Below are 57,671 nucleotides of genomic sequence, written 5' to 3' on the forward strand. Positions count from 1 at the left end.
AACTTTGATGTTTGAACATAAATATCGGCATTTTTAATAAATGGGTATGGATTCGCTTTTACCCCAAGAAGAATAAAGTAATCTGACAAATTATTATCCTTTATGTATGTTTCTACTTCTTCCTTTAAAGGACCTTTACCCAGTGCATACCATCTAAAGTTAATGCCCGCATCCCTTAACTTTTTACAAGCATCCAAAGCATAATAGTATCCTTTTTGATGAGCAAGTCTTCCGATCGTTAATATCCTTATCCCATCAAAGTTATCTTCAAAGCTTTTTCCAATTGCAGCCATGTTAGTGATAAATTGAGGATTATTAATATCGTATACAACATCAATTTTTTGGGAGTACTTTGAAAACGTTTCTAAGAAAATCTCTTTTGTTGATTCAGATACAGCAACAACCTTATCGTATTGGTCATAATATTTTGCTTGAAAATGTTTTTCGTTAAGATCCAATCTGTAGCTAACATTCACCCATGCAATTTTCCTCTTTGCCTTCACTTTTTCAGCTACATAGAAAGTTGGTACTCCTTGAGCATAACTAATAGCTACATCGTAATCTTTTGTATTGTTTTCTATCACTTTTGAAGTGCTCTGCCAAAACAACCTCGCCTTTTGTGCGTTACTATATTTTTTCTTACGTAAAGCTGATGAATATTTTAGTCTGGATAGCAGCATTTGATACTGCGAACCTTTAAAGGATGCTCTGATCGCATCATTCAAACGCAAATTTGAAAAGTTTGTGTAGCTCAAAGGTTTTAGTATCTTCACTTCTTTCGGAACTAACTGCTCCAATTCCTTCCCATGGGCAAATAGCAATAAGTCAACAGTGAACCGGGAGTAATCTAATAGCCCTAATAGTGTTACTAAACTTTTTTCTGCACCTGCGCAATCCAATGAATCTATTACAAATAATAAACTCCTTTTCATAGTTTGATAATCACCTCACTTATAGTAAAAACATTTAGCTATTAGAGGACGTTCAAAAAGTCCGGTAAAAATGACACATCGATGTTTCTAGTTGGCGATAGTGGATCTTCTACTAAGACCGTCCACGTCCTGTGGGCAACGTAGAAGTCAGCACATCCTGTGCAAGCCCGTTTCTCACGTATTAATTGCATACGTTCCAGTACTCAAAGCTACGCCGCCTCGAACTTCTCGGTCCTTTTTATCCTCCTTTTTGAACAAGCACTATTAAGTCCTTTATATTGATTGCTGATTTTCATGATGTTTTGATTGGACATTTTTGATTAAGTCAAATAATGAAGGACTTACACTAAATAGCACAAACATTAATTTCTGTTTGAAGCCTATTTTCTTATGTCTTAATAAAAAAATTAGAGTCCTGTCAAATGTGCGTTTTAATTGTTTTAACTCCTTATCTACACCGCTTAAACTTGACTTAGCTAAATAATAGTACCAAAAAAACTTTTCCATATAATGGATGAGTGCTTTTTGATGTAAATCCCGCTCTTTTATCCTTCTAAAAAATACCTCCCTGGCCTTTAAAGCATATACCGCATCCAATCTTTTAATTGAAAAGGAACTGGTTTGACTTCCCTTTCTTTGAACATAGTAATATAGTACTGTTTGAATATAAGTTGTTTTTTTACTAATATAATAGAGCTTGTGGGCAACAGTTTCATCGTCATTGATACTTCCAACTTCATATCTAATATCTTTAAATAAGGTTTTTTTATATAATTTATTCCAGGGGCAAACAAACGTAACACCATGATTCGTATACAATTGGTGTAAAGAGTTTATATTATCAAAATGCTGCACACTATAATCTTGATTATATTTCCTTGTACCAATACGACTGTCTTCTGCAACTTTGGCGAAGTCACAAACAACAATATCTGATTGATAAAGATTTGCCGTCTTATATAAGATTTCAAACATAAATTCATTTATAAAATCATCATTGTCAACAAATCCAATATAGTTACCTTTTGCTACTTCTAAGCCAGCATTTCTCGATGAAGCCACCCCACCATTCGCTTGATGAATCACTTTTACTCTACTATCCTTTTTAGCATATTCCTCACAAAATTCCCCACTTTGATCTGTAGAGCCATCATTCACAAGGATTAATTCAAAATTAGTGAAGGTTTGATTTAATATAGAATTGACACACCTCGGCAATAAGTCTTCAAGATTAAAAACAGGAACAATTATACTTATTTCTATATTCACGATACACCTCCTGGCAGAACATCCAGCTAAGCAATCTAATTCCTAAATACTTTTTTCACTTGATTTGAAAAAAGTAGTAAACGTAGATTGTAATTAATCGTAGAAATAATATATTTATACTTAACAGACAATAATTTATTTTTCATTAAGTCCTTATAATACCTATTTACGCTTTTCTGGATTTGGGTTAAGTACTTCCGCCTGTCAATTCGATCCGTTATTTGATCCAACACATAATAAACATTATCTACACACCAATATCCGTAGCAGGCATATACATCTGCCAACACTTGCGGATAATATTTTTCCATAAATTCCAATATTTCATTCCAGCCAATGAAAGCATCCAGCCTGCCTTGATGAAACTTCGAGGTTAAAATGCTATTGCTTCGTTTCACATATACATATCCAATAAAGTTAGAGTAGGTAATCTTTTCAGCATTCGCGAAAAGCCTGTAGGTCGTTGATAAATCCTCATGAATGCGGCCTTCCGGAAATTGAATATCCTTAAAGCAGCATTTCTTAAAAAGTTTATTGCAAAGGGAAAAGCGAAATAATTTCCCTTTAAAAAGCTCATGCAAAGCTTCCTTATTATTCATTTCTTTTAGATAGATACTTTCAGCCTGAGGATTTAGTATATCCCGATCAATTACCCTGCCCAATTTACAAATAGCAATATCACTGTTTGTTTTTCGACACATTTGATATAAACGTTCATACATGGATTCTTGTATATAATCATCTCCATCAACGAACCCAATATACTCGCCATTCGCCGCCCGAACCCCAGCGTTCCTTGCAGCACTAACCCCGCCATATTCCTTGTATATGACTTTAATTCTCGAATCCTTTTTGCCATATTGCTCACATATCAAACCACTCCCATCCGTCGACCCATCATTCACAACAATAACTTCAAAGTCAGTAAACGTTTGTGCAAGAATACTATCCAAGCACTTGCCAATATAAGCTTCAATATTGTAAACAGGAACAATGATACTTATTGCAGGATTCAACTTCAACACTCCCTTACAACCTTATCTTTTCCTTCACCACCGTCGACGAGACACCTTTCGTATACGGGAAATAAACAACATCCACACCGACCTGCTTAAACCTTTTCTCAACCGAAGCAAAAAGAGCACTTCCCTTCCAATCATCACCGACAAACATGACATCAAAAAGTAAATGCTCCCATGCAACAAATTTTTCTCTATTTAGTTGTGGAACTACTTGGTCAACGTACTTTATTCCCTCTACAATTGCTTTTCTATCCTCATAGGCAATGACTGGCTTTTTCTGTTTATATTCCATCACCAATTCATCTGTGCTGACACCTACAATGAGGTATTCACATTGTTCCTTTGCCCTTTTTAGAATATTCAAGTGGCCAACATGAAATAAATCGAAAACTCCTGTTGTATAGCCCACTTTATACCGCTTCATGCCTTTCACTCCTTTTTTTGCTGAAACAAATCTCCTGTAATCGTCTTGTTACATGTTCAGCTGCTTTGCCTTCTTCAAATGATCCAACATTCGCTAAAAACGCATTCAGCTTTTCTTTATAGCGCTCATAATCAAATTGCTCCAGTTTATCGAACAGGTCTTCATTGCTTATCGCACTACTAAACGGCAACGCATTTAGATCAAAATATAGCTTGCGATCCTGGCTTGTATATTCCTTGATGTCTGGCGTATAAAGGAAGCACGGTCGCTTCGTTATGGTGAAATCAAACATCAAGGATGAGTAATCGGAAATTAGTACATCTGCTATGAGCAGCAGCTCCTGGATATCATCATAACCAGTTACGTCAATAACATTGCATCCATCGGTTAACGGATGTGATTTATTCATTAGGTGTGGGTGCAATTTAATCAGGATGACCCATTCACCTCCATATTTGCTTGCCAGCTTTTCGGAGAGAAAAGAATAGTTCAAATCATACACCGATAAATTATTATCCTTTCTGAATGTTGGAGCATACAGCAGCACCTTGGAACCAGTTGGGATTTCCGCACTCTTTTTAATCGCTTTCTTTCGATCGGAATCGTTTCTAAAAAGTAAATCATTTCGAGGGGTCCCATGCTCAAAAATTTCCCCATCATACCAGAAGGATTTCTTGAAAATAGCTGTACTGTACTTACAACCTGATAATAATAAATCACACTTTAAAGAATCTAATTTCGCCATTTGCACATAGCTCTTAGGAAGCACATTCTCTGCATCCTGCTCAATTTGCTTTAGCCTTAGTGAACTATGCCAGGTCTGGATATAATACTGGTTTTTCCTTTTCACAAATAAGTCCGTTGTTCGAAAGTTTGTGATGACAACCTTTGCAGTACATATTTCATAGAAGTATCTGAAAGACATCGTTCTCACCTGTCTAATGGAATCCGGGAAATTCTCAGATTTGGGCTCGTTAAATGCCCAAACGATATCAAACTGATCTTTTGGATATTCCTTTTGCAGGTAATCAGTGATATATTTCGGATTGCATCCATAATTACTGCCATAATAACTAAACAGAAAAACTTTATTCTTTTTCAATGGCAGGAGATTACAGAGATAAATGATAATCAAAGCCGTTAGCTTCTTTATGCGTGCCATTTCCATTTTTTACAACTCTCCTTTCCCATCTTTCCATCCACCTGTTGGAATGTTGGTGGTGGCATTGGTAGTATTTTCATTGACCTAAGACCTTTTCTTAAGCCAAGGAAGATAATATTGAGATAAGGATGGATAGAAAATAAATATAATTGCTTTCTTAGCTGACGATCATTCGCTGCAGCTCTTTTAAATCGCTTGTAGTTATCTTGTATGTAAGACTGAATTTCTCTTCTGTGTACCCCAGTCTTATCTTTTTTTCTATTCCTGATAAGTAAGTTATAATGGATCAGACATGCCTTTAAAATCTCTTTATAAGATGCATTCTTCAACTCTTTATAATGCTCATCAATAAACTGATGCCTTGCTTTTAGACCCTTGATGATATCCAGATTTCTCGGGGTATATGCAGCAACGATGCTGTCATCCCTCTGGTAATAGTAGTACAACGGCTGATGCAGGAGTATAAAGGTATTTACGTTATGCATTACCTGATGTGCCCAAAAAACGTCTTCAAATAGTACTCCTTTTTTAAACGGAATATCCTTAATTAATTCGGTTTTATAAAGCTTCCCCCAAGCAAAGTTCTTCACTTTTTTATTTTCAACTAATTCCTGCATCAACAATTGATTATCCAATTGTATTGGTGCATCACCCCTACGATGAAATCGGTTGTCAATGAGCAGCTTTTCTTCATGTGCATAATAAAAAGCTGATTGGACGATATCAGCACTAAACTTCAGACAATAATTCACCAGCCATTCTATCATATTTTTTTCTAGCCAATCATCACTATCAACAAACATGGTATATTCCCCTGTTACCTGTTTTACTCCGTGATTTCTTGCATCTGACAGCCCACCATTTTCTTTATGAATAACGGTTATCCGGGGGTCCTCTTTTCGATAACCTTCTGCGATTTCCCCGCAATGATCCGGCGAACCGTCATCCACAAGAATTATTTCGAGGTTTTTATAGGTTTGATTTACAATACTTTCGATACAACGATGAAGATATTTCTCTACCTTGTAGATAGGAACAACAACGCTAACTTTTCCCTTATTTAACATCTATTGTCCCTCCTAGACCAATGCCAATTTGTATAATTTCTCAAGCTCCTGATCATTTCGATAGTCTGTATTTCTGCAGTTGTCCGCTAGCTCCCTTCGTATTTCCGAATTCTTATAAAGTGTTTCGATCCCAGCAGCAATCCCTTCAATGGATAGATCACATATCATCCCATCCACCCCGTCCTCCACCTGACTCTGAGCAGTTGGATAATTTGTAATCAAAACAGGCTTAGCAAGAATCTGTGCTTCCCCAACCGTCACAGCCTTTCCCTCATATCTTGAAGGCTGAACATATAAATCTGCTGCTTTCATAAATGGATAGGGATTCGTCCTTTTACCCAGTAAGATAAAATCTGCTGTTAGATCGTTGTTAGCTATTAGCCTGCTTAGCGTCTCTTCCTCGCCGCCATATCCGACTACATACCAGGAAATATTTGTATAGCCTCTATCCTTTAATAAGCTTAATGCCCTTACAGCATTATCCATGCCTTTTGCATGGGAAAGCCTCGCTACAGTGATTATTTTAAAGCGGGAATCCTTGATCATCGGATTTTCTATTTTTTCATCTGCCAAATTCTTTACAAGATCTGGTGCAGTTACATTTTCCATCACGATAACCTTATTTTCTAGTTCACTGTATTTCTCTATAAATGACTCCTTGCATGCATCCGAAACTGCGATAATGGTATCAAATTTTCGCCACATTTTTAGGTCCATACTTATATCTGTATAGACGGTTGAATAATCGGTATGAATCCAAGCAACCTTTCTCTTCGCACATACTTTTTCCGCAACAAAATAATGTGGCCAAAGGTAACTGATCGCCATATCATATGCCTTTTCTACTTTGGGTAGAAAAGGCAGGGCATATTTCCACATCAATTGCAGCTGGTAATAGCCTGGTTCATCAATTCGCTTCCATCTGCCATTCAATTCAGCAATTAGCTTAGATAAAATTCTTGACAAAGCAATGGAATAGTTTTTAGCCTTGATAATTTCGCCAATGGACTTTCTGAAGGTCGCATATTGGGCGATTTCCTTTAGCAAAGTTATGTTGGTTGTCAGCTGTTCCATAAAATCCCCTTCATGCCTATACAGCATTAACTCAACGTTGTGATGCTTATAATCGAAATGGTCAAGCATGCTAACCAAACTTCTCTCGACCCCGCCAACCTCCATGTCATAGGAAGCGATTAATATTTCCTTCATATGCTCCTCCTGTGTTCGATTGATAGATACCCATTAATGTTGAAATGGCATCATTCAAAGAATATCCACTGTATTCAAAAGCCGTGATGATCTTATTTATATTTCTTTCTCTGACAGATACAAGCTTCATTATTTTATCTGCCCAAGCAGCAGCCCCATCCGCGAGCGATAGCGTTGTAATCAAACCAAGATCTAAATCCGCTTCAGGCTGTATCGCTTCAGACACGACACAGGGCACTCCGCTTGCCTGTGCTTCTAATAAGACTAATCCAAGCCCCTCATACAAAGATGGAAAAACAAACACATCCATACTGTGCATCGCTGAGACGATATCCTTTTTAATTCCGGCAAATCTGATAGTTTCATCGAGTCCTTCTTTTTTTGCCATTTTTTCAAGCTTTACTCTTAAATCTCCATCACCGACCAGCAGCAGTTTTACCGAAGGATCCTTGGTAATGATTCTTTTCATTACCTCTAACAAAAAAGAATGATTCTTTGCTTCAATAAACCTGCCGACATGACCAAGCACGATACTACTTCCAAGCCCTTCTTCGACTTTAAACTTTCTTAAATCCTTTTTTGCTGGGATCAGGAACTTCTTATAATCAATGGCATTGGGAAAGTACGAATATTTTCCCTTTTTCAATCCCGTTTCGCCAAACAGATAGCTTCCTGCCTTATTGCTGCATGCTAATAACTTTGTGGAAAAGTGGTTGGTTATTAAGCGCATGAATGAAATATAAGCTTTCCTTCTAAAACCATTATCTATGTCTGAGGTAGTGTGGGCATGTGCGATTCTAATTTTGACACCAGCCAGAAAAGCGGCTGCATTTGCAATTCCTGTGTGAAATAAAGTATGTGAATGAACCGCTTTATACGGGCCATGTTTTTTCATTACATCGTAAAGTGCTTTAACGGATATGGTGTTGGACAGCCTGATGATTTTTCCACCTAGGTTCGTTATTTCCTGATCATAGGCTGCTTCCTTCTCACTATAGGAAACAAAGTGAAATTGAACTTTTTTGCGATCCATATTCCGGTAAATGTTCATCAGCATTGTCTCTGTTCCCGCCATGTTCATTGCACCAACTACATGCAGGATCTTTATCGGCATTGAACTTTTCATTTCTTTTCCCCTTTGCAGTATTACCCTGAATTGTCCCTCTCCTTCTGCCATCTAGCAAATTCAATTACTGTCTTATACTCATGTAGTTGACCTTTTTCAACTCCTGATTGCTTCAACGCTTTCACAAAATCCATCCATTCATTTTCAAGATATAGCTGGTTTGATGGATTTGAGCCAATCAGTGTACGCATATCCACATCCAGTACGATCGCAATCTTTTCCATGATTTGAATGGACGGGTTCTGATTGACATTTCGTTCGATATTACTTAAATAAGACTTTGATATATTTGCCCGTTCCGCACATTCAGATAATGTGAATCCTTTCCTTTTTCTTAGCTTCTGGATATTGTATCCTATCATTTGTTATACCTCTTGTTTTCCTAATATCATATAACGCCAATTACTGATGGTTTTATTTAGCGCATCCCTAAAGCATTTGATTACACGCAGCTGTTCTTCTCCAGTTAGACCTGATCCGGATGGAAGACATATCCCTGTAGCAAATAACGACTCCGCTACATGATCATTCTTTTCGTGGGGATAATAGCTCGCTCCCTGGAAAAGCGGCTGCATATGAAGGGGTTTCCATACGGGACGCACTTCTATATTTTCTTTTTGAAATGCTTTCAACAATTGGTTTACAGAAACCCCTGCTTTTGCCTCATCAATGGTTAATGTTGTGAGCCAGCGATTCGATTTTGTCTCTTTTAATTCCGGCATAAACCTAACCCCAGGCAAGTCTGCTAATCCATGGGTATAAAGTTCAAATAATCCTCTTCTCGCATGTACCCGGTCATCAAGTACTTGTAATTGTGTTCTGCCAACCCCTGCCAAAAGGTTACTCAACCGATAATTATAGCCTGTGACACTATGCTGGTAGTGGAGAGCTGGGTCACGTGCCTGGCTAGCTAAAAAGCGTGCTCTATTGATTGCCTCTACATGATCAGATACAAGCATTCCACCACCAGAGGTTGTAATAATTTTATTGCCATTAAAGGAGTAGATCCCAAACTCGCCTAATGTACCACTTGCCTTTCCTTTGTAAGTCGTTCCGAGCGATTCTGCTGCATCCTCAATAATCGATACGTCATAAAGGTCGCAAATTCTTTTGATTTCATCCATTTTTGAGCTTTGCCCATATAGATTTACCACAATAACAGCCTTGGGCAGCTCATCCTTGATGGCAGCTTCCTCCATTGCTCTGTTTAATGCTATTGGTGACATATTCCATGAATCTGGCTCCGAGTCGATAAAGACCGGCTCTGCACCCTGATATAAAATGGGATTAGCACTTGCAACAAATGTAAGTGTCGAACAAAACACTCTATCTCCTTTTGATACATCCAATAAGCAAAGAGCCAAATGAATCGCTGCTGTTCCCGAGCTCACAGCCACAGCGGCTTTTACGTCTACTGCTTTGGCAAATTCCTTTTCAAATGCATCTACATTCGGTCCCAGTGGTGCAATCCAATTTGTTTCAAATGCTTCATTTATATAGTGCTGCTCTCTTCCAGTCATGTGTGCCAATGATAGGTTAATTCTCGGTTTTGTCAACAAAACACCGCCTCTCTATTCTTTTTTCACCAGAATTCTTTCTATTATTCTTGTAGGACTACCCACAGCCTTGCTATACGCAGGTATATGCTCGATAACAGTAGAGCCTGCGCCAATTACCGACCAGCTGCCAAGATGCTTTCCGGGAATAACCGTGGCAGATGAGCCAACATGTACCCCTTCACCGGCAGTTACATTTCCTGCTAGTGTCCCATTTGGTGAAATATGGGAGAAGTCTCCTATCGAATTATCATGTTCTACCACAGCACCTGTATTGATAATCGAATGCATGCCAATAGTTGTATTTGCATTGACAACAGCATTTGGCATAATTACCGTACCGTTTCCGACCCTAGCTGATTTACTAACGACAGCTGTTGGGTGAATAACCGTTAAGTAGTGCTTAGGTAGCAGTCGTAAGCTTTGAACAATCTTTCTTCTGATTTCATTGGAACCGATTGCTACCACGACTTTGCTATCATGACGAAACAGCTTCACAAGGTAGGAAATAGGGGCATGAACCATTCCTCTTTCCTGAAATCTTTGATTATATTTATCATCCAAAATTGCCGTAACCTTATATTCCTCACCACAGAAAACCATTTCCTGGATGACCCTGCTATGGCCGCCATCTCCAAGGATGATGACATTCATCTTACAGCACCTCTTGGTTGCCATTGAATTTTTCCATCGTTACAGAGCCTTGCTGACTGATTCCTTCTTTTTTCAAAACCTTTACAATCGTTAGCCACAGGATTTTGCAATCTAGTAATAAATTCTGGTTATCTACATACCATGTATCCCGTTCAAATTTTTCATTCCAGGTTAGCGTATTTCTGCCATTGACCTGTGCCCAGCCTGTAATTCCAGGTTTTACATTTTGACGTCTTCGCTGTTTTCGATTATAAAGCGGGAGATATTCCATTAATAATGGCCTTGGTCCAACCAGGCTCATTTCACCTTTTAAGACATTGATTAGCTGGGGTAATTCATCTATGCTGTACTTTCTTAGAAATGCACCTAAAGAGGTTAGACGGTCTTCATCTGCTAACACCTCTCCTACTTTATCTGTCTGATTTAGCATTGTCCGGAATTTATAAAGATAAAATGGCTTGCCGAGTCGTCCTGGACGCTGTTGTTTAAACAATACGGGTGATCCCATTCTTATCCTCACAGCCACCGCTGTAAAAACAATTAATGGGGAAAATAATGTCATTAAAATAAAGGAAATGAAAAGATCCATTACTCGTTTCATCCATATCCCACTCCTTTAAGGAAATAAAAAACCCGCTGCGTCATGCACCGGTTGATTGTTAAAAGCTATTATTCTGGATATTTTCTCATATCCATTCGGATTGTTTCGCTGCCATCGCCATATGTCCTCACACATTGCTTCAATCCCTCTCTTTGCCTGCCAGCCGAGCTTTTCTTTAGCTTTATGCGGATTAGCATAGCAAATACTTGCATCCCCTGGGCGCCGCTTAGCAATCGTATACGGAATTGGTTTTCCTGAAGCCTTTTCAAATGCTGCTACCATTTCCAATACACTATAACCTTTGCCCGTTCCTAAATTATATGCATCGATTCCCGAACTGGACAAAACACTTTCCAATGCCTTTAGATGACCTAAAGCCAAATCGACGACATGAATATAATCCCTTACACCTGTTCCATCTTTCGTCGAATAGTCATCCCCAAATACAGTAAGCCGCTCTCTTTTCCCAACTGCCACCTGGGAAATATATGGCAACAGATTGTTCGGTATTCCATTAGGAGCTTCACCAATATGTCCACTTGGATGTGCGCCAATTGGGTTAAAATAGCGTAGTAACGCAACACTCCAGCTCTGATCGGAAAAAGCGACATCTCGTAATATTTCTTCAATCATTTGTTTTGTTCGCCCATATGGATTCACTGCATTCAATGCTGCTTCCTCATCAATAGGGACTTTATCTGTGCTGCCATACACAGTTGCCGAGGAACTAAACACCAATTTGTTCACTCGATACTGCTGCATCACCTCACATAAAATAATCGTACTTGCTATATTGTTCTGATAATACTTAAGCGGTACCGATATAGACTCACCAACTGCCTTAAGACCAGCAAAATGGATGACGGCATCAATCTTATTCTCTGAGAAAACTCCAGCGACCTTTTCCTTATCGAGTAAGTCAACATGATATGTCTTTAATGGTTTTTTAGTAATCTCAGATACTCGTTTCAGCGCCTCTGGATTACTATTTGAAAAGTTATCCAGCACAATAACTTCATACCCTTCATTTAAAAGCTCGACACAGGTATGACTACCAATATACCCGGCCCCACCTGTTACAAGAACAGCCATTTCCTTCCCTCCTTCTAAGCAAATTTTTCACCAAATTAAGAAGTCACTTCGGTATTGTATGTTTAAACTAATTACATTTTCGTAATAGTAAAAGACGAAGTAACAAACAATAATTCCAAAGTAGATAAATTTTTGATCCTTTTCTCTAAAGAGTTTCACAAGCCAAGAAATAAGAATTAATTGATAAAGCTGAAAATAGATAGCAATCCTTGCAAATATCCATTGCTCTGTAGAAATTACCATAAAGACAAATCCAAGTACGGACAAATTCACGATAAAATCACTCTTAGGGAAGATTGCTTTTAACTTTTCCCTCCCTAGATAGGTAATTAAAAGTGGTGCCGCACCAACAGCAACGCGAATAATATTTGCGCCACCTTCATCAAAACTAGCATAACCCTTGTATTGGGTATCCTCTAAAGCAGAAAATAATAGGTTAGAAAATTGTTCATATCCAATGACAATGATGACAGAAAGGATGATTAACGCAATCGTTGCCTTTGACCATGCTTTAAACCGCACTAAAAAATAAATTGGCAGTAAGATAAGTGCACTTTGATGAATGAATGATGCACAAATGATGATGATAGCATACTTGAAGAAACTACCTTCGATTAAAAATTTTAATGCTGTAAACGCAATTGCTGCTGCAAACATCTGTCTGATACCATTCATAGAAACTAAAAATAAACCACCTGTTATATATACATAGATACTAAGTTCAATCAATCTGGAATACTTATACAGGACAAGAATAATTAACAGGTTGGTTATCAGCGCCGATGAGAAAATTAGGATTTGCGGATCTTGTGATAGATAATTCTTTAAAATCATTTGGAATATCCCAAACCCAATATCCTTTTCAGATAGTACATACTCCCACGTAAAGTCATTCTCTTCAAAGATATTTCGATAATTAAATGTATCTCCAATATTTGCCCGAAGTCCAGATATGATTACAAGCGTTGCTATCGTTCCAAAGATTAAAAGCCTATTCGGTCTGAAGGAAACCGGAAGTCCGCCTGCTAAAGCAGGAGTTGCAAAATAACGAGCAGATAGAGCAAGACTGAATACAATAGCAAGATTTATCCAAAGTAACGTCATTTGAACTTTCCTTTCAGATAGTAGAAAACAAAGGGTTCACCAAGCTTATAGTGATTTAGTGGCCTGCACTTATGAAGACAGGGATGCTTCTCTAGCAGTGTGGGTAACTCACACATTGATTTCCCTTGTTTTCAATGTGACGTATAAATATAATAAAAACCCAAACGGCAAAGCTAGAATCGTAAGCATTTTTCTAGGTGTTTCCTGTAAAAAGTTCCGATTTTTATCGAAGAAGCTACTGGAAACATAATGGATCGCTTGCCTAAACTTAAACGAAGCATTAGCAAATGGTAATTTCATGAGTTCTTTCCGGTAAAAGGAGAAGCCTTTTGGATTCCTGCGATACTGATAGAGCATATTACTTGTTGAACCATCTGGCAGATATTCAACACAGCATAGGGTCTTATTCATTAATAACAGTTCATAATCCTTATCCAGCATATAATACTTGTATGCGAGTCCTACATATTTTTCACTTTTAAAGCGTGGATAGGCATATTTCCTTGTTAATTCTGTACGATAAACCAGTTTTTTATCACCCTTGACCCCATGCTTATAATACAAATCAAACAAGGTTGACCGTTGGATATGCTCAGGTAGGCTTGTTCCAATAAGCTGATTTGTTTGATCCGTATTAAGCCCGATCATGCCACTAACTTGATCACTGCCGTATTTGTTCCAAAATGATAAAATCAACTCAACTGCATCATCTGGCATATAATCATCAGAATCGATGCAAACATTGAGTTCTGTATCAATCCATTCATATGCTGTATTATGTGCCCCATGCATCCCTTGATTTTGCTGCTGATGATAATTTATCTGGATACTCGCTTCATTTATCCAACCTTCCACTAATTCCTTCGTGTTGTCTGTTGATCCATCATCAATAATTAACCAGATGAAATCGTTACAGGACTGCCTTTTCAAACTTTCATAGCATTGATGAAGACAATAGGCCCGATTAAATGTTGGAGTGAATATCGTTAAGCTTTTCATATGGCTCTCTCTCCTAATGATAAATAAGCGTCTTGTGTCTCTGCAGCTGTTTTTCTAATATCATAGCCTTTCTCTTGGAAGATCTCTTGGGTTATTAATCTAGGTTGCTTATTTTTTTTCAGATTGAGAATCGCCTCCACCCATTTATCTGTATTAGTCAAAGGTAAATGTTGTATGAGATTACATCCCATATCGACTTCCCGCGTTATCACATCGGAAATCAAACATGGCAGCCCAGCAGCTTGAGCCTCGATTAACGTTACAGGCAGACCCTCATGAATAGAAGGTAAATTAAATAAGTCAAATGCTTGAAGCATTCGGTCGATATCATTTCTAACACCGAGAAACTTCACCTTTTCTTCCAAATGCAAGGCTTTTACTTTTTCCTTAACCATTGGTTTTAATGGCCCATCCCCCGCTAATAAAAGAACAGAATTAGGATTCTTTTCACTCACCCCAGCAAATGCATCGATTAAAAATTGATGGTTCTTTTGAGAGTAAAATCTACCCACATGCCCAAGCACAAATGTATCCTGATCGATGTTTAATTCATTTCTAATCTCATTTCGAGTTCCATCGGAAAATTGAAATTTTTCTAATTCAATTCCATTTTTTAATATGAAAGCCTCTTGAAAGTTATCCTTAAATAACCATCTTGCAGCATATTGTGAACAAGCATAGAAGTGTGTTGCGTTTGTCAAAACATAACTTCCTGCATACCATTTATACGTCTTCTCGGCAAATCCACCCTCACTTTCCGTGTTATGGCTATGGGCAATTCTTATCGGGATATTTGCACGTTTAGCAGCACGGAGGATAAAGCCACTCATCTTATCCATGTGTGAATGGATGATTTTATATTCTCCATGTTGTTGAAAAAATTGCATTAGTCTACGATTATAACGAAAGTGGCCACCCTGTGTGACGTATGGTATTCGATGAATGATGCCACCCATGCTTTCGATTTCCGAATCAAAAACACCTTCGTTACAAGTAAGAAAATCGAATTGCACCTTTGAACGATCGACATGTCGATACAAGTTCATAATTAAGGTTTCTGCTCCACCACGATTCATATTCACTACCACATGCAAGATTCTTAATGGATTGCCCAAACCGACTCCTCCTGTTCCTCAATTTGTTCTCTATGGGTTTTATAAAGTGAGACTTCATTCAATATGGGTTTCCGTTCCTCCCCACCTTCACGTTTGAGATTTCTCACGCTTGGAGGTGGGGGTGTTACAGCCCGTTAATGCATGATAAATTTTACTTTTTTCAGCTAATATTTTGTTTACACTATACTTTGCCAGAATCTCACTTCGTCCCTTCCCGCCAAGTGTCTGCTTTACATCTTCTAACTTAGCAAGGGAAATAACTTTATTGGCGAATTCCACCGGATTCCATTCTGGTAAGATCCAACCATTTTTGTTATTGTGAACAAGTTCTCTATGCCCCCTATTATCAACAACCACGACAGGCAATCCACATGCCATTGCTTCCATAATATTGACTGGCAATCCCTCTCGAAAGCTTGACCCTACCGCTACATCACACATCGGCAGAAGCTTGTCAATATCCTTCCTGAAGCCAAGGAAATTCACCATATGTCTTATCCCAAGACGACTGGCTAATTCCTGACAGCTTTCCATCATATGTCCTTCGCCCGCAAGCAGAAGTTTGACATTAGGGACTTCTTCCTTCATTAAAGCCAGAGAATGGAGCAGAAATTGCTGATTTTTATTTTTATTAAACTCAGCCGCATAAAACAACAAAAAATCATCCGCTTGATAGCCGAATGACTTTTTCGCCGCCGATTTTTGATTTTCACTGATTGGTTTAAATCGTTCTGTATCCACCCCTACACCATGTACATGTTCAATCGTCCCTGCTTTAAACCGGTGTTTCGTTGCTAATTGATAATCTTCCTGATTAATGGTTATTAAACTATCCGTATGTCTGGCTAAATACTTTTCAATTGGATAATATATAAGCCAATTAAAAAATGGAGCTCCCTTACAGAAATGAAAACCATGTGCTGTATAAATGATCTTTGTTCCTCGTTTTCTTGCCTGCCTCGCAGCAAGCCGGGCAAGCACGCCTCCTAAGGGGGTGTGGCAATGAATGATCGAATAGTTATTTTGATCTATGATTCCCTTTAATTGTTTATATGCTTTTATGTTTGTTCGATGAAAAGGGGATCGCTCGATGGCAATGTTGTACTTGGTATCCGTATAGGCTAAATGAATAGTCCCTGCTGCAGCAACATCAACTTCCCATCCTTGTTCTTTAAACCACTTCATGTAAGACAAGTGAAAAGCCTTGAAGTGGTAGTCCACGGTTGCACAATACAATATTTTCTTTGACACTCTAACTCCCCCCTTAACGTATTACTTAGTCAATTCAGCCTCCACGACCGTTGAAAGATAATCCAATAAATCCTTTCGCAAATCCTCTCGCTGAATTGCGAATTCAATCGTTGTTTGGATAAAGCCCATTTTTTCCCCAACATCATAACGTTCTCCTGCAAATTCATAAGCATAGACTGCTTCAAGCTTGTTAAGTTCAGCTATCGCATCTGTCAGTTGAATTTCATTTCCAGCACCTGGTTTTTGTGTACTTAAAATTGCAAAGATTTTTGGACTTAAAATATATCTACCTACAATAGCTAAGTTGGAAGGAGCCTCTTCCTGCTTTGGTTTTTCGATTAAATGATGGACATTGTAGAAATGATTCTTGATCATACTGCCATCAACAATTCCATACCTTGAAACGTCCTTCCTTTTCACTGTCTTTACTGCCAGTATGGAAGCATTGTATCGATTATACTGATTAATCATCTGCTTGAGGCATGGGGTTTCAGCTTTTACAATATCATCTCCTAAAAGTACTGCAAAAGGTTCATCCCCTATGAATTTGCGTGCACACCAAATGGCATGCCCCAGTCCTTTTGGTTCCTTTTGGCGAATATAATGGATATCTACCATGTTGGAAGACTTCTGGACTTCGGTTAACAAGTCAAATTTGCGCTTTTCAATCAGATTCTGTTCCAATTCAAAGGAATTATCAAAGTGATCCTCAATGGCTCTCTTTCCTTTGCCTGTCACAATAATAATATCTTCAATGCCTGAAGCGATTGCCTCTTCGACGATATATTGAATCGTTGGTTTATCAACAATCGGAAGCATCTCTTTTGGCATTGCCTTTGTTGCCGGCAAAAACCTTGTTCCTAGCCCTGCAGCAGGGATAATTGCTTTTCTTACTTTCATTTATATAGACCTCTTTTCCTTATATGGATATAACTGACTTCGGTTGACTGACAGCTTCAAAATTAGCCAAATTTAATAATTCCCGTCTAAGGGTTTCCCTATCAACATGGTTATAGCTGCTGATGATTCTATTAATGTCCTCTATATAAAGATTTGCTGTTGTTTTTCCAACATATATTTTTGGATATACTTGCTGTTCATGGACTTCATTTTCCTTAAGTAATTCCTCAAAAAGCTTCTCTCCAGGTCTTATACCAGTAAATTCAAGTTCAATTTCATCAAGTGAGTAGCCAGACAATTTGATTAGATTTTTTGCAAGATCTATAATTTTCACCGGATCGCCCATATCCAAAACAAATATCTCCCCGCCTTTTGCTAATGCCCCTGCCTGGATTACCAGTCTTGAAGCTTCAGGGATGGTCATAAAATAGCGAACCATATCAGGATGAGTTACTGTCACCGGACCGCCTCTTGCTATTTGTCTTTTGAATAATGGAATTACACTCCCACGACTTCCCAGCACATTGCCAAATCGCACCGCAACAAACTTTGTCTTACTGCGTTTATCCATCTCCTGAACAACCATTTCAGCCAGTCTTTTTGAAGCTCCCATCACACTGGTTGGGTTTACCGCTTTATCCGTTGAAACCATGACGAACGTCTTTACATCGCTCGAGCTTGCTGCCTTTGCAACATTCATTGTCCCAATAATATTGTTCTTCACCGCTTCTTCTGGATTACGTTCCATTAATGGCACATGCTTATGGGCCGCTGCATGGTAGACAACATCAGGATGGTGTCTGGACATGACGTCCATTATTTTCTCTTCATCTTTGACGTCTGCTATTTCTGTAATAACATCCATTGAATTCGTGATAAAACTTTCCCTTAACTCCATTTCAATGGTATAAATGCTATTTTCACCATGCCCAAGCAGAATCAGTTTTCCAGGATTAAAACGGGAAATCTGACGTGTTATTTCCGATCCAATAGATCCACCTGCACCGGTAACCAGTACCGTTTGATGGCTAATATAGTCTGAAATACTTTCTATATCCATATCAACCGGATCTCTTCCCAGCAGATCCTCTACCTGTACTTCACGAAATTGATTAACTGAAATTTTCCCTGTCAGCAGATCTTCTAGTAATGGCATTATTTTTGTTTCAGCTTTTGTTTTTGCACATTCCTGAAAAATAATGTTTAATTCTTTTTTACTGAGAGATGGGATGGAAATAATGATATTATTAATATTCAGCTCTGTTACTATTTTTTCTATATCCTTTACACCACCCCGAACAGGGAGCCCCAAAATATCAAGCTGGTGTTTTCTTTCATCGTCATCAATAAAAGCGACTGGTAATAAATCCCCCTCATTTTTCTTTAGTAATTGCCTTGCAACCATTGTTCCAGCAGACCCGGCACCAACAATTAATGTTCTTTTTTTATTGTCTGATTGATTCATAATCAGATCACGATACATTCTCCAAGTGAACCTGGAACTGCCAATTAAAAATAGATGAAGCAACCAAGTTACAGCAAGCAGCCTGAAGAAGATCTCCTGTAAGACCATTCCCTGAAAAAGCACCGCTCCAATAATGGAAAAAGTAACCACCTTAAAAATAATTAACAGTTCCCTTATACTTGCATACTCCCACACCTTCTTATAAAGTTTAAATCTGACTGCAAAAAAATGATGGCAGAGAAGGATGGTTATGGAGCTTAATATTAGCGATAGATTAATAACATAAATCGTTGCATGAACAAGGAAACTGCTGATGAAAATGGCGGTTAACACAATGATGGAATCAGCAATAAAAAATAGGGACAGCCTTTGTTTATATGTCATATACTTCCTCCTTGTACAAGGTTTTATTGCTTATGTATGTAATCTGGGCATCTAACCCATCCTCACATCACACTATCGACGACTGGCGTCTAAGGTTGACTTCAACCCACAGCATAACCGAGTGCCTGCTTGAATAACGGCAAGTAGGCATCACCGAAGAATATTAATTCTCAATAACGAACAATCGCGTTTTAAAAAACCCCTTATCTGTCAATCATAATGGTTCCCATTAAATCTCCTTGAGAAAGCTCTAGTATTTTTCTTGCTTCAATAGCATTTCCAATCATTGTTTTACCTCGGTTGATGACCAGAATCACACTATCACACAGGTTTGCCAGTAACCGGGTTTCGGTAGATTCTAATACTGTTGGCGAATCGATTAATACCACATCATATAAACTGGTTACTTCCATTAGTAAATCCTTCATCGCCTCACTGTCTAAAAGCTCTGCTGGATTTAATAAGGTTGAGCCACTCGTTAAAATTTCCAATTTACCCATACCTGTTTTGCAAATTGCTTGATCGATTTTTGCCTTATGTGTAAGTACATCAGTAAGACCAACTTCATTTTGAAATTTAAAAATTTGGTGAATCACTGGTTTCCTTATGCTAGCATCAATAACAAGTATCCTCTCCTTTTGCCCTGCCATGGATACAGCTAAATTTGCCGTCGTTGTTGATTTACCTTCACCCTTACCTGCAGACGTGATCAAAAATACCTTTTTATGTTTCTTTTCTGTCAAAAATTTTATATTGGATCGAATGGTTCTAAATTGATCAGATATTGCCGAGTCAGGATTGGAATGTGTAACAAGATGCTGCCTTTTCAGATTAGATCCTTGACTTCTTTTACTAGATATCAATGGCTTCCCTCCTTATTTCCACCTGCTTTTTTTGTTTACTTTTTTTATAAACTAGTTTTTTCTTATTCATATTTGAAACCACTCCAAGCACAGGAACCCCTAGAATTTCTTCCAGCTCGTGTTCCTTTCTAACCTTTCCATCCAAGGAATCCAGCAGAAAGACAAGGCCAATCCCAGTAATAAGTCCAAAAACCGCTCCAATAATCAGCAGTTTATTCTGATTGTTTCCGTTGATTGGATATGGATTTTCCACGGCCGCTGAGAGTAACTGAACTTCTCGAAAATCTAATATGTTTGCAATCTCAGTTTTGTATACACTTGCTGTTGTATTGGCAATTGCAGCCGCCAATATAGGATCAGCGTCCGACACGGAGATTTTTATCACCTGTGACTCTTCCAACCGCTCAACTTCTATTTGGCTAGCGATTCCATCCGCTGATTTTGATAATTGCAATTCCTCGGTTACCCCATTCATTACAATGGGGTCTTTAATCATGACCATCAATGTACTCATCGACTCCCCTTCCGTACCTACAACAATCCTAGTGGATGCCTGATATACCGGGCTATAAGTTTGATTATTATAGACATAAGCTCCTAGTGTTGCGATGATTGTAATAAGAGCAATGATCCACAAGCGTCTTTTAATGACATCAAAAAAATCCTTCAAATTTATTTCTTTCACCTGATTTATATTAAAATACTGTTGCTGGTTTCCTTTACTCATATGAACCACCTTTTTATATAGGGATATAATGAATTCTATTCAAGCAGCCCTATTTTATTCTCTATAGAGAACGTTAACCCCAAAATAATTCCCCATTTCCGGTGATATTGATCATTCAAAAATTTCCAGAATGGATGAACTTTGTACTATTTCTTATTAGTTTAGTTCTTTATAAAGAACATGTCAAGAGGAAATTTCGTATTCTTCTAAAAGTTTTTTTGTTGTATCATCATCTTCTATTAATTTCCCTGTATTTAAACCGGTTGGAATGAGTGCTGTAGCAGATCCAATAAGTAATTTATCTTTTTGTTCACAGCAGAACCCAGATTTTAAGTATTCGGTAAAAATTCCTGTCCATTCATGTCAGGTGATGAATGTTTCTTATAAAGAACACATTTATATAGTACACTGCTAGTTGGAATATATCAAGGATTATTTTATCATGCTGTGTTTATTTTTCGAAGTCCTTTTATATTCGTCCAAGCTAATCATTGGACGAGCCTACGTAAAAAACGTATCATTTCTTACTAAGCAACCACTTATAAGGAGTGAATCATTTTGATATCCAATCAAATAAAAAAATTCAATCATATTCCACTATCAGTACTTGACCTGGCTCCTGTAAACGAAGGAAGCAACCCAAGTGCATCTTTTAAAAGAAGTGTGGAGCTTGCCCAGCATGTTGAAAGATTAGGATTTCATCGCTACTGGCTGGCTGAACATCATAATATGCCGGGAATTGCCAGCTCAGCAACTTCAGTGATTATGGGGCATATTGCAAGTCAGACGAATCATATGCGAATTGGTGCAGGTGGGGTTATGCTGCCAAACCATGCGACACTTGTGATTGCCGAGCAATTTGGTACACTGGAATCCCTTTTTCCCGGAAGAATAGATCTTGGCCTGGGAAGGGCACCAGGAACTGATCAGGCAACCGCTTACGCCCTGCGCAGAACACTAAATATGAGTGTAGAGGATTTTCCAATGCAGGTAAATGAACTGCAGGATTATTTTTCAGATGAACCGACATCACGTGTAAAGGCAGTTCCCGGACAAGGACTTAATATCCCAATTTGGCTGCTTGGGTCCAGTGATTTCAGTGCAAGGCTTGCGGCACAAAAAGGGTTGAACTTCTCTTTTGCCAGTCATTTTGCACCTGCATATACGGTTCCAGCCTTAAAGCTGTACAAAGAGAACTTTAAAGCCTCAGAATCACTTGGTAAGCCATATGCCATGGTTGGAATAAACGTAATAGCAGCAGATACTGATGAACAAGCGCAGTATTTAGCGACATCTTTAAAACAGCAGTTTTTAAACATACGCAGAGGCAATGCAACAAAGCTCCAGCCACCTGTAGATAACATCAATGCACTTTGGTCTGAGATGGAACTTGCGGCACTAAAGGATACACTTGACCCGCGTACAACCATTATCGGTAGCAAGGAAACGGTTAAACAGGGACTTGAGAATTTCTTAGCTGAAACACAGGCAGATGAAATGATTATAAGTGCACAGATTTTTGATCAGGAAGCTCGCCTGCGATCCTATGAGATTATTTCAGAGCTAATGAACTAAAGAGTTTAATATGGATGCACAGGTGAACATGTCTTATCAGCCTTCACATAATTACTGCCTCAATAAGTCATTAACTTCTTGAGGCAGTTTCAATAGCTTTATTCAGATTTATTTTCCAGTAACCTTTTAATATCCTGCAATTCCTTCTGTACTTCTGCTAATTTAAGATCTGTCGGTGATGGTGTTTCTTCTCGATTCGCCTCTTCTACATTGTTAACAATTACACCGACAAATAAGTTAACAATAACAAATGACCCAATTAGGATGAAGGTGACAAAGTACCACCAAGAAGCAGGATCCTCTGCTAAAATCGGTCTCATTACCCCACTTGCCCAAGACTCCAAAGTAATTACTTGAAATAGAGATAACAACGAATCATGCAGGGTTCCAAAATATTCAGGTGCAATCGATTGGAACATCATGGTTCCTATTACCCCATACACATAAAAAAATAATCCAAGTAATAATAGGATGGTTCCCATCGACGGAATCGTTAATAATAGGGCATTTACCATTTTCTTTAGTGATGGAATAATAGAAATCGCACGTAGCACACGAAGAACTCTCAAAATCCTCAAGACAGTTACATAATAAGATCCGACTAACAGATGGCCACTTGCAACAATTATAAAATCAAATATATTCCAAGGATCCTTAAAAAATGTTCCTATCGATTTACTTCCCATTAGTCGAATAAGAATTTCTAATGTAAATATCCAAAGTAACATCTGGTCAGCTATGTATATCCAATCAGCAAAATTTTCAGCAAAAAAAGAATAGGTTTCTAACCCTACTAATATCGCATTGATTATAATTAAACCGATGATCACATTCATAAATGATGGATGTTCGGAAAATCTAGCACACTTTTTTCTAAACCTGTTCATTAATTGTGTTTTCCTCCTTCCTTAATTATTTTACCTGTTTTTATGGCGACTGTCATCTAGAGGTTTTTAAGCAAATGGTAACGTCTATTGGTTTTAAAAAATCCACAATCAATTTAGATTGTGGATTTCCTTCGTACATTGTTTATAACAAATCTGCTTTTTGGTATGGATGGCATTCTCACCATGCTATAGCTCAAATTCTGTTCAGGCACATCATAATCTATCCGTTTAATAAAATAATCAAGGCTGGTTTTCATCACTTCAATCGTTATCCATTCACCTGCACAACGATGTCCTTTATGGTAATCGCCGCCACCCTGTGGAATAAAATCAAATGGACTTCCCTGCCAATCACGAAACCGCTCAGGCCAAAACGTGTCTGGGATTTCCCATAATTTTGGGCTATGATTCGTTCCGTAAATATCAAGCAGTACCAGTGTACCTTGTTTAAAACGATGTTCATTCCATGTAAAATCATGCCGCACCCTTGCACCTAAAAATGGCGCAAACGGGTAAAATCGCCGAATTTCCTGAACAAACATTTGGGCATAATTATTCGTATTAGTTTGCAGCTTATCATAGGTTTCAGGATGCTGATGCAAAGCAAGCGCTCCATATGTAATATACCTAGCAATCGCAACTATTGGCCGTAGAATATTAAGAAGCTCAACAGCAGCAGTTTTGACGCTTAGTAATTTTCCGTTTGAATCCTCATGCCATGCAATTTGATATAAAGCTGTATCTTCATCTACAGGCAGTTTTCCTGTGCGAAACTTTGTAATGATATATTCAACCCATTTTTCAGATCGGTTACGTGCCAGTCTTCCCCGCCAATGCCTCGGACCAGTTGCTCCAAATGCATCAATCATCGCCGAAAGGTCATTTGTACGCTGTGTTAACTCCTTCGCCCATAATGGAACTCCTGCAAAGTGACACGCTACCTGGCACATGATCAACTCCGCTTCCTTAAAAAGGATAACCCTGTCCATCTTCATCCATTTATCAACCGTCATCTCCCATTGGTTAATGGTCAAATCATTTAATACTTTCAGACGCTCCGATGTCATGAGCGACATGAACAGATCCTTGCGACGCTGGTGTGCACTTCCATCCAGTCCCTGTACACCACCTTCTCCAAACAATGATTCACGAATTCTGTTTGGAGCCGCCCCTTTTCGCTCGAATCGCTCCGTATCATAAAAAACCTTCGCTGCTTCCTCACCACTTATACAGATCACTTTCTGCCCCATCAACCTGGTTTGGATAATATCTGCATTAAATCGCTGTAATCTATTCGGGATAAAACGATAACCCTCTAACAATAACGAAAGACTATGGTCCAAGCCTTTCTCTCGTGGGATTTTACTAGTTGAGGTCATTTGGTTCCAGCTCCTTTTTACAACTTAAACTCCTAATTGATTTTCCCAAGACCTGAGGAGATCAAACAATTAGCAGTCTATTCCTTTCGTGGATCAGAATCATTGTTACATAGCCAGGAATTCATGCTCAAACCTTATCAGCGCAAAATATTTGGTGATGAATGCAACTTATTTCAGGATCCATTCAGCTGAATTCCTGCTTTATTCGGCCTAATTTGCGTTTTATATTATGCATGATTCCTGATTTATTCAGTTTCGTCTGTGATTTTCATTTTCTCCATGTGTTTTACAACAAATCCATATCTATTAATTTTACCTTGTTTGATAAAATTATTCTGGAGCAGCAAAACTAGTTTAAGATGTAAATTTGATTAACATAGTAATAAACAAAGCTTCAATATATTTTAGAATATTTGAAAATAGTGATATAATTTCTGTATAAGTTTGATTCTAAACCCCTTAATAGAAAACATTTCAACGCCCTATCTAGTAAAATTTTTTCTTATTCTACTTACGTTCGACAAAATAATTCATATACTTATCGTTGAAGCTGCATCAGTGAATTATTACTCATTTTTTATTACGTTATCAAAAGTAAAGGTGGTTTTAGATGGATAATATAAAAGAAACGGTAGTCGAAGTCATTTATTCTATTTTACCTATTACAATCGTTATTACGATTTTACAGTTTACGATAATTGGGCTTCCAATGGAAACATTTGTACAATTTTTAATAGGGGTCGTTATGGTTGGTGTTGGTCTCATCCTCTTCTTATTAGGGGTTAATGTTGGTTTATTGCCAGTAGGGGAAATGATTGGCTCTGCATTATCAAAAACAAATAAACTTTGGCTTATTATATTCTTCGGATTTTTATTAGGGATTGTTGTAACAGTGGCTGAGCCTGATGTGAGAGTGCTTTCCACACAAGTAGACACCGTTTCTGATGGTGCAATTCCAAAGAGCATTTTAATTTTAGCGGTTGCTCTTGGTGTTGGTACTTTTGTTGCATTGGCTATGGTTCGAATCATTTTCAATTTTAGTATTGTATACCTGTTAGCAATCGGCTACGGAATCATATTTGTGCTAGCTGGGTTTACACCACCCAGTTATGTTCCCATCTCCTTTGATTCAGGTGGCGTTACGACTGGTCCATTAACTGTGCCGTTCATATTAGCCTTAGGACTCGGTGTAGCCACTATTCTAAGAGGGAAGTCTGCCTCAAGTGATAGCTTTGGTCTGGTAGCACTTGCTTCCATCGGGCCGATATTGTCAGTGCTAATTTTAGGAGTGATTTACGGATGAACCTACATATATTTGGTGGCTTTAGCGATGTCGCATCAGAAGTTGCAATAGCATTGCTGCCGTTATTTATTTTGTTTTTAATCTTTCAATTTATATTTCTAAGATTACCTCTAAGAAAACTGAAAGATATTGGTGTCGGTTTCATCCTGGCTTTTTTGGGGTTGACATTTTTTCTCCAAGGTGTACATATCGGGTTTCTACCCGTTGGCGAATTAATGGGACAAAGTCTTGGCACTATTTCCTATAAATGGATTCTACTACCAATCGGTTTTGTTCTTGGTTTTGTTGCTATTTATGCTGAACCGGCTGTAAGCGTTTTGATTCATCAAGTAGATAAAGTTTCTGGTGGATATATTCCACAAAAAATATTGCTCTATACCCTATCCATCGGAGTTGGTATATCCATCGCACTCTCCATGGTTCGGATAATTTATGGATTTTCCCTCTGGTATTTCATTTTACCAGGTTATATAATAGCTCTAATCATGGTAAAATATTCATCGAAAACATTTACATCCATCGCTTTTGATTCAGGCGGAGTTGCAACAGGACCAATGACTGCTACATTTCTTCTGGCAATGTTTGTTGGTATAGCTTCCGTAACAGAAGGGCGTGATCCGCTTCTTGACGGATTTGGTATGGTTGCACTCGTAGCATTAGCTCCCATATTATCTGTATTAACACTCGGTATTTTATACGGTAGGAAGGAGAAGGGTCAAGATGCCAGAGGCAAAGCTGGGACAAAAATTAATCATCACGATCGTTAAAAAAGAAAAGGCAAAAAAAGTTGTGAGTGCTTCTAAAAATGCAGGTGCACGTGGTGGTACTACCTTTTATGGCACAGGAATCAGACTGAACGAAAAAAGCAGATTCCTTGGGATACCATTGGAACGAGAAAGGGAAATAATATTAACACTTGTTCCCGATGACATTTATCCAGAAGTAATGAATGCCATTATCCATTCTGTAAAATTAGACCGCCCTAGACAAGGCATTGGATTTGTTATTGATACGAAAAAGGTTACTGGTATCCATCATTTATTAGGGGCAGATGATGAAGATGAAGAGACCAATGAAGAGGATGTGGATCTCAAAATGGAAGAAAAGATCATGTATGACCTGATAGTTACCATTGTAAATAAAGGGGACTCCGAAAAAGTGATAGATGCCACAAGAAATGCAGGTGCAGAAGGTGGTACCATACTAAATGGACGTGGAACAGGGATTCACGAACAGGCAAAATTATTCAATATTTTAATTGAGCCAGAAAAAGAAGTTGTTCTAACACTTATCAGCAAAGATAAAACCAGAAAAGTTCTTAGAGCTATTGAAGAGGATGCCAATTTAAAAACAGCTGGAAAAGGGATTGCATTTGTTTTGGAGGTAGATCAAACCGTGGGGATCAACCATGCTTTAAACAATAGTCTAAGAGATGAATTTAAGTGAAATAGCGGTACCTTCTGCCACCATGTTGAGGTACCTCATCCTTATTGAAAAGAACAAAAGCGCAGGGCGCCCGTGTAGCGACGTATGGACTGGACTGAGCCGTAGGAGATAAAGGAAACACGGAGAGCTGAAAACGAACCGATGTTGACTTTCACCTCAAGGGTATAAGTGCGACTAAGCCTCTGGTTCCCAATCGGCAAGTCTTCTTTATCGTACGGAGGTGAGGGAAGTCCACTATGGCTTTAGCGTTGGAGCTGGACGTGGCTCATCTTGTTGTTAAATTAATAAAGTCAAAAAAATTATACTTTCGCTATATATTAAACATATCCAAGCCCATGATCGTTGCTACACCAATGATAATCGACCAAAGACCTATACTAACAGTCATCCATAGCATAACCCATTGCTTTTTGGCACCTAAAGACATACCAATAAATGCAGCAATATGAGTTCCTGTCAAAATTGGTGCCAGAAATGCAAGGCCAGGAAGTCCGTAGCTGTTCCAGATTTTTTTGCCACGATTCGTTCTTTTTGAAGGCAACATTTCTTTTTTCCTTTTGCGATTGACATACCAGGTTTTTACTTTTTCAAATCCGATAACGACAGGCAAAATTGTAATTAGATTACCAACAAATGCGAGCAGTATGACCCAAAATGGGGAAAGTCCTCCAAGTATCCCCACTGGAATTACTAATGCAATTTCCAGCCATGGTATCGCAGCTCCGACAAACACTAATGCATACTCGATAAACATACGAAGCCTCCTAAAATCACTGAGTAAAATCTAGTATACATTATTTTTCCAACGTGAATCTATTGTAAACATTAGATTCACGATATATAATAATTATATGTGAAATATTCACATTATATTAAAAATATATAAAGGGTGAGAATGTGGGAAAGCGCATATTTTATTTTCTATTAACAAACGTTCTAGTTTTACTGACGATTAGTATTATTTTCTCTCTGATACCAGGTGGAATGAATTATATTAATTCAGATGGTACGATCGCATTTGGCACGCTATTAATTGTAAGTGCTGTAATTGGTTTTACGGGTGCCTTCATTTCTTTAGCCATGTCACGCTGGATGGCAAAGAAAATGATGAATGTACGTGTCATCAATCCTGAGGGAGCTATGTCTTCTCATGAAAGAGAAGTTGTGGAAAAAGTACATCGACTTTCACGAGCGGCCGGACTGGCGCATATGCCAGAGGTAGGGATTTACGATTCCCCGGAAGTAAATGCTTTTGCAACCGGGCCAACCAAAAAGCGTTCCTTGGTCGCTGTTTCAACAGGATTATTGAATGAAATGGATGATGATGCCGTTGAAGGTGTTATTGCCCATGAGATTGCCCACGTGGCAAATGGTGATATGGTAACAATGACACTTTTGCAAGGGGTAGTTAACACATTTGTCGTTTTCCTTGCTCGGATTGCAGCATTTATTGCTTCTCGTTTTGTGAAAGAGGAAATGGCACCAATTGTTCACTTCATTGCGATCATTGTATTCCAAATTGTATTTTCAATGTTAGGAAGTCTCGTCGTCTTTGCTTACTCAAGACATCGTGAATATCATGCAGACCGAGGCGGAGCAGATCTTGCTGGCAAGGATAAAATGAAACATGCACTGGAAATGCTAAAAGCATATTCCAATCGGATCCGTGGCGAAGAACAGACCGCAATTTCTACATTAAAAATAAATGGTAAAAAGAAATCAAGTATCTTTTCAACACATCCGGATATAGATGAGCGGATTAGGAGATTAGTTTAAGCTAGTACCAATCTTGGAATATCTGGTCTAGTAGTAATTTGTATCACAAGTTGAATACTTATTGAACACCAACGGCTTGGATAGAAATATTTTATCCAAGCCGTTGGTGATTATCTAAATTTTGAATAGATAATCACCCTATCCTAAAGTGAAACTTCACTCAGTGGGGGTATTACAGCCCGTTAATACGTGATAATCTAGACAATTCAATTACATTCTAATGCTGTTTGTCAATTCCTTATCTGTAGGATCTCCCTGAGAAGCCCCTTTATTTGTGCTTATCTTCATTTTGAAATAACTTCTCCCTATCTTCCTTTCCCAAAACATCTTTATGAATCAATTCCTTATCCTCTTTATGCAATACTTCATGAAGTTGATCTTCTATCGTGATTTCCGATAGCTTCACCTTGGATCGGTACGCTGCCCGGATAATGAGATGACCGGCAACCGGGGCCGTTATAAATACAAATATAATCCCCAATAATATCCGCACACTGACAAAAGACTCGCTTACCCAGAAGTAAAGAAATGCTCCTAATAGTGTTAATAACACGGATAAAGTTGAGCTTTTCGTGGCAGCATGCGAACGGGTATAAACATCGGGAAAACGGATAATTCCAAAGGCACTGATCACACTCATGATACTCCCTACCAAGATAAATAATGCTGCTATAAATTCAAGAATCTCTCTTTCGTTCAATAATAACGCCCCTCTCAATGTATTTGGAGAAGGCAATTGTACTAACAAATGCTAAAATTGCCAAAATCAATATAACCTCAAGAAATGCTTTGGTTCGAAGCATCACTGAAATAATGGCTATGCCTGAAACAAGATTAACTCCTATCATATCAAGGGCAATAACACGATCAGGGAGACTCGGACCAAAGGCAATACGAAAAAGTGCTATCGCAATTGCTACTCCAAATAGCGCAATGGAAGTTACCAGCATTATTTCAATCATAAACGTGTCACCTCCATGATGGCCTTTTCGAATTTAGCCAGGGATTTGAGCAAGGTCTCTTTAGACTGTTCCACATCCATCGCATGAATGTAGAATACGTCTCCCTCGGGTGTTACTTCCATAACAACAGACCCTGGAGTCAGCGTTAATAGTAATGCAAGAGCAGGAACCTCCCACTCCCCCTTCAATTCGGTTTCATATTTGAAAATGCCTGGTTTAAAGGTTATTTTCGGGCTCAATATTTGCTTAAGAACAATCACACTCGACTGCATGAGTTCTGAAATAAACATGACGATTAACTTAACTAATGCATAGAACCTCATTAAATAAAAGCGTTCACCGAAGAAACGATGCATTAAAAACACAATTACAATCCCAACAAGGTAACCTGTAAAAAAGGTAGTAAATTTTAATTCATCTTCATCATTGAACAGCATCCATAGAAATGCAATAAATAAGTTGATTAGAAATTGGGCTGGCATCTACATCCACCTCCTCTTTATGTACACACTGCTCAGAATTAATCATGTAAGACTGCATCAATATATATGTCAGGATTTAATAACGTATTTGCTGCGTCACTGACGTAGATTGCTAATGACTCTGCACCCAGGCCAAACCCAATTGTCGCTACAGTTAGCAGTACACATGGGATCAGCCAGCCTTTTTTCATTGGAACTTCATCTTCTTTACTAATAATAGTTTCTCCCCAAAAGCAGCTCAGAAAAACACGTAATAAAGAATACAAGACGAATATACTGGATAGAAAAGCAAGGGCAAGCAGAATATATGAGCCTGCATCTACCGCACCTTGACCAACTAATATTTTTCCGATAAAACCACTAAAAGGAGGGATACCTGTTAAGGATAGCATGACAATGAAGAACATCCAGCCAAGCAACGGATAATTACGAATTAGTCCACTTATATTGTTTATATAAGTCATACCTGTTAATGTAATCATGGTTCCTGCAATTAAGAACAGTAATCCCTTAACAAGCATATCATGCATCAAATAATAAATAGCTCCTTCGATCGCATCAGGCGTTGCTGCAGCAAGTCCCACGAGAATGAATCCAACGGCAATAACAACATTATACGAAACAATCTGTCGTATATCCTTATATGCAATTGCACCAATACTCCCGCCAATTAATGTTAACCCAGCAAGCACACCAATAATAGTATGGGTAACACCAGGTTCATGATAGAATATTAGTGTAAAGATGCGGAACATCGCATAGATTCCGACCTTGGTAAGTAGCGCTCCAAATAAAGCAGCTACAGCAGTTGGAGGCGCACTATAAGAGCCCGGAAGCCAATAATAAAGCAGTAATCCTGACTTCAAACTAAATACAACCAGGAATAAAATACTAATAACCGTTAGTAATGGTGTCTGTCCAGAGTCAGCAATACGCTCCGATAAATGTGCCAAATTCAATGTACCGACAGTCCCATATAAATAAGCAATTGCTATCAAAAAGAACCATGAAGAAAGGACATTAATCGCAACATATTTAATCGACTCTTTTAATTGAATCTTTTTTCCTCCAAGGGCAATAAGCACATAGGATGCGAGTAACATTATTTCAAAACAAACGTATAGATTAAATAAATCTCCCGTTAGAAACGAACCGTTCACACCAGCTACCAGAAAATTCACAAACGAGTAAAAGAACATATTTTCATGGGCTTTTCCAATCGAAGAAAATGAATACAGTAAACAAATGGCAGCTACAATACTCGTTGTAAGGACAAGAATTGCAGCGAAAGAATCTGCCACAAACAAAATCCCAAATGGAGGTTCCCATCCACCGATATCAAGTCGCAATATCCCTTCTGTCTGAATTTGCTTTAAAATATAAACGCTTATACCTATATTTCCAATCATTACGCCAAGACTTATCCATCTTTGCACCCGAATATATGGGCGTAGGAAAATTAGGAAAATACCAGCTAGAACAGGAATAACCATTGGTAATACTAAAACATTATTCATCTTTAAAACCTCTCAGTGCATGAAGATTATCTGTGCCTGTTTCCCTGTACGTACGAAATGCCAATACAAGAAATAAAGCGGTAACAGCAAAACTGATCACGATTGAAGTTAAAATAAGTGCTTGAGGAAGTGCATCTGTGTAGCTCGTTGTCTCTTCTTGCAAAATAGGTACGTTTCCCTGCTTTAATCCCCCCATTACCATAATCAGTAAATGGGCCGCATGGGAAAGAATAGCGGATCCTAAAACCACTCTGATTAAGCTCCTTGAGAGGAGTAAATAGGTTGCCACAGATACTAAGACACCTGATAGGATGATTATTAACGTTTCCATAATTTATACATCCTCACTAATACTTAAAATAATTGTCACGACGACTCCTACTACAACAAGCGCAACACCCGCCTCAAATATCGTTACTGTTGCAAGTTCCGTCTTTCCGAAAATGGGAAGATCAAAGTAGCCAAATGACTGGCTTAGAAAAGCTTCATTAAAAAATAATGAACCAAACCCGGTTCCCACAGCAATGAATGCTCCCAAAGCTGCAACCCGTTTATAATCAAATGGTATTGCTTTATGAACTGTTTCTATATCAAAGACAATAAAGAGCAAAACAAAAGCTGAAGCTAAGACAAGACCCCCAATAAACCCTCCTCCAGGACTATTATGTCCTGACAGAAACAAATACACGGCCAATGTCAAGATAATGAATACGACAATTTTGGTAACAGCCTGCAAAATAACATTATTGATCTTCAAGGTTCTCGTCTTCCTTTCCAGCCTTCAGTTTAATTAATGTATATACACCAATTCCAGCTATAAGGAGTACTACAACTTCAAGCATTGTATCAAATGCACGGAAATCACCTAAAATAGCATTAACAATATTTCTTCCACCGGCAAGCTCATACGCATTCTCGAAATAACCCGAAATCGTTTCAAACAACTTGCCACTCTTAACTGAAAGCGCAACAAGTACAAAAACAACACCAACAGAGATGGATATAATTAAATTTAGATTCTTTATTCGTCTAGGTGTACGTTCTTTTTTCCATTCGGGCATGTGATAATAACAAACCAGAAATAATACGGTTGTCACTGTTTCTACAATAATCTGGGTAAGCGCTAAATCCGGTGCACGAAACACAACAAAGAAAACCGCAACTGAATAGCCAAGCACACCGTTAAGCAAGATTGCAGTCAGCCTTGACTTCGCAAAAAGGATGGTTATCCCTGCTATAATCATTACAATCGTTATAGCCCATTCGAACTTGCTGATCGACTCGCCATGAGACAAGTCGAATGAAAACGCATCGGTTAAGAAGAGCATTCCCCCCACTAACACAATAAAGAAAAGGTAAATATAAGCCATATAATCCCGAAGATAGCCTGTCATATAAAACCTCGTCACACTTGCTGAGCTATTTTCCAATTGCGTAAGAGAAAAGTCATATAGCTCATTAAAACTCCATTTTTGAGGGAATAATCTGTAAATCCCTTTCCAGTACCGATAAAACAGAAATAATAATACACCAGCAGCCACTACGCCAATGGTCATATACAATTCTGGCTGAAAGCCGTGCCAAGCAGAAATGGTCTGTCCCAAATCTACTTCGTTAGCAAGGCTTGGAAAAATCGTCGACATTGCTGGAGAAACTAAATAATACCCGACTATATTAGGGAAGAAGAAGATCCCAATCACAAGCACAGCTAGAATTACAGGGGAGATCAAGATCCCCGTGGCTGCTCCATGTGCTGGAGGATCCAGCTTTTCTTCGTGGTAAGTGCCAAGAAATGTTTTAAAAACAATGATCATGCAATAAACAAATGTAAAAACACTCCCTATCCAGGCTATAACCGGGAAAAGTACTCCCCATGTGCTTAATGCAAATATATCGAGTTGACTAACATTTAAGACAGCAGTAAAAAACATTTCCTTACTCAGAAAACCATTAAATGGAGGTAAACCAGCCATTGAGAAGCTGCCAATTAAAGCAATAGTGAAAGTAGCAGGCATTAATGTTATCAAACCACCCAGTCTCCGAATATCTCGTGTTCCTACTTCATGGTCGACAATTCCGACAACCATAAATAGTGCTCCTTTAAAGGTAGAGTGATTAATAAGATGAAAAAGCGCAGCAAATGTTGCCTGTGTATAGACAATAGATTCAGTGAAATATCCAAAGTGAAGTGCTGCAGACCCAATACCGAACATACTCATAATCATACCAAGTTGGCTAATAGTGGAATAGGCAAGTAATGCTTTAAGATCTGTTTGTCGAACAGCATTAAAGGATCCCCAAAATAATGTTAAGAGTCCTATTCCGGAAACGAGCCAGAACCAGAGCTCTTCACCACCGAAAACCGGGGTAAAACGTGCAACAATATAAATCCCAGCCTTAACCATTGTTGCCGAGTGTAAATAAGCACTGACAGGTGTAGGAGCTTCCATCGCATCAGGCAACCAAATATGAAACGGAAATTGTACCGATTTTGTAAATGCACCGAGAAGAATCAATACCATTGCGGGATAAAACAATGGGTGATCTGAATAATCTGTAATTGTATAGACTATCTCACGAATGCTTAAAGTATCCGCAAGAGTGGATAGCATGATAAAACCAACAAGCATTGCTATTCCACCACTTACTGTGATTAGTAAGGATTTCTGCGCACCCTGCCTTGATCTTTTTCGATGATACCAAAAAGCAATTAATAGGAAGGATGAAATACTTGTTAATTCCCAAAAAACGTATAAAACCATTAAATTATCAGAGAATACCACACCAAGCATGGCGCCCATAAATAACAGCAAATAAATATAAAAATGATTCAATGACTCTTTTGCAGATAAATAATGAATAGAATAAAGAATTACCAGACTGCCAATACCTGTGATCAGCAGTGCAAATATCATACTTAACCCATCAAGGTATGTGGTGAAGTTTATACCATATGTTGGAATCCATTGTATGGTATAAACATACTTCTCTCCATCAGCTACCTGAGGGATATAGCGTGCGAGCGCAATGAATAAAGCAGTAGGCACCATAAGTACGAACCAACCTATATGTATATTTGGAAATTTTTTATTCAGGAATGGAATAAGTATGGCTGTTAAAAAAGGGATAATGATTGCAATGTTCACAGTCAGCAAAGTCAAACCTCCATTTCATAAACATTCAAGCTCCAAGGTAATCCATGGAAAAATTACTCTCAAGTCCTATATTCCCCTTTTTAATAAGAAAGCATCTCAGCATATTAAAATACGATAAAGTAACCTATTTACTGCAAACACCCTAGATTATTCATCCATATTTCCTAATAAAACTGCACTAGTGAAAATAAGGTGCAAGGGATCTAAAAAGTGAGGTAGTTTATTTTACTTTTTAGCAGAAAATTTATTTTGAATGTAGTGGCTTAGGGAAACGGAGAATAGTTGGAAACCTGTCCAAAAGCAATTTAACTGAAATATTATAAGGAACTTAAAAAATCATCACTTTTTATTATACATGAAAGATCTTTTCACTGCACATATGAAGTATCTACATTTACTTATTTTTCAAGTATTGATAAATTGGTGTAAATCATCTAAAATGACTGGTAAAATTTCGATATTTCACTTATGCTATATAAAAGCGTTAGAGATAATTCAAAAAACCTTGTGGAAACTGTCAGTGATATGTTAAACTAATTTAGTTTTGAAAATCCATGAAAAAACAGGATATAATTTGATCAATTGAAGAGGTGACTTCCGTCATGAAGAAGGTAAAAGGTCGCATGGATGAAAGTATTCTAGTTTGTGTCTACTATGGGCCCAATGGTGAACGTTTAATAAAACGAGGGCATAAATTAGCTAATATGCTTGATTGCCCCATGTATGTATTAACTGTGGACCCACTGCCATATGATGAATTCGATGCTGATAAATCTGGTTATGTAGAACGTTGGAAAGAACTGTGTGACGAGTTAGAAGTTGATGAATTTATTCTCCGTGACAATGAGAAAAAGTCTTCTGTCAGTGCTATTTCAGAAGTTGCTCATAATTATAATATTACACAGATAGTTGTCGGACAAAGCCCGCAAAACAGGTGGGAGGAAATAACAAAAGGCTCGTTTGTAAATGTCCTCTTACGTGCCATGACATTTATTGATATTCATCTTGTTGCGATTGACCGGACACTTAAAAGTGTTGAAGATACATCCTATGAAAAGGGTGTACGCGGCTACTTGCAAAAGAATGAGGATGAATATAGACTCAGCTTTGCAAGATCAAAAAGCAATCTCTATGAAGGGATTTTCTATAAAGAAATTGGAACCGATTTTAATAATGGTGTATTTAAATTTGTTAATAACGACGGTAAAACCTGTCAGGTCCATGTTACTGAGGATATTGTAACAGGGAAAATGAAGGAACAACCGAATGTGAAGTAATTTTCCTAAGCAAAAACAAAACCGGATGAAAATTAATTTTCACCCGGTTTTGTTAACTTTGTGATGAATAATTTCACCTCTTGTATCAAGACTGTGCTTTGGGCAACTTCTCCATTCGCTATCTTTTACTTAGACGGGAAAATATCTTTAAATCTATTCATTTGTATTCGAAACCGCATAATTCATCAGAAAACCGTTTTCCTATTACAACCAGAAGAGATGTATTTGTAAACTTTTACATGTTACGACTCCTTGTTGCCTTTCTCTTTACAAACAAACTGGTAAAACAGATAGGTAAGGTTAATTTTATTTCTGCAGAAATGTATCCGGCATGACCGCAGCTACAACTTCTCCTTTTGCACAGAGCACATCAGCTGCAAATACTTCTGTATGTATTTTCCATTTCTTTGGATGAATTTCTTCCATCGTCCCTACCGCTTTTAAAGGGACACCGTGAGGAGTAGGTTTCATAAAATTGACTGTTAATGATGCAGTTACAAACCGAGGTGGTTCCACGCCATCTCCCGGCTCATGTTCATTTTTACGATGAAGCGCAAGTGATGCAGAACCTGTCCCATGACAATCCACCAATGATGCAATTAATCCTCCATATACAAACCCAGGAATTGCCGTATGCTCAGGACGAGGGGTATAAACGGTTACTGTTTTTTCATCCTCCCACCCTGTGCGCAAATGAAGGCCTTCCTCATTTAATCTTCCGCAACCATAGCACCAAGCGTAATCATCTGCATAATCATCTTGGATTGCATTGCTAATTTTTTCAGTCATCATAGATTCCTCCCTTTTTTGTTTAGTATAACACGAACTGAGGCGCAGAAGCCCGTTAAGCGAAGGATAAACTGGATTGAGCAGAGACTCTTGCGCATTGTACGATATATGGCTTCTACATCATTTTCCAAAGATTAATATCGTTTAAATGTAATTAGAATCACATTAGCTTCACATCGTTTTATGCGTAAGAATCTGAGCAGAAGGAGAGGCACCCCAAAGCAAAAGATTCACTATGATCCCTGGGGAAGCGAAGTTGACTTACTGTAAGGAGGTGAAGGCATTCAATTAGCCGCTGGTCACCGAAGCACACCGTGAGCTGCTTTATCATTAGCTAAGTAGGGCCAATATTTTAACCCTCTTATCCTATCAAGAACACTTCATTCAACTTAAAATAATAGGGAATATACCTGATTTACAACAATTTTATAATTCTGGTGGAGAAAGGTACAATTTTTTGGTACTCTTTAGGATGAGGAGTTTCATAACAAGTGTTTATATAGAGATTAATTAAAGAAGGGGTAGTATCATGAAAAGACTTGTCGTATTAGGTGGGGGCTATGGTGGGCTAAAAACGGTATTGGGCTTATTGGAACATCATTTGCCGGAAGATGTACATATTACAATAATTGATCGAAATCCGTATCATTCCGTAAAGACCGAATTTTATACAATTGCTGCAGGGACTGTCGCAGAAAAAGATGTGCGAATAAACTTTCCGGACGATAAACGTGTTCATTATGTATATGGAGAAATTACAAAAATTGACGTATCAGTGCAGGAAATTTTAATAAAAGGAAAAACGGAACATGTACCATACGATTATCTGGTGATCGGACTCGGCTGTGAAGACAATTATCACGGTGTAGAAGGTGCAGAAGAATTTACAGAAAGTGTACAAACCTTCTCAAAAGCAAGACACACTGGACTAGCTATCGGCAATCTAAAGGCTTATGGAAAAGTAACTATTGTTGGTGCTGGACTTAGCGGAATTGAAGTAGCTTCAGAAATTAGAGAAAGCAGATCCGACCTGAACATAAGATTACTGGATCGGGGGACATCTGTATTAAAAGCGTTTGATACTAAGATTCAAGAACATGTACACGAATGGTTTATAAAAAATGATGTCGACGTTCTCCATAACTCTAATGTGGAGTATGTAGAAAAGGATGGTGTGTGTAACAATGGCATTTGCTTTGTTAATGACGTCACAATCTGGACCGCAGGTGTAAGGCCAAGTTTTCTTGCAAGAGAATTACCTTTTGAAAAAGATATCCATGAAAAAATCATCGTAAATGACTATTACCAGGTACCATCACAGCCAAATGTATATGTGGTTGGCGATTGTGCATCATCAGTTCACTCTCCAAGTGCTCAACTTGCCGGACAACAGGGAGAACAGGTTGCCGATGTATTATTAGCTGTATTAAATGGAAAGGAACCAAAAAAACCCAAGGAAATAAAGCTGAAAGGAACACTTGGCTCCCTCGGAAAATCGGATGGATTTGGTAATATGATGGAACGAGCGGTCACTGGATACTTGCCGAGACTAGCAAAATCAGGAGTATTATGGTTGAATAAACGGCATTGAGAAAAGGCTAAAGCGTCTTTCTAGCGATCAGTGGTCAGGAGTAAGATGGAAAGAACCCGGTAAAAGAGTCGATTTCGTACATACTTTCTTACTTCTTGAGAAAAACTCGTCATCGCCTTGTCTATTTAGATGCCAGCGGTCAATATTCGGATTGGTAGAATTCGACGAAATAGCCGATTTCCTTTAAATGAATAATTTTGACTTTCCTTTTAAACCCAATGTCAAAGGCTATCCCAAAAATGATTAGGATAGCCTTTACTATTAATGATACTTATTTTTTCGTTCTTCAAATGGATAGACTTTAAGCTTCTTCGCTTCCTCTGCATGATCAGCAATTATTTCCTCCAAAAGCTGCTCTGCATCTTTATCCTTCGTATCTATTCCTAAGTTTATTGCAGACTGGAAAACCTTCTGTTCATGAACTTCTTTCATTATTTCACGGGGACCTTTTCCTTCTGTTTCAATTCCTAATGCAGCTGCTTTAGTTTGGATATAAGTTTCCATAACTTCTTTTTTTACCTTTTTTATATCTTTACCTTCTATGGAAATTCCTAATTCCTCAGCCTTTTGTTTCACCATGGCTTCATGAACTTCTTTGGCCAGCTCGTTAGGGTCTTTCCCATCTGTTTCGATATCGAGCTCCGTTGCCTTCTTCATTACCTTTTGATGATGAACTTCCTTTGCCAGTTCTTCAAAATCCTTCCCATCTGTCTTAATTCCCATTTCCTCTGCAGCCTGTTTAGTTTTCGCTTCAGCAATTTCCTTAGCTAAGACTTTGGCATCTTTTCCTTTTATTTCAATTCCGAGTTCCTCTGCCTTCAGCTTTAATAATGCCTTGCTTTGATAAAGACCTTTCTTTCCATGCATTTTTTCAGACTTCCAAACTTCATGATCTGAAAAAGCTGCTGATGCTGTGGAAAACTGCCAGACAATCCCCAGCGAAACCACCATAACAAATGCTATTAATAATCCCTTTTTCACCTGAGTTAACATCCTTTCTGTTGTGGAATATAGTTCATTTCATAGCATTTCCAATTATAGTGAATAAATGAATAGACTTTTTGTAGAAGGTTTATAAAGCAACTTTGCTTAACTAGTTTTTCGGCAAAAAGCTGTAGCAAATAAAAATCGAAATGTTGCTATTTAGAGTTATTAGTCTTGGAACCGAAAATAGGGTTAGGGGCATTTTAGCTAGAGAGACGCATATTGGACAGTTCTGGCTAGGATTTGAGATGATTTGTCCGTGAGAGACGCTCTCATGGACAGTTTGAACCTGATTTCATGAAGATTTGTCCGTGAGGGACGTTCTCATAGACAGTTTGAACCTGATTTAGTGATGATTTGTCCGTGAGAGACGCTCTCATGGACAGTTTACGCCTACATTTGAGATGATTTGTCCGTGAGAAGCATGCTATGCGACCGGTTGCACCAACTTTCATTCCGCTCGGGTGTTGAGAGACGGCCTATACACAAAAATAAAGAGTCCAACTCGCATAATCAACGCAATTAGACTCTTTTCTTTCTATTATAGTAATCAACTACTATTCATCCTTCTTACTTATATACTCGTTCGGTGCTTCTCCAAGCTTTGAATTATGATTTTTAAACTGGCTTTTGCGTCCATTCCGCTGCTCTCCACTGTTTTCATTTTCTTTAAACATATTATTAAATTCCTTTTCTTTGTTAACCATTTTTTACTGCCCCTTCCTTTTAAATAAGATTAGGGATTAGCTTTTGGTAATACGGCCATTTTTATTCATGAAACCATCCACTCACTTAAACCAGCCCTGCTCCTTAAACCGTGAGATAGCTTCAATTCGGTTGCCCACATCAAGCTTATCGAGAATCACTGAAACATAATTGCGGACGGTTCCATTGGTAAGAAAAAGCTGTTTTGCGATTTCCTTCGTCGTTTTTCCTTCAGCAATTAGTTTGAGCACCTGCTCTTCACGCTCAGTAAGTGGATTATCATTTTCAAATGCCAAATCCACCAGTTCTGGAGCATAAACCCTTCTTCCCGCCATTATCGTACGAATAGAATTCGCTAAGTCCTCACTTGGACTGTCCTTTAACAAATAGCCACTTACCTCCGCTTTTCGCGCTCGTTCAAAATAACCCGCTCGAGCAAATGTAGTTAGAACAATTACTTTACATGTGTCATCCTTTAATTCTTCAGCAACATCAAGACCGCTTTTTAATGGCATTTCAATATCCATAATACAAATATCAGGCTGGTGCTGCTTCACAAGAGTAAGTGCTTCCTCTCCATTTCTCGCCTTGCCAACTACCTTCATATCTTCCTCCAAATCAAGTAAGGATCCCAGAGCACCAAGCAACATTCGTTGATCTTCAGCAATCACAATTCGAATCATTAAAATCCCCCCTGTTTCGTTTGCTGAATGACGTGTGGCACTTGAATTGTTAGTTTTGTTCCATTGAATGATTCAATTTTTAAAGTTCCGTTAACAAATTCCAAACGTTCACGCATCCCCTGTAGTCCATGCTCTTTCAAAGCATCTACTTTTTCAGGAATACCAATGCCATTATCCTGTACTTCTACAAGCCATTCATCCGATGATTGCGTTATCCTAACATGGCAAGAGGTTGCTTGACTATGCTTAACAATATTATTTACAGCCTCTTTCAAGCACATACTCAGTACATTCTCAACTAATAACGGGGTATTAATAAGATTTGGATCTCCCTCTATATGAAAATTCATCTCTGCAGCTTTTAGCATTTGTCTAACACGCAACATTTCATCCTTCAACTTTGTCCCTTTCATATCGGAGACTAGCTCTCTTACTTCCTTCAAAGCTGTTCTCGCCGTTTGATTAATATCATTTAGCTCATCTTTTGCCGAATCCGGTTTTACATCGATTAACTTTTCTGCCAAATCACTTTTCAATCCAATAAGAGAGAGCTTTTGCCCCAATGTATCATGTAGGTCACGGGCAATCCGTTGACGTTCTTCAAAAACAAGCAGCTGTGAAATTTTTTTATTTGCATGTTCTAATTGGCTTTCTAATTTTTCCCTTTTATTTCTATTGTACATGTTAAACGGCAGAAGGATGACACCAATCACACTAAGAATAATAAATGGATACTGGGTAAAAAATATTTGACTCTGAATGAAAAATCCAATACTAACTGCAGCAACGGTTGTAACAAGGTGTACGACGTATAAGGTAATAAAACCGATTCTATTTTGAATATTTCCGATAAAAAAGGCCAGGAAAAGAGAAAAATATACATAACCATAAAACAATGTCATTCCAATGCTGATTACGATTTGTATACCAACTGACACATAAACCGTCCAGCCTTTTTTTATAAATGACAGGCGATATGTAGTAAAAAATAAAATAATCATGACAATACCAAAAATAATTTCCAATAATGAAATAGATCTAAAGATAAAATAGAATGGAAGCAGACAAAAGATAATCCAAGCATATAAACTGAGCCCGGTATTCCTTGGAAATATATGAAACCAATTCTGCATCACTGTCATTCCCTTCTGTTATTCCCCATAAGTATAGCAAAAAAACAACCCTCCAATATAGTATGGAGAGTCATCCTTATTAATTATCTATTATTTTTCCTGAAAGCTTGACCTTCTAGGAGCAAGCTGTACATTTATCTTTTTCTTATTTAAAAGATCTTTCACCTCTCTAAAGGTGACAAATGACTTGCTTGCCTCGTCAAACAATCGAAAACGAATGGACTGTAAACTGGAAGCCAATGTTATCGTTGTTGCTTTTTGTAATGGCGGTGTGGATTCATGTGCTTTTTCCAAATGATAATTAGGTACTTTTGGGCTTAAATGATGCACATGGTGGAAGCCAATACTACCTGTCATCCATTGCATTATTTTCGGAAGCTTGTAATAAGAGCTTCCATCGACAGCAGCCTTTACGAAATCCCACTCCTCTTCATTTTCAAAATAGGAATCTTCAAATTGATGCTGTACATAAAACAACCAAATACCCAGCGAACCAGCCACAAAAAGAATAGGAATCTGTACGATCAGGAGTGCCTGCCAGCCGATTGCCCATATCAATAACGCATATATGACGACAAGGGAAGCATTAATTAAATACGTATTCATACGTTCTTTTCGCTTAGCACCTTTTCTGTTAAAACGGTTAGATATTAGGAAAAGATAGATTGGTCCAAGCCCAAACATAACAATTGGATTACGATAAAGCCGGTATGCTAATCTGCCCCAAAAAGATACAGTAACATATTCTTCAACCGTCATGACCCAAACATCACCAGTACCTCGTTTATCTAAATTACTGCTTGTCGCATGATGAATTGCATGATCCCGTTTCCATTTCGCAAACGCAAAATGGGTGATGATGCCAGTAATTGTTCCAACAATCTTATTTGCTTTATTGTTTTTGAAAAAAGAACTATGTGTACAGTCATGGAAAATAATAAAGATACGAACGACAAATCCTGCTGCTGCAATCGATAGTGCAATACTTAGCCAAATGGAAATGGCTATACTTTGATATGCAAGAAACCACAGCAGGAAAAACGGAAGTATTGTATTGATTAGCTGTATGATACTAGCTTTTGTATCTGCATTAGCAAAGGCTGAAACACTCTTTTTTAATTGTGCTTGTTTTTGTTTACTCATAATTTGCCTCCTAATTATCTTCATTTATTACGGCGAACATAAATTATAATTTTATACTAGGGGAAGATTAGGATAATTATAAGTCATAAACGTCAATGATCGTATGTGACAAATGTCATGTATTTGATTTTGGTTTACTTTTATCAACGATTCAATTATTGGTTTTCCCAAAACAGAAGCCTGTATAATAAATATAAAATGACATGCATATGTTTATAGTTATGGGGGGAATGAGATGAACTTATCGGGGATTATCACTAAATTAAAGGATCGAAAGCCATCTATACTTGGGCATGAACAATTTCAAAAATCTGCTGTACTACTGCCGCTTATAGAAAAAAACGATGAACTGCATATTTTGTTTGAAGTCAGATCAATAAAAATGCGCAGCCAGCCTGGTGATATTTGTTTTCCAGGTGGAAGAATAGATAGGGATGACTTAAGCCCAAAACATGCGGCAATTCGAGAAACAACAGAGGAACTCGGGATTAGTGCTGCTGCTATCAAAGATGTAATTCCCCTTGATTACATGGTTTCTGATTTAGGCAGAATGATATATCCCTTTATTGGGAGAGTCACAACACCTGAGCAAATTGTCCCGAATGAAGCTGAAGTGGAAGAGATATTTACGGTACCATTGTCGTTTTTCCTTAGCAGCATACCTGAAAAATACAAGGTTAATTTTAAGGTCATTCCGGAATCTGACTTTCCTTTTGATTCGATTATTGGAGGGGAAAATTACAACTGGCAGTTGCGTCACATTGATGAGCTTTTTTATACGTATGATGGGAGAGTTATCTGGGGATTAACAGCAAAGATATTGACTCATTTTATAGAACTGTTGGGGGATGAATTGGAGTAAAAAAACAGTAGGATTAAATCCTACTGTTTAATTAAGTACCGCAACTACAATAAAATTGCAACCAATCCTGGAGTTATCACAGAAACCACTACCGCACTGACAACCATTGCGATTGTGCTTATCGATCCTTCAAGCAAGCTGCTTTCCAATGCTTTGGAGGTTCCAATCGCATGTGAAGCACTTCCTATACCAACCCCTTTTCCTATATAATGATTAATCTTGAAAACTTTAAAAACTATTGAGCTGAAAAGTACACCACCAATTCCAGCAATCATAACAAAAACTGCTGCCAACGGTGTCACACCACCGATTGTTTCTGTGACAGCCATTGCAACAGGTGTTGTCACAGATTTTGGTGTAAGTGAGTAGATAATGACATCTTCAAAACCAACTGATTTTGCAAGTAATATACCTGTAGATACACCGACTATTGCTCCAATAGAAGTTCCAACAAGGATCGGAGCTGTAAGTTTTTTTAATATATCACGTTGCTGGTAAAGTGGGTAAGCAAGCGCAACAACTGCAGGTCCAAGCAACTCATTTATCCAATCGCCACCGATCATGTAGGTTTCATAGGGAATCTGAAAGCTCAGTAAAATAATAATGATAATAATGGTCGATATAATAACAGGTGCAGTGAATGAATATCCCAGTCTTTTATGAATCATTTTTGCAAACAAATAAATCAAATACGTGCCAATGATTACGATCAATCCAATTAAAAAATTAGTCATGTTTCAGTTCCCTTCTGCGTATCATCCATTGACTCGTCAGACCAGAACCAGCCATAACAAGAAAGGTACTAAATAAGACAATCAACACAAGTAAAAATCCCTTACCAGCAAAGAGGTCAAAATAATTAATGACACCTACTGTTGCGGGAATAAAAAACAGGGCAAGATTATTGACAATGAACCTTGCACCATCCGCTACCCATGTTATTTTTAGTATTTTTGTCGAAAGCAAAATAAACAGGATAATCATTCCAATAACACTCCCCGGCACAAACAAGTCAAGCGTTACCTGAATCCAATTTCCAATTAAATAAATACAATATAAAAAAGCAATATGAATAATGATCTTGCTAATCCTCACCACAATCTAACACTCCAATAATCTAGTTATGAACCTAGTATAGCAAATAACACAAGAGAACTGGTGGTTATTTCCTTAATGATAATTCGAGTATTAAAAAAGGCAACTAACATGTTAGTCACCTTTTTACTTTACCATTCCATCCAAACAGGCAAAACCTCCTCAATTGCCTGCTGATACATAGACTGTTCATCTTTTTTCATCCAAATATGAATCTGACCAAAATCCCCGCTTGTTCGTATTAACCTTCCAACTCCCTGCCTTAACCGCAGTAGCATATAAGGTGCATCAATTTCCCGAACCGGATTATTCGTATGCTTTCTTTTCGCCTTAAAAACAGGGTCATTTGGTGGAAATGGAAGTGAAGCTATAATCACTTGTGTTAAAGCCTTTCCTGGAACATCCAAGCCTTCCCACAGATGATATGCACAGATTACAGATGATTCGTCCATTTGGAAATCCTTTACCGTCTCGCTAATTTCCCGATCACCCTCATAGAGGATAGTAAAAGGAAATTCCTGATTAGCTGACCACCTGCGAAACGCATTCATCTCTTCAGCAGTGGCAAATAAAACCAGTGATCCCCCACCGTTTTCCAGCATTTGTTCGCCAATTTTCATCCATTTATTGGTCTCATCTATTTCTATATCGCCATTTATCTTTATTTGCTTCTCATAATCAAACGGTGATTCCACTGAAAAAGAATCGTATTTTCCAATACCTAAACTGCCAGCCAAATAGGAAAAATCTCCGTTTTGTGATAATGTAGCTGATGAAAACACAAATGGAATAACTTGCGAAAACACTTCTTTTTTTAAAACATCTTCAACCAAACGTGGCATGATAACCAAGCTTGTCGTACGATCATTTTCCTCCAGCCAAAAAATACCTTCATCATCTTTCAGCAAAATAGATAATCCATAGGAGAAAAACTCCAAGTATTCCTCGATTATTTTAATATGATAGTCTTCCATCGTAAACAACTCCGAATCAAATACCAGCTGTTCCAGCAACTGCTCGACCTTGTCATTTAAGTTTTTTCCCATGGTAATTATTTCTTTGGAGAGGAGAATCTCCCGACGATTGGATCCTTCCACAGCAGAAGCATTATTTCCAAGCATTTCAAACCACTCATCATTCAAGGTCAAAATATCCTCTACCAAATAAAGAGATTCCTCCCTGACATCCTGACCCATATAGCCTGTCAGTACGTTAGTCAATACTTCGAAATTGTAGCGATATGTTAACCCTTTTTGGGCAGCAAACTCCAACAGATGGCCTTCATCAAAAACAACACAACTCGCTTCAGGGAGCAATGGCATTTGCCCCTCACGCTTGCGTGACTCTTTTGTCCAGACATGCTCCATATAAAAATCATGAGAACAAATTATAATATCTGATGCATGGCGATAATAATCCCTGTTCAACGTTTGTCCACTACGATGGCGCCATTCACAGGTCGAACACTGTTGCAGTGGATCCCAGGAAATTTTTTTCCAGATTTCATTTGACACCCAAGGATATTCCTTGCGATCGCCATAACGTTCAAATGACTTCATGGCAGCGCCTGTGTCAAAAACAAAATCAGGTATCGCTTCATGCACACGTAAAATATCCTCATCATTTGTCCGGTTGGCAAATGGATCCAGTTTTTTGATACAGACATAATTTTCTCTTGCTTTAGCCAGCCTGACATCAACCGTAAGACCCAATGCTTCTTCCAGTTTTCCAATGTCCCCGCCTTTTTTTACAAGCTGTTCAATCAATGTCTCATCCGCACAAGTTATAATTGCCGGTTTTCCTCGATGTCTTGCATAACAGATGGCATACAATAGATAGACTAATGTCTTACCCGTTCCTACTCCGGCCTCGGCAAATATCGTGTGTTTATTTCTAAAAGCCTGTTCCAGCTGGAAGGCCATATATATTTGTTCATCACGTAATTCGTATCCTTTTTCAGGTAAAATATCATAAAACACATCCCCGACATAATCCCCTAAACGGTCAAAGAAATTTTCGGTTTTTGCTACGGTAAATGGTAGTGAATTTGATTTCAATAGTGTTTACTCCTCTTTTAACAAACATTCCAAAAAGCTATTATACAGTAGTAACATTGGGACTGTCCATTCTAGAAAAATAGATGTATTTTGATCAATGCTTATGAATTTTGCTTTTTAAAACAGTTGCATGAATAGAAGGCAGAAGGCTTCTATAAGATAAAACCAACGTAATTCAAGCCCAAACTGTCCATGAGAGCATCTCTCACGGACAAAACTGCTCAATTCCAAACCCAAACTGTCCATGAGAGCATCTCTCATGGACAAAACTGCTCAATTCCAAACCCAAACTGTCCATGAGGGCGTCTCTCATGGACAAAACTGCTCAATTCCAAACCCAAACTGTCCATGAGGGCGTCTCTCATGGACAAAACTTCTCAATTTCAAACCCAAGCTGTCCATGAGAGCATCTCTCATGGACAAAACTGCTCAATTCCAAGCGCAAACTGTCCATTAGAACGCCTAAATAGCTTTATTTTATTAAAAAGCAGAAAAAGCACATTCAAAAAAAATCCACGAAAAAGGCTTTCCGCAGATTGAAGTTTTACCTTATGATACAATTATTTTTTCCAAATCCAATGGCGCAATATATTTCCCGTCTTTGTAAGCTCTCATATTCCCACCAGAGATTTCGTCAATAAGGATGATCTGATTATTCTTATCCCTACCAAATTCCAGCTTGATATCATAAAGCTCCACATCCTTTTTTGCTAACTCTTCTTTTACAACACGGGAAATTTCTTTCGTATATTCCTTTAGAACACCGTATTCTTCTTTGGTTAAAATTCCAAGCATGTCCAGTGCGTCTTCATTAATTGGGGGATCCTGACGCTCATCATCTTTCAGGGTCACCTCAACAAATGCATCCAGGCTTTGGCCTTCTTCCACATATTTTCCATAACGTCTTAAAAAACTCCCAACCGCCCGATATCTGCAAATCACTTCAAGTCCCTCACCGAATACCATTGCCGGGGCAACCGTCATTGTCGCTTCCTCTAGATTGGCATCAATGTAATGGGTGGGAATGTTTTTTTCTCTTAACTTTTCAAAAAAGAGCTTGGTCAGTCTTAATCCAGCTGCGCCTGCACCTTCAATCGTTAATCCTACCGTGTTGGCACCAGGATCAAATACACCATCTTCTCCTGTAACATCATCCTTAAATTTCAACATATAATTACCGTCATTCAACTCGTATACATCTTTAGTCTTTCCTGAATATATCTGTTTCATCTGCAGCATTCCTTTCTTGTCGGATTTTTGATACTACCATAATAACAGGTTTTGATGACATCTTCTAAGAATTTTCTCGAATAAAATTTAAAAAAATGCCCCCTAAACCGTTTATGTTTCGATAGTAGTTATAGAAAGAGTATTTATTTTTTCAAAGTAAATACCAGGGGGGATTAAAAATGGGAGACGATAAAAAGAAGTTTACGTTCGAAGAAATTTTTAAACAAAATGAACGGCGAATTCATTTTCATATAAATCGGCTGAATATCCAGGATTCAAATCAAGACTTTTACCGTGAAGGGATATTTGCTCTGTGGAATGCCTACGAGACATACAAGCCTGACAAAGGGCCAATGGCTACTTATTTTAACTACACCATCCGTAATCGCTTAATAGATATGATCCGTAAAGATAACCGAAGAAATGAAGTACATGAAGCCTTTATTACTAAAAATAAAGCGGCTTTTGATGACGGAAATTACATTCGGGGGTCAAATACAAGCACTTCCATCAAAAGCGCCTCCAATACATTACTAGAGAATCAGGAAATGTGGCAGCAACTGAGAGCACAGCTTACACAAAATCAATGGAAATGGGTATACTACCACATTATTGATGGAATGACCTTAAAGGATATAGCCATCCAGGAAAATAAGACACTGGAGGCAGTAAAAAGCTGGGGCAAACAGGTACGAAAGAAATTAAGAGACAAGGAATTTCGAAAAACGATTGACTGGAACGTGTGAAATTTGCCTAGATGATAATCGGAAATTCACATGTTTTACTCAAAGAACCTGTGGACTTTGCGTATTTGTTTAATTTTATCTATACTTACTATATTATAGCCATGAAGCTATATAAAAAAGGAGAAATAGTATGACTGGAATCAGAGAATCCATTAAACGAGATATTATTGTGAATGCATCGATTGATAAAATTTGGGACGCTTTAACCAAACCTGAAGATTTAAATCGCTGGTACACCAAAGAAGCCAATCTGGACTTTCGTGTTGGTGGGCATTGTAAGATGGTTCATGGTTGGGGCGCAGAAACATCCGGTACCTTTACAGACATCGTTAAAAATAAAAAGATTGTACTTGAAAGCGAAGATGGATACTTTAAAACAATCACTATGTTAAAGCAGGAGACGAATGGCGTTCGGGTTACCATTGAATATCAAACACCTTTTATTGGAGAAGAAGGTGAGGCAGCAAAGGAAAACATGGCCTTTGCCACCCTACAATTCCTGGAAAATTTAAAAAGTGTTTACGAAGATAATCAGGATAATCGTTCAAACATGTGGAAGGCATGGATTGGTCTTATTCATACAACGAATAATCCAGCAGGAGCAGAGTCACTTGTTGACGGCAGTAAAGTAGTACATGCTGCAAGTGAATCCCCGGCTGATGCCGCAGGGGTTAAACCGAAAGATATAATTACAGAGGTAGATGGACAGCCTGTACAAAGCTATGAATCATTAGAAAGAATAATTAATAATAGTGTAGTTGGTGGGATCATTACCTTGAGCATATTAAGAAAAAAGGAAGTTATTACTTTAGATTGTGAAGTGGCAGAATACCCGGTATCGTATTAAAAACACAACCCGCATACCAGGGAATCTGTAACGAGGAAAGCTAATTAAACCATTGAAAGATAAGAGTTTATTAGCTTTTTTAGTTACCTTTTGGATATAAAGAAACGCCTAAAATTAATTAAAAAGAGAGTGACTCTTCTAACCGAATCACTCTCTTTTCACTTCTGTTTTCCAACTTCAGTTTCTTTCATGCGTGATTATATAAAAGGTTTATCCTCGTTAAGCAAGCAATTCATCCTCAGGGATATTATAAAAGTCTGCAATCCTCTTGATATGATCTGGACTTGGTTCTTTTTTCCCAAGTTCGTAACTCCATATAATGCTTTTTGTAAAGTTGGCTTGCTTAGCAAATTCTGCTGCTGTCAGACCTTTCGACTCTCTTAATTCTCTTAATTTGCTTCCATTCACAATATATCACTCCATATGCTGTAATATTATTTTGCATTTATCTAAATATTATCTTATTTTCATCTTATCACAAAATTAAATAAAAATGGTGGATTTACTACTGAAAATAAGAATTAATATATAATATATTACAAAAATGTGAACAAAAAATGCCGCTAGTTCCACACATAAGGGGTTTGCTGATATACATAATAATTTAGCCAGTTAGAGAATAACAAATAGGTATGTGAACGCCATGTATTGGGCGGCTGTTCGCTCGGATCGTCATTAGGAAAATAGTTCTTTGGTATATTAATATTCAACCCCTTGCTGAGATCACGCTTATATTCCTCTGCAAGTGTCGTTGCATCATATTCCAAATGACCAGTAATCATGATGTTTTTTGCGTCATTGGACATGATGATAAATGGCGCAGCTTCCTCCGATTTCGAAAGTAATGATAAAGCTTCACTGTTTTCTATTTCTTCAGCCAATACCGTGGTATAGCGTGAGTGTGGTGCATGAAATACTTCATCAAAACCACGAACGAGCTTAATCGTTGGATCTGATAGTTGATGCTTGAAAATACCAAAGCATTTCTTCGGCAGATCATATTTATTTATCCCATAATGATAGTGCAGCGCAGCTTGGGCTCCCCAACAAATATGTAAAACAGAGGTCACGTTGCGTTTTGTCCAATCCATAATTTTCGTTAGTTCTTCCCAATAATTCACCTCTTCAAATTCCAAATGCTCAATCGGTGCCCCTGTAATGATCATTCCATCAAAACGGCGATCTTTCACCTTTTCAAATGTGGTGTAAAATGTATCCAAATGGTATTCACTAACATTTTTCGATTGATGTGTTGCCATCCGCAGAAAAGTAATATTAGTTTGGAGCGGGGTATTCCCCAACAGTCTTAACAGCTGTAATTCCGTTCGTTCTTTTTCCGGCATTAAATTTAAAATCAATATATTAAGTGGGCGAATATCCTGGGTCCTAGCCCTATCCTCATCCATCACAAAAATCTTCTCCTGTTTTAGAATTTCTCCTACCGGCAATTTTTTTGGTATATTTATTGGCATTTTATGCGTCTCTCCTTTTCGTTTTATCAGACAATATATTATCCCTTGAATATTATGTTAATTCGCTGTTGCAATAACCCAGATCACAAAAAAAACCTTCTGCTTTGATCTGCAAAAAGGAGTTTCACCAATTTTATCATTCAAAGCAGTTGCTTTGTTGGTAGTAGCACCTTACATGATGTAGGTTGCTGTGACGTCCTTGAGCCAATTCTCTCGATCACTCTTAATAATGATTTAATTAGTTACCAGTATATATGATATTCATTAAAATGTAAAAATTATCACTTTATTTGATTCTATCATGCCCCAAAATGCATAGTTCCTTCGATAGTAATTATAGAACTGAATTTATAGTTAAACATCTACAAAGGTTGGTGATAATGATGGATTTTTAAAATATAATGATGTCTGTCCAACTCCGCATTTCTTCCTAACATATGCTATTAATGTAAAAATTATTTAAGAATGGAGGCATTTAAATGAAACTTTATTTAGATCCTGGGCATGGTGGATCAGATCCAGGTGCCAGCGGAAACGGGATAAAAGAAAAGGATATCGTGTTGGATATTGCTCGTAGAATACGGACAATTTTGATGGATGGATATGAAAATGTTGAAATTAGGATGAGCCGCATCGGTGACAGTACGAAGAATTTACAGCAGCGAACCAATGAGGCTAATTCCTGGGGAGCCGATTATTATTTATCCATTCATTGCAATGCTTTCAATGGATCTGCTCAAGGGTATGAAGACTTTATCCACAATAGCTTATCTGACTCCTCACAAACTGCTAACTATCAGGACACATTACATGCTGAAATTACCAAAGTAAACCAGCTTAGAAACCGCGGGCATAAAAAGGCAAATTTCCATGTATTACGTGAATCATCCATGGCTGCTTTTTTGTCAGAGAATGGATTTATCGATAACGCTAATGATGCAGCACTCATGAAAAGTTCCACATGGCGTCAGAGAGTAGCACAAGGTCATGCAAATGGACTAGCCAAAGCCTTTAATCTTCAGAGCAAGCAAAATGGCTCTGTAACACTTTATAAAATTATTGCCGGCTCCTTCAAATCAAAAGCTAACGCAGACAAACGAAGAGATTTCCTACATTCAAAGGGGATTGAATCTTTTGTTGATCAAGTGACTATTTCTGGTGAGCGGTGGTACCGCATACAAGCCGGCGCATTCTCTAACCGAACGAATGCAGACGTACGTTTGAATGAAGTGAAAAATGCGGGAATAGCTGATGCATATATTGTTAGCGGATAAAAGTATATGTGATTAATATACTTCTGATAAGGGAACTGCGAAATGTCAGGGTTAAGTTGATGAAGGAAACGAAAAAATTGATAGAGCGAGAGATAAAACGAATGACCAATCAACCTGTTCTGGCTGTACCACTTGATGCAGCCAGTTTTTTTATGGGTTAGTTTCTATCAGCCACCCATTTTGCAACCGAAATAAGATCTGGAAAGTACATATCTGCATCAACATGGTCTTCCTTTGGCTCTCCAACTAAAATCGTTCGTGTACCTGCTCCTCTCCCTGCTTCTATATCTGGCGCCCTATCACCTACCATATAGCTATTTGCAACATCAATATCATGCTTTTTTGCTAAATCCAAAATCATTTGTGGCTTTGGCTTACGACAGGCACATCCTGCTTTTGGGTTATGTGGACAATAGGCGATATCATCAATGTTAGCACCATATGCTGCTAAGTCCGCTTCCATTTTTTTATGTACAGCAGCTAAGGCATTCTCCTCCATAAATCCCAGCCCAATTCCACCTTGATTCGTGACTACAAAAACCTTAAATCCCTTTTCATTAAAAATTTTAATCGCTTGTCCAACACCATCAAGCAAATAAAAATCTCCTGGCTTATTTACAAATTTCACCCGATGACTTAACACTTCATTAATGACACCATCGCGGTCTAGAAACATTGCTTTTTTCATAACATCACCTTTTCTAAGGATAAGATAATTATAGTTTTAGAATAAAGGGTGGATTTATTCGTTTTCATTATCATCTGAAAGAATCCATCCCAGTAGTATGGCACGGTTTAAATGGTTATTACTTCTGTATATCCATAATTTACGCATCTTCCACAAACCTTGCTACATTTTCTCCACATTTCTTACACTTTCCTTGGAGCAGAACACCGAATTCATCATTATACAGTGTAAAATTTGTAATAGTTGTTACACCGCAATTGGAACAGTACACATTATTAGTGAGCATTTCTTGTACATTTTTAGGAAGCTTAGACCATTCCTGAGCTGCCTTCATATCGATTACTGACATTATATCAGCCCCCCTACTTTATTTACCATTCTATTTTAGATACTATAAAGTAGATCGTACTTTTTCTAAACCAGTTATGTATAACAATATATAATGCTACACGTGGATAATATAACCTTGCAGGAAGTAAATTATTTAATGTTTTTTTAATTAATATTTTCCACTACATAAATAAGAATCATTTCAGCTCACTTTCCCCTTTATCATTTCTGTCTCTTCTAATAGATCCTTTACATAATAGCCTAGTTCAACAGGACTTAATATGTCTTTAATTCCTCTAATGGCTTGAATGGTGTAGTTATCTACTAATACCCCAAGTTCAAAAGAACCGTATTGTTCCTCCTTTTCGTGTACAGCCATTTCCGCTTCAATATAATTTATCGTATGCCGTAATACGCTTCTCATTACTCCACCCCTTTAAAAAAACTATATTTCATAATTTTGTTTAATGCTTGTTCTAATAAACATTACCTTTTTAGACCATTGTGATATTCGTACATTTATTAATTATAATTCGAATGGTATGATTAATATTATAGTACCATATTAATTATACTTAACTTCAAGAATGGAGGGATTATATGGTGAATAATGAGAAATTAAATCAAGAAGCCCTAAACAGTATAATAAATAACTTTAAAAATTTTTTCAGAGAAGAAATTGCTAAGAATCATGTGAAAAATACATCTAAGTTGGTTCAATTAAAAAAGTTTAATCAAAATCCTTTTCTCGATACATATAAAGCAAGATTTCTAACCGGTAATGACGATGCACTTAGCATTGCAAAAGCCTTGGTATATCCTAGGGTGCTGGGGTCTTCTATTAATACAAGCTTTGGTCAACAATTGCAAAAATACTGCAGTCAAATTTTGGAAGGCTTTGCATCAACTACGTCAGGTATTGATATTGAATTTATTGATAAATTAGATGGCAGGAGGAAATATTGCCAAATAAAAGCTGGGCCTAATACAATTAATCGTGATGACGTCACCACAATAAAAGATCATTTTTCTGGAGTCAAAAAATTGGCGAGGACAAACAACTTAAATATAGGCTTGAATGACTTAATCATAGTAGTATTCTATGGAAACCCTGAGGAATTAAGCGCTCATTACAAACAATTAAATAATGATTATCCTGTTATGATTGGTGAAGAATTCTGGTATCGATTAACAGGACATGAGAATTTTTACTTTATTCTAAGTGATGCTATGGGTGAAATAGCCCTTGAATATGATTCGTCCGATCTTGTTGAACAGGTCATCGCTGATTTAGCGAAGGATATTGAAAAAAACCTGAAATGAGGAATAACAGTTATAAAATGAAAGAAGGCTGATATGTTGCAGCCTTCTTATTTTCAATATCCAATTATAAGTTTAACTTATTTAGTGTGTAAACAATAGATAGCCCGATTGCTTTTGCCATATTTACAGGTACAGCATTTCCGATTTGTTTATATGCATTAGATGTAGAGCAGTCAAATACCCACTCATCAGGAAAACTTTGTATTCTTGCATATTCTCTTACTGTAAATGGCCTGGTTTCTTCCGGATGACATCTTTCGGTCTGTTTCTGAGCAGGAGAACAAGTTAAAGTTAAAGAAGGTTCATCCCAGGAGAGTCTTCTGGCCATTCCAGTTCTGCCTCCTCCTGAATAATAGCTTTTCCCCATATATGCTTTAGCAATATCATCAGGAAGATCCCTCCAATAGCCTCCAGCAGGTACAAGATCAAGTACATTCTTTTTAGTTTCAGGATATTTGGCACCATCTGAGGCAGGTACATCTTTAAGAATATCTTTTAAGGTAAGCTCAGAGCCATACGGTTTGGGAAACAAATACTCTAGAGCTTCATATTGATTTACTAGATCATTTCTAACTCCCACAATCACTATTCTTTCTCTTTTTTGCGCTACATCATAATCTAATGCACGAAGAATTTTCCACTTTACCGTATAACCAATATCAGCAAAAACATCCAGCATAGTTTTTAACGTGTTACCTCCATCATGATTAACTAACCCTCTCACATTTTCAGCTAAAAACATTTTGGGTTTAAGTTCATTTAAAACCTTTGCATAATGGTAAAACAGTGTACCTCTCGCATCTTGTAAGCCACCCTTTTTTCCGGCATAGCTAAAGGCCTGGCAGGGATAACCACCTGATAATAAGTCAAGTTCTCCTACAGGTGGAGCATCTATATAATTTTCTATTCCATTTTCAGTTACTTTTATAATGTCCTCTTCAACCACATTCCAATTAGGTCTATTTTTGCGAAGGGTTTGACAGGCATGCTTATCTACTTCAACATTCCCAACAGATTCGAATCCAGCATATTCTAAACCTAAACCAAGACCACCAGCTCCTGCAAACAACTCAAGAACTTTATATTCCTTATTCGCTTTCACATTTCTTACTTCAATGAAATTTATCTCGTCCATATTTTTATTATTATGCTTCGCTTTTTTATAGATGACGGTATCTGCAGCGTTCTTTTCTTCAATGCCCAGATCAAATTCCAATTGCTCTGTTATTTCTTCAAAGCCTACATCTAGCGTTTCACATAAATTCATAGCATTGGATTTAATCGGGCTAAAATTGGCTGACAACAACATGGAAAGTTGATTTTTACTTATCCCTAATTGTTCTGCCAACTCTTTTTGTGTATTTATCCCACGTTTTTTCATTTGTTCTCTTACTTTTTCTTTACTGATAGCATACATTACTAACCACCCCGATTGGCCAACTATTTTTTTAACTTTTATAAGGGTTATTGTAAACGTATGTTCTGTGTTAGTCAATTAATTAGGGTTTATTTCTCCATTTTTGATATCCTTTCTGAAAGTTACGTTACTCTTATAAATCCAGCAATTCCCTCATTTGACCTGTTACTTTCGAACTTGTAAGATAAGTAGTTTCATCCGTGATATACGCAAATGTACTTTTCTCACCTTCCTCACCCAGCCATAAATGGATTCCGTGGGTAGGAAGCTCGCCTTCAAGTATTTCGTATTCAACCATTACATCATAATCAGGTGCTGAAATATCAACATCTGATTTCTGCTCCACAGCAGTTTTTATTGCATTTTCAATAATGGAGATAGACTCTTTATCAGTAAATGACAGCAAAACATCCTGATTCATCTCTCCATGTCCATTTGACTTTGAAATAGTGACCGCAGTTACTTGTTCATCCAAGAGTACCATTGTTTCTCCACCTGGACTACAACCTGCCAATAAAGCGAAAATTAATAAGAATCCTACTCTCACTCTCTTTATATCCTTCAATTTTTAATACATAATCCCTTCCCTTGTATGAGTCTTCGCTAAAACGTTAGGATCTG

The 57,671-nt window shown here is 37.8% G+C and carries 61 protein-coding genes and 1 riboswitch (2 of these 62 cut by a window edge); of the genes, 12 read left to right on the forward strand and 49 right to left on the reverse strand.

Annotated features, from left to right (window positions below; genetic code table 11):
* The 21 genes from AC6HVZ_RS09690 to AC6HVZ_RS09790 all read right to left on the reverse strand — a co-directional run.
* Positions 1–932, reverse strand: partial view of a glycosyltransferase gene (locus tag AC6HVZ_RS09690; protein ID WP_497557948.1) — the 5' portion only. 259 nt of this gene lie to the left of the window's left edge; 932 of the gene's 1,191 nt are visible here — the first part of the coding sequence; its start codon is at positions 930–932; its stop codon lies beyond the left edge, outside the window.
* Positions 933–1,205: 273 nt separating this feature from the next.
* Positions 1,206–2,201: a glycosyltransferase family 2 protein gene (locus AC6HVZ_RS09695; RefSeq protein ID WP_497557949.1), complete on the reverse strand. Its 996-nt coding sequence runs from the start codon at positions 2,199–2,201 to the stop codon at positions 1,206–1,208.
* 35 nt (positions 2,202–2,236) lie between these two features.
* The gene (locus tag AC6HVZ_RS09700) at positions 2,237–3,217 is read right to left on the reverse strand and encodes a glycosyltransferase family 2 protein (protein WP_497557950.1); all 981 of its coding nucleotides are present in this window, start codon (positions 3,215–3,217) and stop codon (positions 2,237–2,239) included.
* Between the two features lie 13 nt (positions 3,218–3,230).
* Positions 3,231–3,647, reverse strand: a complete 417-nt coding sequence (locus tag AC6HVZ_RS09705) for an FAD synthase family protein (protein ID WP_497557951.1) — start codon at positions 3,645–3,647, stop codon at positions 3,231–3,233.
* Positions 3,634–4,749, reverse strand: coding sequence for a CDP-glycerol glycerophosphotransferase family protein (locus AC6HVZ_RS09710; RefSeq protein WP_497557952.1), 1,116 nt, complete (start codon positions 4,747–4,749; stop codon positions 3,634–3,636). Before AC6HVZ_RS09710 ends, AC6HVZ_RS09705 begins: the two co-directional genes overlap by 14 nt.
* Before the next feature lie 47 nt (positions 4,750–4,796).
* Positions 4,797–5,876, reverse strand: coding sequence for a glycosyltransferase (locus tag AC6HVZ_RS09715; RefSeq protein ID WP_497557953.1), 1,080 nt, complete (start codon positions 5,874–5,876; stop codon positions 4,797–4,799).
* A gap of 12 nt (positions 5,877–5,888) precedes the next feature.
* Entirely contained in the window at positions 5,889–7,085 is a 1,197-nt protein-coding gene (locus AC6HVZ_RS09720; protein WP_497557954.1) for a glycosyltransferase, read from the reverse strand.
* Entirely contained in the window at positions 7,057–8,211 is a 1,155-nt protein-coding gene (locus AC6HVZ_RS09725) for a glycosyltransferase family 1 protein (RefSeq protein ID WP_497557955.1), read from the reverse strand. Before AC6HVZ_RS09725 ends, AC6HVZ_RS09720 begins: the two co-directional genes overlap by 29 nt.
* A gap of 20 nt (positions 8,212–8,231) precedes the next feature.
* Positions 8,232–8,573 carry a helix-turn-helix domain-containing protein gene (locus tag AC6HVZ_RS09730; RefSeq protein ID WP_497557956.1) on the reverse strand — a complete coding sequence of 114 codons (342 nt, stop codon included), beginning with the start codon at positions 8,571–8,573 and terminating at the stop codon, positions 8,232–8,234.
* A gap of 3 nt (positions 8,574–8,576) precedes the next feature.
* Positions 8,577–9,731 (reverse strand): DegT/DnrJ/EryC1/StrS family aminotransferase, encoded by a 1,155-nt coding sequence (locus AC6HVZ_RS09735; protein ID WP_497558013.1) that lies wholly within the window; start codon positions 9,729–9,731, stop codon positions 8,577–8,579.
* A gap of 51 nt (positions 9,732–9,782) precedes the next feature.
* Positions 9,783–10,421, reverse strand: a complete 639-nt coding sequence (locus tag AC6HVZ_RS09740) for an acetyltransferase (protein ID WP_497557957.1) — start codon at positions 10,419–10,421, stop codon at positions 9,783–9,785.
* 1 nt (position 10,422) lies between these two features.
* Positions 10,423–11,022, reverse strand: a complete 600-nt coding sequence (locus tag AC6HVZ_RS09745; protein ID WP_497557958.1) for a sugar transferase — start codon at positions 11,020–11,022, stop codon at positions 10,423–10,425.
* A 15-nt stretch (positions 11,023–11,037) separates the two neighbouring features.
* Entirely contained in the window at positions 11,038–12,114 is a 1,077-nt protein-coding gene (galE, locus tag AC6HVZ_RS09750; protein WP_497557959.1) for a UDP-glucose 4-epimerase GalE, read from the reverse strand.
* A 27-nt stretch (positions 12,115–12,141) separates the two neighbouring features.
* The gene (locus AC6HVZ_RS09755) at positions 12,142–13,218 is read right to left on the reverse strand and encodes an EpsG family protein (protein WP_497557960.1); all 1,077 of its coding nucleotides are present in this window, start codon (positions 13,216–13,218) and stop codon (positions 12,142–12,144) included.
* A 108-nt stretch (positions 13,219–13,326) separates the two neighbouring features.
* Positions 13,327–14,217, reverse strand: coding sequence for a glycosyltransferase family 2 protein (locus AC6HVZ_RS09760; protein WP_497557961.1), 891 nt, complete (start codon positions 14,215–14,217; stop codon positions 13,327–13,329).
* The gene (locus tag AC6HVZ_RS09765) at positions 14,214–15,332 is read right to left on the reverse strand and encodes a glycosyltransferase family 1 protein (protein WP_497557962.1); all 1,119 of its coding nucleotides are present in this window, start codon (positions 15,330–15,332) and stop codon (positions 14,214–14,216) included. The genes AC6HVZ_RS09760 and AC6HVZ_RS09765 overlap by 4 nt, the downstream gene beginning before the upstream one ends.
* A gap of 87 nt (positions 15,333–15,419) precedes the next feature.
* Positions 15,420–16,583 carry a glycosyltransferase family 4 protein gene (locus AC6HVZ_RS09770; RefSeq protein WP_497557963.1) on the reverse strand — a complete coding sequence of 388 codons (1,164 nt, stop codon included), beginning with the start codon at positions 16,581–16,583 and terminating at the stop codon, positions 15,420–15,422.
* A gap of 21 nt (positions 16,584–16,604) precedes the next feature.
* The gene (gene galU, locus AC6HVZ_RS09775; RefSeq protein ID WP_497557964.1) at positions 16,605–17,483 is read right to left on the reverse strand and encodes a UTP--glucose-1-phosphate uridylyltransferase GalU; all 879 of its coding nucleotides are present in this window, start codon (positions 17,481–17,483) and stop codon (positions 16,605–16,607) included.
* 19 nt (positions 17,484–17,502) lie between these two features.
* Positions 17,503–19,332: a polysaccharide biosynthesis protein gene (locus tag AC6HVZ_RS09780; RefSeq protein ID WP_497557965.1), complete on the reverse strand. Its 1,830-nt coding sequence runs from the start codon at positions 19,330–19,332 to the stop codon at positions 17,503–17,505.
* Positions 19,333–19,535: 203 nt separating this feature from the next.
* Positions 19,536–20,195 (reverse strand): CpsD/CapB family tyrosine-protein kinase, encoded by a 660-nt coding sequence (locus AC6HVZ_RS09785; RefSeq protein WP_497557966.1) that lies wholly within the window; start codon positions 20,193–20,195, stop codon positions 19,536–19,538.
* The gene (locus AC6HVZ_RS09790; protein ID WP_497557967.1) at positions 20,185–20,922 is read right to left on the reverse strand and encodes a YveK family protein; all 738 of its coding nucleotides are present in this window, start codon (positions 20,920–20,922) and stop codon (positions 20,185–20,187) included. Before AC6HVZ_RS09790 ends, AC6HVZ_RS09785 begins: the two co-directional genes overlap by 11 nt.
* A 558-nt stretch (positions 20,923–21,480) precedes the next feature.
* Here AC6HVZ_RS09790 and AC6HVZ_RS09795 point away from each other — a divergent pair.
* The gene (locus tag AC6HVZ_RS09795) at positions 21,481–22,497 is read left to right on the forward strand and encodes an LLM class flavin-dependent oxidoreductase (RefSeq protein WP_497557968.1); all 1,017 of its coding nucleotides are present in this window, start codon (positions 21,481–21,483) and stop codon (positions 22,495–22,497) included.
* Positions 22,498–22,595: 98 nt separating this feature from the next.
* Here the strand turns inward: AC6HVZ_RS09795 and AC6HVZ_RS09800 are convergent, their stop codons facing one another.
* Complete coding sequence (locus AC6HVZ_RS09800; RefSeq protein WP_497557969.1) at positions 22,596–23,384, reverse strand: ion transporter; 789 nt, start codon at positions 23,382–23,384, stop codon at positions 22,596–22,598.
* A gap of 113 nt (positions 23,385–23,497) precedes the next feature.
* Positions 23,498–24,763 (reverse strand): CYP152 family fatty-acid peroxygenase CypC, encoded by a 1,266-nt coding sequence (gene cypC / locus AC6HVZ_RS09805; protein WP_497557970.1) that lies wholly within the window; start codon positions 24,761–24,763, stop codon positions 23,498–23,500.
* A gap of 610 nt (positions 24,764–25,373) precedes the next feature.
* Here cypC and AC6HVZ_RS09810 point away from each other — a divergent pair.
* From AC6HVZ_RS09810 to AC6HVZ_RS09820, 3 genes are read left to right on the forward strand one after another with little or no spacing between them, the layout of a single operon-like run.
* Positions 25,374–26,066 (forward strand): DUF1538 domain-containing protein, encoded by a 693-nt coding sequence (locus tag AC6HVZ_RS09810; protein WP_497557971.1) that lies wholly within the window; start codon positions 25,374–25,376, stop codon positions 26,064–26,066.
* Positions 26,063–26,833 carry a DUF1538 domain-containing protein gene (locus AC6HVZ_RS09815; RefSeq protein ID WP_497557972.1) on the forward strand — a complete coding sequence of 257 codons (771 nt, stop codon included), beginning with the start codon at positions 26,063–26,065 and terminating at the stop codon, positions 26,831–26,833. The genes AC6HVZ_RS09810 and AC6HVZ_RS09815 overlap by 4 nt, the downstream gene beginning before the upstream one ends.
* Positions 26,787–27,512, forward strand: a complete 726-nt coding sequence (locus AC6HVZ_RS09820) for a P-II family nitrogen regulator (protein ID WP_497557973.1) — start codon at positions 26,787–26,789, stop codon at positions 27,510–27,512. The genes AC6HVZ_RS09815 and AC6HVZ_RS09820 overlap by 47 nt, the downstream gene beginning before the upstream one ends.
* A 310-nt stretch (positions 27,513–27,822) precedes the next feature.
* Here AC6HVZ_RS09820 and AC6HVZ_RS09825 read toward each other — a convergent pair whose 3' ends face one another.
* Positions 27,823–28,266 carry a small multi-drug export protein gene (locus tag AC6HVZ_RS09825; RefSeq protein ID WP_497557974.1) on the reverse strand — a complete coding sequence of 148 codons (444 nt, stop codon included), beginning with the start codon at positions 28,264–28,266 and terminating at the stop codon, positions 27,823–27,825.
* Between the two features lie 143 nt (positions 28,267–28,409).
* Here AC6HVZ_RS09825 and htpX point away from each other — a divergent pair, with 143 nt between their 5' ends.
* On the forward strand, positions 28,410–29,288 hold the full coding sequence (gene htpX, locus AC6HVZ_RS09830; protein WP_497557975.1) for a protease HtpX: 879 nt from the start codon (positions 28,410–28,412) through the stop codon (positions 29,286–29,288).
* Between the two features lie 268 nt (positions 29,289–29,556).
* On the opposite strand, the gene AC6HVZ_RS09835 is transcribed toward htpX, so the two are convergent.
* From AC6HVZ_RS09835 to AC6HVZ_RS09865, 7 genes are read right to left on the reverse strand one after another with little or no spacing between them, the layout of a single operon-like run.
* Positions 29,557–29,988, reverse strand: coding sequence for a Na+/H+ antiporter subunit G (locus tag AC6HVZ_RS09835; RefSeq protein WP_497557976.1), 432 nt, complete (start codon positions 29,986–29,988; stop codon positions 29,557–29,559).
* Entirely contained in the window at positions 29,966–30,250 is a 285-nt protein-coding gene (locus AC6HVZ_RS09840; RefSeq protein WP_497557977.1) for a Na(+)/H(+) antiporter subunit F1, read from the reverse strand. The genes AC6HVZ_RS09835 and AC6HVZ_RS09840 overlap by 23 nt, the downstream gene beginning before the upstream one ends.
* The gene (locus AC6HVZ_RS09845) at positions 30,247–30,732 is read right to left on the reverse strand and encodes a Na+/H+ antiporter subunit E (RefSeq protein ID WP_497557978.1); all 486 of its coding nucleotides are present in this window, start codon (positions 30,730–30,732) and stop codon (positions 30,247–30,249) included. The genes AC6HVZ_RS09840 and AC6HVZ_RS09845 overlap by 4 nt, the downstream gene beginning before the upstream one ends.
* A gap of 38 nt (positions 30,733–30,770) precedes the next feature.
* Complete coding sequence (locus AC6HVZ_RS09850) at positions 30,771–32,249, reverse strand: Na+/H+ antiporter subunit D (RefSeq protein ID WP_497557979.1); 1,479 nt, start codon at positions 32,247–32,249, stop codon at positions 30,771–30,773.
* Positions 32,242–32,580 (reverse strand): Na(+)/H(+) antiporter subunit C, encoded by a 339-nt coding sequence (locus AC6HVZ_RS09855; protein ID WP_497557980.1) that lies wholly within the window; start codon positions 32,578–32,580, stop codon positions 32,242–32,244. The genes AC6HVZ_RS09850 and AC6HVZ_RS09855 overlap by 8 nt, the downstream gene beginning before the upstream one ends.
* 3 nt (positions 32,581–32,583) lie before the next feature.
* Complete coding sequence (locus AC6HVZ_RS09860) at positions 32,584–33,006, reverse strand: Na(+)/H(+) antiporter subunit B (protein WP_497557981.1); 423 nt, start codon at positions 33,004–33,006, stop codon at positions 32,584–32,586.
* The gene (locus AC6HVZ_RS09865) at positions 32,993–35,404 is read right to left on the reverse strand and encodes a Na+/H+ antiporter subunit A (protein ID WP_497557982.1); all 2,412 of its coding nucleotides are present in this window, start codon (positions 35,402–35,404) and stop codon (positions 32,993–32,995) included. Before AC6HVZ_RS09865 ends, AC6HVZ_RS09860 begins: the two co-directional genes overlap by 14 nt.
* Before the next feature lie 602 nt (positions 35,405–36,006).
* Between AC6HVZ_RS09865 and AC6HVZ_RS09870 the strand changes: the two genes are divergently transcribed.
* The gene (locus AC6HVZ_RS09870; RefSeq protein WP_497557983.1) at positions 36,007–36,681 is read left to right on the forward strand and encodes an adenine nucleotide alpha hydrolase family protein; all 675 of its coding nucleotides are present in this window, start codon (positions 36,007–36,009) and stop codon (positions 36,679–36,681) included.
* A gap of 306 nt (positions 36,682–36,987) precedes the next feature.
* On the opposite strand, the gene AC6HVZ_RS09875 is transcribed toward AC6HVZ_RS09870, so the two are convergent.
* On the reverse strand, positions 36,988–37,470 hold the full coding sequence (locus AC6HVZ_RS09875) for a PaaI family thioesterase (protein ID WP_497557984.1): 483 nt from the start codon (positions 37,468–37,470) through the stop codon (positions 36,988–36,990).
* Between the two features lie 529 nt (positions 37,471–37,999).
* Between AC6HVZ_RS09875 and AC6HVZ_RS09880 the strand changes: the two genes are divergently transcribed.
* On the forward strand, positions 38,000–39,061 hold the full coding sequence (locus AC6HVZ_RS09880) for an NAD(P)/FAD-dependent oxidoreductase (protein ID WP_497557985.1): 1,062 nt from the start codon (positions 38,000–38,002) through the stop codon (positions 39,059–39,061).
* Positions 39,062–39,322: 261 nt separating this feature from the next.
* Here AC6HVZ_RS09880 and AC6HVZ_RS09885 read toward each other — a convergent pair whose 3' ends face one another.
* From AC6HVZ_RS09885 to desA, 5 genes are all read right to left on the reverse strand, one after another.
* Positions 39,323–40,042, reverse strand: coding sequence for a hypothetical protein (locus AC6HVZ_RS09885; RefSeq protein ID WP_497557986.1), 720 nt, complete (start codon positions 40,040–40,042; stop codon positions 39,323–39,325).
* 560 nt (positions 40,043–40,602) lie between these two features.
* A complete protein-coding gene (locus AC6HVZ_RS09890; protein WP_497557987.1) occupies positions 40,603–40,752 on the reverse strand; it encodes a hypothetical protein in 150 nt (49 codons plus the stop codon).
* Between the two features lie 81 nt (positions 40,753–40,833).
* Positions 40,834–41,433: a response regulator gene (locus AC6HVZ_RS09895; protein ID WP_497557988.1), complete on the reverse strand. Its 600-nt coding sequence runs from the start codon at positions 41,431–41,433 to the stop codon at positions 40,834–40,836.
* On the reverse strand, positions 41,433–42,566 hold the full coding sequence (locus tag AC6HVZ_RS09900) for a sensor histidine kinase (protein WP_497558014.1): 1,134 nt from the start codon (positions 42,564–42,566) through the stop codon (positions 41,433–41,435). Before AC6HVZ_RS09900 ends, AC6HVZ_RS09895 begins: the two co-directional genes overlap by 1 nt.
* Before the next feature lie 90 nt (positions 42,567–42,656).
* On the reverse strand, positions 42,657–43,709 hold the full coding sequence (gene desA / locus AC6HVZ_RS09905) for a Delta(5) desaturase DesA (RefSeq protein ID WP_497557989.1): 1,053 nt from the start codon (positions 43,707–43,709) through the stop codon (positions 42,657–42,659).
* A 235-nt stretch (positions 43,710–43,944) separates the two neighbouring features.
* On the opposite strand from desA, the gene AC6HVZ_RS09910 reads away from it, so the two are divergent.
* Entirely contained in the window at positions 43,945–44,571 is a 627-nt protein-coding gene (locus tag AC6HVZ_RS09910; RefSeq protein WP_497557990.1) for an NUDIX hydrolase, read from the forward strand.
* Between the two features lie 44 nt (positions 44,572–44,615).
* Here the strand turns inward: AC6HVZ_RS09910 and AC6HVZ_RS09915 are convergent, their stop codons facing one another.
* The 4 genes from AC6HVZ_RS09915 to AC6HVZ_RS09930 form a co-directional block, all read right to left on the reverse strand.
* Positions 44,616–45,305: an LrgB family protein gene (locus tag AC6HVZ_RS09915; protein ID WP_497557991.1), complete on the reverse strand. Its 690-nt coding sequence runs from the start codon at positions 45,303–45,305 to the stop codon at positions 44,616–44,618.
* Entirely contained in the window at positions 45,298–45,669 is a 372-nt protein-coding gene (locus AC6HVZ_RS09920) for a CidA/LrgA family protein (RefSeq protein ID WP_497557992.1), read from the reverse strand. Before AC6HVZ_RS09920 ends, AC6HVZ_RS09915 begins: the two co-directional genes overlap by 8 nt.
* A gap of 128 nt (positions 45,670–45,797) precedes the next feature.
* The gene (locus AC6HVZ_RS09925) at positions 45,798–47,723 is read right to left on the reverse strand and encodes an ATP-dependent DNA helicase (RefSeq protein ID WP_497557993.1); all 1,926 of its coding nucleotides are present in this window, start codon (positions 47,721–47,723) and stop codon (positions 45,798–45,800) included.
* 549 nt (positions 47,724–48,272) lie between these two features.
* Positions 48,273–48,953 carry a phosphoribosylaminoimidazolesuccinocarboxamide synthase gene (locus AC6HVZ_RS09930; protein WP_497557994.1) on the reverse strand — a complete coding sequence of 227 codons (681 nt, stop codon included), beginning with the start codon at positions 48,951–48,953 and terminating at the stop codon, positions 48,273–48,275.
* Positions 48,954–49,132: 179 nt separating this feature from the next.
* Here AC6HVZ_RS09930 and AC6HVZ_RS09935 point away from each other — a divergent pair, with 179 nt between their 5' ends.
* Together AC6HVZ_RS09935 and AC6HVZ_RS09940 are read left to right on the forward strand one after the other, a co-directional pair.
* Positions 49,133–49,699 (forward strand): sigma-70 family RNA polymerase sigma factor, encoded by a 567-nt coding sequence (locus AC6HVZ_RS09935; protein ID WP_497557995.1) that lies wholly within the window; start codon positions 49,133–49,135, stop codon positions 49,697–49,699.
* A 130-nt stretch (positions 49,700–49,829) separates the two neighbouring features.
* Positions 49,830–50,546, forward strand: a complete 717-nt coding sequence (locus AC6HVZ_RS09940; RefSeq protein ID WP_497557996.1) for an SRPBCC family protein — start codon at positions 49,830–49,832, stop codon at positions 50,544–50,546.
* 219 nt (positions 50,547–50,765) lie between these two features.
* Here the strand turns inward: AC6HVZ_RS09940 and AC6HVZ_RS09945 are convergent, their stop codons facing one another.
* Both AC6HVZ_RS09945 and metA read right to left on the reverse strand, forming a co-directional pair.
* The gene (locus AC6HVZ_RS09945; RefSeq protein ID WP_497557997.1) at positions 50,766–50,954 is read right to left on the reverse strand and encodes a helix-turn-helix domain-containing protein; all 189 of its coding nucleotides are present in this window, start codon (positions 50,952–50,954) and stop codon (positions 50,766–50,768) included.
* A gap of 155 nt (positions 50,955–51,109) precedes the next feature.
* Positions 51,110–52,018: a homoserine O-acetyltransferase MetA gene (gene metA, locus AC6HVZ_RS09950; RefSeq protein ID WP_497557998.1), complete on the reverse strand. Its 909-nt coding sequence runs from the start codon at positions 52,016–52,018 to the stop codon at positions 51,110–51,112.
* Positions 52,019–52,148: 130 nt separating this feature from the next.
* Positions 52,149–52,251: riboswitch (SAM riboswitch) on the reverse strand.
* 246 nt (positions 52,252–52,497) lie between these two features.
* Between metA and AC6HVZ_RS09955 the strand changes: the two genes are divergently transcribed.
* Positions 52,498–53,292, forward strand: coding sequence for an N-acetylmuramoyl-L-alanine amidase (locus tag AC6HVZ_RS09955; protein WP_497557999.1), 795 nt, complete (start codon positions 52,498–52,500; stop codon positions 53,290–53,292).
* A gap of 157 nt (positions 53,293–53,449) precedes the next feature.
* On the opposite strand, the gene AC6HVZ_RS09960 is transcribed toward AC6HVZ_RS09955, so the two are convergent.
* From AC6HVZ_RS09960 to AC6HVZ_RS09970, 3 genes are all read right to left on the reverse strand, one after another.
* A complete protein-coding gene (locus tag AC6HVZ_RS09960; protein ID WP_497558000.1) occupies positions 53,450–53,980 on the reverse strand; it encodes a D-glycero-alpha-D-manno-heptose-1,7-bisphosphate 7-phosphatase in 531 nt (176 codons plus the stop codon).
* Between the two features lie 139 nt (positions 53,981–54,119).
* The gene (locus AC6HVZ_RS09965) at positions 54,120–54,329 is read right to left on the reverse strand and encodes a hypothetical protein (RefSeq protein ID WP_497558001.1); all 210 of its coding nucleotides are present in this window, start codon (positions 54,327–54,329) and stop codon (positions 54,120–54,122) included.
* Positions 54,330–54,512: 183 nt separating this feature from the next.
* A complete protein-coding gene (locus tag AC6HVZ_RS09970; protein WP_497558002.1) occupies positions 54,513–54,734 on the reverse strand; it encodes a hypothetical protein in 222 nt (73 codons plus the stop codon).
* Positions 54,735–54,913: 179 nt separating this feature from the next.
* Between AC6HVZ_RS09970 and AC6HVZ_RS09975 the strand changes: the two genes are divergently transcribed.
* Positions 54,914–55,633 carry a PmeII family type II restriction endonuclease gene (locus AC6HVZ_RS09975; RefSeq protein WP_497558003.1) on the forward strand — a complete coding sequence of 240 codons (720 nt, stop codon included), beginning with the start codon at positions 54,914–54,916 and terminating at the stop codon, positions 55,631–55,633.
* 64 nt (positions 55,634–55,697) lie between these two features.
* Here AC6HVZ_RS09975 and AC6HVZ_RS09980 read toward each other — a convergent pair whose 3' ends face one another.
* The 3 genes in view from AC6HVZ_RS09980 to AC6HVZ_RS09990 are tightly spaced (at most 55 nt apart) and all read right to left on the reverse strand, a layout consistent with a single transcriptional unit that may run on beyond the window.
* On the reverse strand, positions 55,698–57,128 hold the full coding sequence (locus AC6HVZ_RS09980; RefSeq protein WP_497558004.1) for a DNA cytosine methyltransferase: 1,431 nt from the start codon (positions 57,126–57,128) through the stop codon (positions 55,698–55,700).
* Positions 57,129–57,183: 55 nt separating this feature from the next.
* On the reverse strand, positions 57,184–57,597 hold the full coding sequence (locus tag AC6HVZ_RS09985; RefSeq protein ID WP_497558005.1) for a YhfM domain-containing protein: 414 nt from the start codon (positions 57,595–57,597) through the stop codon (positions 57,184–57,186).
* Between the two features lie 21 nt (positions 57,598–57,618).
* Positions 57,619–57,671: the final stretch of a transglutaminase domain-containing protein gene (locus tag AC6HVZ_RS09990; RefSeq protein ID WP_497558006.1), read on the reverse strand. Its footprint extends 1,651 nt past the window's final position; only the last 53 of its 1,704 coding nucleotides appear in the window; the start codon falls outside the window, past its right edge; it ends in the stop codon at positions 57,619–57,621.

It is taken from the genome of Oceanobacillus sp. NCCP-135, from assembly GCF_059698015.1.

Bases quoted from the DNA above. Each gene is read 5' to 3' on its own strand.
- AC6HVZ_RS09705 (WP_497557951.1), bottom strand. From the start codon at position 3,647: ATGAAGCGGTATAAAGTGGGCTATACAACAGGAGTTTTCGATTTATTT.
- AC6HVZ_RS09715 (WP_497557953.1), bottom strand. From the start codon at position 5,876: ATGTTAAATAAGGGAAAAGTTAGCGTTGTTGTTCCTATCTACAAGGTA.
- AC6HVZ_RS09720 (WP_497557954.1), bottom strand. From the start codon at position 7,085: ATGAAGGAAATATTAATCGCTTCCTATGACATGGAGGTTGGCGGGGTC.
- AC6HVZ_RS09725 (WP_497557955.1), bottom strand. From the start codon at position 8,211: ATGAAAAGTTCAATGCCGATAAAGATCCTGCATGTAGTTGGTGCAATG.
- AC6HVZ_RS09730 (WP_497557956.1), bottom strand. From the start codon at position 8,573: ATGATAGGATACAATATCCAGAAGCTAAGAAAAAGGAAAGGATTCACA.
- AC6HVZ_RS09735 (WP_497558013.1), bottom strand. From the start codon at position 9,731: ATGACTGGAAGAGAGCAGCACTATATAAATGAAGCATTTGAAACAAAT.
- AC6HVZ_RS09740 (WP_497557957.1), bottom strand. From the start codon at position 10,421: ATGAATGTCATCATCCTTGGAGATGGCGGCCATAGCAGGGTCATCCAG.
- AC6HVZ_RS09745 (WP_497557958.1), bottom strand. From the start codon at position 11,022: ATGAAACGAGTAATGGATCTTTTCATTTCCTTTATTTTAATGACATTA.
- galE (WP_497557959.1), bottom strand. From the start codon at position 12,114: ATGGCTGTTCTTGTAACAGGTGGGGCCGGGTATATTGGTAGTCATACC.
- AC6HVZ_RS09755 (WP_497557960.1), bottom strand. From the start codon at position 13,218: ATGACGTTACTTTGGATAAATCTTGCTATTGTATTCAGTCTTGCTCTA.
- AC6HVZ_RS09760 (WP_497557961.1), bottom strand. From the start codon at position 14,217: ATGAAAAGCTTAACGATATTCACTCCAACATTTAATCGGGCCTATTGT.
- galU (WP_497557964.1), bottom strand. From the start codon at position 17,483: ATGAAAGTAAGAAAAGCAATTATCCCTGCTGCAGGGCTAGGAACAAGG.
- AC6HVZ_RS09780 (WP_497557965.1), bottom strand. From the start codon at position 19,332: ATGACATATAAACAAAGGCTGTCCCTATTTTTTATTGCTGATTCCATC.
- AC6HVZ_RS09790 (WP_497557967.1), bottom strand. From the start codon at position 20,922: ATGAGTAAAGGAAACCAGCAACAGTATTTTAATATAAATCAGGTGAAA.
- AC6HVZ_RS09800 (WP_497557969.1), bottom strand. From the start codon at position 23,384: ATGAACAGGTTTAGAAAAAAGTGTGCTAGATTTTCCGAACATCCATCA.
- cypC (WP_497557970.1), bottom strand. From the start codon at position 24,763: ATGACCTCAACTAGTAAAATCCCACGAGAGAAAGGCTTGGACCATAGT.
- AC6HVZ_RS09810 (WP_497557971.1), top strand. From the start codon at position 25,374: ATGGATAATATAAAAGAAACGGTAGTCGAAGTCATTTATTCTATTTTA.
- AC6HVZ_RS09815 (WP_497557972.1), top strand. From the start codon at position 26,063: ATGAACCTACATATATTTGGTGGCTTTAGCGATGTCGCATCAGAAGTT.
- AC6HVZ_RS09820 (WP_497557973.1), top strand. From the start codon at position 26,787: ATGCCAGAGGCAAAGCTGGGACAAAAATTAATCATCACGATCGTTAAA.
- AC6HVZ_RS09825 (WP_497557974.1), bottom strand. From the start codon at position 28,266: ATGTTTATCGAGTATGCATTAGTGTTTGTCGGAGCTGCGATACCATGG.
- AC6HVZ_RS09840 (WP_497557977.1), bottom strand. From the start codon at position 30,250: ATGATTGAAATAATGCTGGTAACTTCCATTGCGCTATTTGGAGTAGCA.
- AC6HVZ_RS09845 (WP_497557978.1), bottom strand. From the start codon at position 30,732: ATGCCAGCCCAATTTCTAATCAACTTATTTATTGCATTTCTATGGATG.
- AC6HVZ_RS09850 (WP_497557979.1), bottom strand. From the start codon at position 32,249: ATGAATAATGTTTTAGTATTACCAATGGTTATTCCTGTTCTAGCTGGT.
- AC6HVZ_RS09855 (WP_497557980.1), bottom strand. From the start codon at position 32,580: ATGGAAACGTTAATAATCATCCTATCAGGTGTCTTAGTATCTGTGGCA.
- AC6HVZ_RS09870 (WP_497557983.1), top strand. From the start codon at position 36,007: ATGAAGAAGGTAAAAGGTCGCATGGATGAAAGTATTCTAGTTTGTGTC.
- AC6HVZ_RS09875 (WP_497557984.1), bottom strand. From the start codon at position 37,470: ATGACTGAAAAAATTAGCAATGCAATCCAAGATGATTATGCAGATGAT.
- AC6HVZ_RS09880 (WP_497557985.1), top strand. From the start codon at position 38,000: ATGAAAAGACTTGTCGTATTAGGTGGGGGCTATGGTGGGCTAAAAACG.
- AC6HVZ_RS09890 (WP_497557987.1), bottom strand. From the start codon at position 40,752: ATGGTTAACAAAGAAAAGGAATTTAATAATATGTTTAAAGAAAATGAA.
- AC6HVZ_RS09895 (WP_497557988.1), bottom strand. From the start codon at position 41,433: ATGATTCGAATTGTGATTGCTGAAGATCAACGAATGTTGCTTGGTGCT.
- AC6HVZ_RS09900 (WP_497558014.1), bottom strand. From the start codon at position 42,566: ATGCAGAATTGGTTTCATATATTTCCAAGGAATACCGGGCTCAGTTTA.
- desA (WP_497557989.1), bottom strand. From the start codon at position 43,709: ATGAGTAAACAAAAACAAGCACAATTAAAAAAGAGTGTTTCAGCCTTT.
- AC6HVZ_RS09910 (WP_497557990.1), top strand. From the start codon at position 43,945: ATGAACTTATCGGGGATTATCACTAAATTAAAGGATCGAAAGCCATCT.
- AC6HVZ_RS09915 (WP_497557991.1), bottom strand. From the start codon at position 45,305: ATGACTAATTTTTTAATTGGATTGATCGTAATCATTGGCACGTATTTG.
- AC6HVZ_RS09930 (WP_497557994.1), bottom strand. From the start codon at position 48,953: ATGAAACAGATATATTCAGGAAAGACTAAAGATGTATACGAGTTGAAT.
- AC6HVZ_RS09935 (WP_497557995.1), top strand. From the start codon at position 49,133: ATGGGAGACGATAAAAAGAAGTTTACGTTCGAAGAAATTTTTAAACAA.
- AC6HVZ_RS09940 (WP_497557996.1), top strand. From the start codon at position 49,830: ATGACTGGAATCAGAGAATCCATTAAACGAGATATTATTGTGAATGCA.
- metA (WP_497557998.1), bottom strand. From the start codon at position 52,018: ATGCCAATAAATATACCAAAAAAATTGCCGGTAGGAGAAATTCTAAAA.
- AC6HVZ_RS09955 (WP_497557999.1), top strand. From the start codon at position 52,498: ATGAAACTTTATTTAGATCCTGGGCATGGTGGATCAGATCCAGGTGCC.
- AC6HVZ_RS09960 (WP_497558000.1), bottom strand. From the start codon at position 53,980: ATGAAAAAAGCAATGTTTCTAGACCGCGATGGTGTCATTAATGAAGTG.
- AC6HVZ_RS09965 (WP_497558001.1), bottom strand. From the start codon at position 54,329: ATGTCAGTAATCGATATGAAGGCAGCTCAGGAATGGTCTAAGCTTCCT.
- AC6HVZ_RS09970 (WP_497558002.1), bottom strand. From the start codon at position 54,734: ATGAGAAGCGTATTACGGCATACGATAAATTATATTGAAGCGGAAATG.